The organism is Sporosarcina sp. QA0331, from assembly GCF_055808055.1.
This window is the reverse complement of the sequence record NZ_CM147850.1, coordinates 3,186,842-3,244,512: the sequence shown is the minus strand read 5'-3', so window position 1 is coordinate 3,244,512 and position 57,671 is coordinate 3,186,842. Positions and strand designations below refer to the sequence as shown.

The 57,671-nt window shown below is 42.5% G+C and carries 58 protein-coding genes (1 of these 58 cut by a window edge); 31 read left to right on the top strand and 27 right to left on the bottom strand.

Annotated features, from left to right (window positions below; genetic code table 11):
• On the bottom strand, window positions 1–2,179 hold the 5' portion of the coding sequence (locus tag AC0L13_RS16440; RefSeq protein ID WP_473647073.1) for an ATP-binding response regulator. The gene continues 923 nt to the left of window position 1, outside the view; the window shows 2,179 of its 3,102 coding nt (coding positions 1–2,179); it begins with the start codon at window positions 2,177–2,179; the stop codon falls past the left edge of the window.
• A gap of 585 nt (window positions 2,180–2,764) precedes the next feature.
• On the opposite strand from AC0L13_RS16440, the gene AC0L13_RS16435 reads away from it, so the two are divergent.
• Both AC0L13_RS16435 and AC0L13_RS16430 read left to right on the top strand, forming a co-directional pair.
• A complete protein-coding gene (locus tag AC0L13_RS16435; RefSeq protein ID WP_473641484.1) occupies window positions 2,765–3,802 on the top strand; it encodes a hypothetical protein in 1,038 nt (345 codons plus the stop codon).
• A gap of 153 nt (window positions 3,803–3,955) precedes the next feature.
• Window positions 3,956–4,435, top strand: a complete 480-nt coding sequence (locus tag AC0L13_RS16430) for a GNAT family N-acetyltransferase (protein ID WP_473641482.1) — start codon at window positions 3,956–3,958, stop codon at window positions 4,433–4,435.
• Between the two features lie 144 nt (window positions 4,436–4,579).
• Here AC0L13_RS16430 and gltS read toward each other — a convergent pair whose 3' ends face one another.
• The gene (gene gltS, locus AC0L13_RS16425) at window positions 4,580–5,770 is read right to left on the bottom strand and encodes a sodium/glutamate symporter (protein ID WP_473641480.1); all 1,191 of its coding nucleotides are present in this window, start codon (window positions 5,768–5,770) and stop codon (window positions 4,580–4,582) included.
• A gap of 333 nt (window positions 5,771–6,103) precedes the next feature.
• On the opposite strand from gltS, the gene AC0L13_RS16420 reads away from it, so the two are divergent.
• Entirely contained in the window at window positions 6,104–6,724 is a 621-nt protein-coding gene (locus AC0L13_RS16420) for an NUDIX hydrolase (RefSeq protein ID WP_473641478.1), read from the top strand.
• 82 nt (window positions 6,725–6,806) lie between these two features.
• Window positions 6,807–7,016 (top strand): hypothetical protein, encoded by a 210-nt coding sequence (locus AC0L13_RS16415; RefSeq protein ID WP_473641476.1) that lies wholly within the window; start codon window positions 6,807–6,809, stop codon window positions 7,014–7,016.
• A 241-nt stretch (window positions 7,017–7,257) separates the two neighbouring features.
• Here AC0L13_RS16415 and AC0L13_RS16410 read toward each other — a convergent pair whose 3' ends face one another.
• Window positions 7,258–8,007: a class I SAM-dependent methyltransferase gene (locus tag AC0L13_RS16410; RefSeq protein WP_473641473.1), complete on the bottom strand. Its 750-nt coding sequence runs from the start codon at window positions 8,005–8,007 to the stop codon at window positions 7,258–7,260.
• A 265-nt stretch (window positions 8,008–8,272) separates the two neighbouring features.
• Between AC0L13_RS16410 and AC0L13_RS16405 the strand changes: the two genes are divergently transcribed.
• The 4 genes from AC0L13_RS16405 to AC0L13_RS16390 all read left to right on the top strand — a co-directional run bounded on the left by AC0L13_RS16405 (window position 8,273) and on the right by AC0L13_RS16390 (window position 11,407).
• A complete protein-coding gene (locus tag AC0L13_RS16405) occupies window positions 8,273–8,536 on the top strand; it encodes a hypothetical protein (protein ID WP_473641471.1) in 264 nt (87 codons plus the stop codon).
• A 315-nt stretch (window positions 8,537–8,851) separates the two neighbouring features.
• On the top strand, window positions 8,852–10,351 hold the full coding sequence (locus AC0L13_RS16400; RefSeq protein WP_473641469.1) for an S-layer homology domain-containing protein: 1,500 nt from the start codon (window positions 8,852–8,854) through the stop codon (window positions 10,349–10,351).
• Between the two features lie 149 nt (window positions 10,352–10,500).
• The gene (locus AC0L13_RS16395; RefSeq protein ID WP_473641467.1) at window positions 10,501–10,938 is read left to right on the top strand and encodes a universal stress protein; all 438 of its coding nucleotides are present in this window, start codon (window positions 10,501–10,503) and stop codon (window positions 10,936–10,938) included.
• Window positions 10,939–11,206: 268 nt separating this feature from the next.
• Window positions 11,207–11,407 (top strand): cold-shock protein, encoded by a 201-nt coding sequence (locus AC0L13_RS16390; protein WP_440500774.1) that lies wholly within the window; start codon window positions 11,207–11,209, stop codon window positions 11,405–11,407.
• A gap of 127 nt (window positions 11,408–11,534) precedes the next feature.
• On the opposite strand, the gene AC0L13_RS16385 is transcribed toward AC0L13_RS16390, so the two are convergent.
• Window positions 11,535–12,116, bottom strand: coding sequence for a protein-L-isoaspartate(D-aspartate) O-methyltransferase (locus AC0L13_RS16385; protein ID WP_473641464.1), 582 nt, complete (start codon window positions 12,114–12,116; stop codon window positions 11,535–11,537).
• A 596-nt stretch (window positions 12,117–12,712) separates the two neighbouring features.
• Here AC0L13_RS16385 and AC0L13_RS16380 point away from each other — a divergent pair.
• Together AC0L13_RS16380 and AC0L13_RS16375 are read left to right on the top strand one after the other, a co-directional pair.
• Window positions 12,713–13,270, top strand: coding sequence for a copper resistance CopC family protein (locus tag AC0L13_RS16380; protein ID WP_473641462.1), 558 nt, complete (start codon window positions 12,713–12,715; stop codon window positions 13,268–13,270).
• Window positions 13,271–13,273: 3 nt separating this feature from the next.
• The gene (locus tag AC0L13_RS16375) at window positions 13,274–14,365 is read left to right on the top strand and encodes a copper resistance D family protein (RefSeq protein WP_473641460.1); all 1,092 of its coding nucleotides are present in this window, start codon (window positions 13,274–13,276) and stop codon (window positions 14,363–14,365) included.
• Between the two features lie 139 nt (window positions 14,366–14,504).
• Here AC0L13_RS16375 and AC0L13_RS16370 read toward each other — a convergent pair whose 3' ends face one another.
• Window positions 14,505–15,425 (bottom strand): MBL fold metallo-hydrolase, encoded by a 921-nt coding sequence (locus tag AC0L13_RS16370; RefSeq protein ID WP_473641458.1) that lies wholly within the window; start codon window positions 15,423–15,425, stop codon window positions 14,505–14,507.
• Window positions 15,426–15,597: 172 nt separating this feature from the next.
• On the opposite strand from AC0L13_RS16370, the gene AC0L13_RS16365 reads away from it, so the two are divergent.
• Window positions 15,598–16,029: a hypothetical protein gene (locus tag AC0L13_RS16365; protein WP_473641457.1), complete on the top strand. Its 432-nt coding sequence runs from the start codon at window positions 15,598–15,600 to the stop codon at window positions 16,027–16,029.
• Window positions 16,030–16,306: 277 nt separating this feature from the next.
• Here the strand turns inward: AC0L13_RS16365 and AC0L13_RS16360 are convergent, their stop codons facing one another.
• From AC0L13_RS16360 to AC0L13_RS16340, 5 genes are read right to left on the bottom strand one after another with little or no spacing between them, the layout of a single operon-like run.
• Window positions 16,307–17,587: an amidohydrolase gene (locus AC0L13_RS16360; RefSeq protein ID WP_473641454.1), complete on the bottom strand. Its 1,281-nt coding sequence runs from the start codon at window positions 17,585–17,587 to the stop codon at window positions 16,307–16,309.
• A 38-nt stretch (window positions 17,588–17,625) separates the two neighbouring features.
• The gene (locus AC0L13_RS16355) at window positions 17,626–19,143 is read right to left on the bottom strand and encodes an AbgT family transporter (RefSeq protein WP_473641451.1); all 1,518 of its coding nucleotides are present in this window, start codon (window positions 19,141–19,143) and stop codon (window positions 17,626–17,628) included.
• Between the two features lie 9 nt (window positions 19,144–19,152).
• Window positions 19,153–20,598, bottom strand: coding sequence for a M20 family metallopeptidase (locus AC0L13_RS16350; protein ID WP_473641449.1), 1,446 nt, complete (start codon window positions 20,596–20,598; stop codon window positions 19,153–19,155).
• 18 nt (window positions 20,599–20,616) lie between these two features.
• On the bottom strand, window positions 20,617–21,882 hold the full coding sequence (locus AC0L13_RS16345) for a hydantoinase/carbamoylase family amidase (RefSeq protein ID WP_473641447.1): 1,266 nt from the start codon (window positions 21,880–21,882) through the stop codon (window positions 20,617–20,619).
• Window positions 21,883–21,885: 3 nt separating this feature from the next.
• Window positions 21,886–23,208 carry a hypothetical protein gene (locus tag AC0L13_RS16340; RefSeq protein WP_473641445.1) on the bottom strand — a complete coding sequence of 441 codons (1,323 nt, stop codon included), beginning with the start codon at window positions 23,206–23,208 and terminating at the stop codon, window positions 21,886–21,888.
• 291 nt (window positions 23,209–23,499) lie between these two features.
• On the opposite strand from AC0L13_RS16340, the gene AC0L13_RS16335 reads away from it, so the two are divergent.
• Both AC0L13_RS16335 and AC0L13_RS16330 read left to right on the top strand, forming a co-directional pair.
• Complete coding sequence (locus AC0L13_RS16335) at window positions 23,500–24,999, top strand: BCCT family transporter (RefSeq protein WP_473641443.1); 1,500 nt, start codon at window positions 23,500–23,502, stop codon at window positions 24,997–24,999.
• 52 nt (window positions 25,000–25,051) lie between these two features.
• On the top strand, window positions 25,052–25,714 hold the full coding sequence (locus AC0L13_RS16330) for a hypothetical protein (RefSeq protein WP_473641441.1): 663 nt from the start codon (window positions 25,052–25,054) through the stop codon (window positions 25,712–25,714).
• A 166-nt stretch (window positions 25,715–25,880) separates the two neighbouring features.
• Here the strand turns inward: AC0L13_RS16330 and AC0L13_RS16325 are convergent, their stop codons facing one another.
• The 3 genes from AC0L13_RS16325 to AC0L13_RS16315 form a co-directional block, all read right to left on the bottom strand.
• A complete protein-coding gene (locus AC0L13_RS16325; RefSeq protein WP_473641439.1) occupies window positions 25,881–27,347 on the bottom strand; it encodes a hypothetical protein in 1,467 nt (488 codons plus the stop codon).
• On the bottom strand, window positions 27,340–27,849 hold the full coding sequence (locus AC0L13_RS16320) for a sigma-70 family RNA polymerase sigma factor (protein ID WP_473641437.1): 510 nt from the start codon (window positions 27,847–27,849) through the stop codon (window positions 27,340–27,342). Before AC0L13_RS16320 ends, AC0L13_RS16325 begins: the two co-directional genes overlap by 8 nt.
• A 104-nt stretch (window positions 27,850–27,953) precedes the next feature.
• Window positions 27,954–28,886: a hypothetical protein gene (locus AC0L13_RS16315; RefSeq protein WP_473641435.1), complete on the bottom strand. Its 933-nt coding sequence runs from the start codon at window positions 28,884–28,886 to the stop codon at window positions 27,954–27,956.
• A gap of 177 nt (window positions 28,887–29,063) precedes the next feature.
• Here AC0L13_RS16315 and AC0L13_RS16310 point away from each other — a divergent pair, with 177 nt between their 5' ends.
• From AC0L13_RS16310 to AC0L13_RS16300, 3 genes are read left to right on the top strand one after another with little or no spacing between them, the layout of a single operon-like run.
• Window positions 29,064–29,660 carry a histidine phosphatase family protein gene (locus tag AC0L13_RS16310; protein ID WP_473641433.1) on the top strand — a complete coding sequence of 199 codons (597 nt, stop codon included), beginning with the start codon at window positions 29,064–29,066 and terminating at the stop codon, window positions 29,658–29,660.
• A gap of 43 nt (window positions 29,661–29,703) precedes the next feature.
• Complete coding sequence (locus AC0L13_RS16305; RefSeq protein ID WP_473641431.1) at window positions 29,704–30,279, top strand: hypothetical protein; 576 nt, start codon at window positions 29,704–29,706, stop codon at window positions 30,277–30,279.
• A 16-nt stretch (window positions 30,280–30,295) separates the two neighbouring features.
• Complete coding sequence (locus AC0L13_RS16300; RefSeq protein ID WP_473641428.1) at window positions 30,296–30,493, top strand: hypothetical protein; 198 nt, start codon at window positions 30,296–30,298, stop codon at window positions 30,491–30,493.
• Window positions 30,494–30,557: 64 nt separating this feature from the next.
• Here AC0L13_RS16300 and AC0L13_RS16295 read toward each other — a convergent pair whose 3' ends face one another.
• From AC0L13_RS16295 to AC0L13_RS16280, 4 genes are all read right to left on the bottom strand, one after another.
• Window positions 30,558–31,787: a dicarboxylate/amino acid:cation symporter gene (locus AC0L13_RS16295; protein WP_473641426.1), complete on the bottom strand. Its 1,230-nt coding sequence runs from the start codon at window positions 31,785–31,787 to the stop codon at window positions 30,558–30,560.
• 37 nt (window positions 31,788–31,824) lie between these two features.
• Window positions 31,825–32,691: a diaminopimelate epimerase gene (dapF, locus tag AC0L13_RS16290; RefSeq protein ID WP_473641423.1), complete on the bottom strand. Its 867-nt coding sequence runs from the start codon at window positions 32,689–32,691 to the stop codon at window positions 31,825–31,827.
• 21 nt (window positions 32,692–32,712) lie between these two features.
• On the bottom strand, window positions 32,713–33,726 hold the full coding sequence (gene cuyA / locus AC0L13_RS16285; protein WP_473641421.1) for a D-cysteate sulfo-lyase: 1,014 nt from the start codon (window positions 33,724–33,726) through the stop codon (window positions 32,713–32,715).
• Window positions 33,727–34,027: 301 nt separating this feature from the next.
• Window positions 34,028–35,170 (bottom strand): glycosyl hydrolase family 18 protein, encoded by a 1,143-nt coding sequence (locus AC0L13_RS16280; protein WP_473641419.1) that lies wholly within the window; start codon window positions 35,168–35,170, stop codon window positions 34,028–34,030.
• A 210-nt stretch (window positions 35,171–35,380) separates the two neighbouring features.
• Here AC0L13_RS16280 and AC0L13_RS16275 point away from each other — a divergent pair, with 210 nt between their 5' ends.
• Window positions 35,381–35,761, top strand: a complete 381-nt coding sequence (locus AC0L13_RS16275) for a KGG domain-containing protein (protein ID WP_473641417.1) — start codon at window positions 35,381–35,383, stop codon at window positions 35,759–35,761.
• A 104-nt stretch (window positions 35,762–35,865) separates the two neighbouring features.
• Here the strand turns inward: AC0L13_RS16275 and AC0L13_RS16270 are convergent, their stop codons facing one another.
• Window positions 35,866–36,417 carry a hypothetical protein gene (locus tag AC0L13_RS16270; protein ID WP_473641414.1) on the bottom strand — a complete coding sequence of 184 codons (552 nt, stop codon included), beginning with the start codon at window positions 36,415–36,417 and terminating at the stop codon, window positions 35,866–35,868.
• Window positions 36,418–36,446: 29 nt separating this feature from the next.
• Window positions 36,447–36,608, bottom strand: a complete 162-nt coding sequence (locus AC0L13_RS16265) for a hypothetical protein (RefSeq protein WP_473641412.1) — start codon at window positions 36,606–36,608, stop codon at window positions 36,447–36,449.
• A 140-nt stretch (window positions 36,609–36,748) separates the two neighbouring features.
• Here AC0L13_RS16265 and AC0L13_RS16260 point away from each other — a divergent pair, with 140 nt between their 5' ends.
• The 4 genes from AC0L13_RS16260 to AC0L13_RS16245 all read left to right on the top strand — a co-directional run bounded on the left by AC0L13_RS16260 (window position 36,749) and on the right by AC0L13_RS16245 (window position 41,410).
• Window positions 36,749–38,008 (top strand): polysaccharide deacetylase family protein, encoded by a 1,260-nt coding sequence (locus AC0L13_RS16260; RefSeq protein WP_473641410.1) that lies wholly within the window; start codon window positions 36,749–36,751, stop codon window positions 38,006–38,008.
• 23 nt (window positions 38,009–38,031) lie between these two features.
• Window positions 38,032–38,529, top strand: a complete 498-nt coding sequence (locus AC0L13_RS16255; RefSeq protein ID WP_473641408.1) for a sigma-70 family RNA polymerase sigma factor — start codon at window positions 38,032–38,034, stop codon at window positions 38,527–38,529.
• The gene (locus AC0L13_RS16250; RefSeq protein ID WP_473641406.1) at window positions 38,526–39,599 is read left to right on the top strand and encodes a S26 family signal peptidase; all 1,074 of its coding nucleotides are present in this window, start codon (window positions 38,526–38,528) and stop codon (window positions 39,597–39,599) included. The genes AC0L13_RS16255 and AC0L13_RS16250 overlap by 4 nt, the downstream gene beginning before the upstream one ends.
• Before the next feature lie 323 nt (window positions 39,600–39,922).
• Complete coding sequence (locus AC0L13_RS16245; protein WP_473641404.1) at window positions 39,923–41,410, top strand: S-layer homology domain-containing protein; 1,488 nt, start codon at window positions 39,923–39,925, stop codon at window positions 41,408–41,410.
• 136 nt (window positions 41,411–41,546) lie between these two features.
• On the opposite strand, the gene AC0L13_RS16240 is transcribed toward AC0L13_RS16245, so the two are convergent.
• The 4 genes from AC0L13_RS16240 to AC0L13_RS16225 form a co-directional block, all read right to left on the bottom strand.
• Window positions 41,547–41,795, bottom strand: coding sequence for a hexameric tyrosine-coordinated heme protein (locus tag AC0L13_RS16240; RefSeq protein ID WP_473641402.1), 249 nt, complete (start codon window positions 41,793–41,795; stop codon window positions 41,547–41,549).
• Window positions 41,796–41,897: 102 nt separating this feature from the next.
• On the bottom strand, window positions 41,898–42,788 hold the full coding sequence (locus tag AC0L13_RS16235; protein ID WP_473641400.1) for a DMT family transporter: 891 nt from the start codon (window positions 42,786–42,788) through the stop codon (window positions 41,898–41,900).
• A gap of 341 nt (window positions 42,789–43,129) precedes the next feature.
• A complete protein-coding gene (locus AC0L13_RS16230; RefSeq protein WP_473641398.1) occupies window positions 43,130–43,876 on the bottom strand; it encodes an alpha/beta fold hydrolase in 747 nt (248 codons plus the stop codon).
• Between the two features lie 50 nt (window positions 43,877–43,926).
• Window positions 43,927–44,883 carry an acetamidase/formamidase family protein gene (locus AC0L13_RS16225; protein ID WP_473641396.1) on the bottom strand — a complete coding sequence of 319 codons (957 nt, stop codon included), beginning with the start codon at window positions 44,881–44,883 and terminating at the stop codon, window positions 43,927–43,929.
• Window positions 44,884–45,164: 281 nt separating this feature from the next.
• Between AC0L13_RS16225 and AC0L13_RS16220 the strand changes: the two genes are divergently transcribed.
• The 3 genes from AC0L13_RS16220 to AC0L13_RS16210 are packed head-to-tail and all read left to right on the top strand — an operon-like array spanning window position 45,165 to window position 48,446.
• A complete protein-coding gene (locus AC0L13_RS16220) occupies window positions 45,165–46,046 on the top strand; it encodes an ABC transporter ATP-binding protein (protein ID WP_473641394.1) in 882 nt (293 codons plus the stop codon).
• Complete coding sequence (locus tag AC0L13_RS16215; protein WP_473641392.1) at window positions 46,043–47,143, top strand: ABC transporter permease subunit; 1,101 nt, start codon at window positions 46,043–46,045, stop codon at window positions 47,141–47,143. Before AC0L13_RS16220 ends, AC0L13_RS16215 begins: the two co-directional genes overlap by 4 nt.
• Before the next feature lies 1 nt (window position 47,144).
• Window positions 47,145–48,446 (top strand): ABC transporter permease subunit, encoded by a 1,302-nt coding sequence (locus AC0L13_RS16210; RefSeq protein WP_473641390.1) that lies wholly within the window; start codon window positions 47,145–47,147, stop codon window positions 48,444–48,446.
• Window positions 48,447–48,494: 48 nt separating this feature from the next.
• On the opposite strand, the gene AC0L13_RS16205 is transcribed toward AC0L13_RS16210, so the two are convergent.
• Both AC0L13_RS16205 and AC0L13_RS16200 read right to left on the bottom strand, forming a co-directional pair.
• On the bottom strand, window positions 48,495–49,694 hold the full coding sequence (locus AC0L13_RS16205) for a Bcr/CflA family efflux MFS transporter (RefSeq protein WP_473647070.1): 1,200 nt from the start codon (window positions 49,692–49,694) through the stop codon (window positions 48,495–48,497).
• Window positions 49,695–49,822: 128 nt separating this feature from the next.
• Window positions 49,823–50,602 carry a YheC/YheD family protein gene (locus AC0L13_RS16200; RefSeq protein ID WP_473641388.1) on the bottom strand — a complete coding sequence of 260 codons (780 nt, stop codon included), beginning with the start codon at window positions 50,600–50,602 and terminating at the stop codon, window positions 49,823–49,825.
• A gap of 99 nt (window positions 50,603–50,701) precedes the next feature.
• Here AC0L13_RS16200 and AC0L13_RS16195 point away from each other — a divergent pair, with 99 nt between their 5' ends.
• The 7 genes from AC0L13_RS16195 to AC0L13_RS16165 all read left to right on the top strand — a co-directional run bounded on the left by AC0L13_RS16195 (window position 50,702) and on the right by AC0L13_RS16165 (window position 55,519).
• Complete coding sequence (locus AC0L13_RS16195; protein ID WP_473641385.1) at window positions 50,702–51,544, top strand: APH(3') family aminoglycoside O-phosphotransferase; 843 nt, start codon at window positions 50,702–50,704, stop codon at window positions 51,542–51,544.
• Window positions 51,545–51,725: 181 nt separating this feature from the next.
• Complete coding sequence (uvsE, locus tag AC0L13_RS16190; protein ID WP_473641383.1) at window positions 51,726–52,691, top strand: UV DNA damage repair endonuclease UvsE; 966 nt, start codon at window positions 51,726–51,728, stop codon at window positions 52,689–52,691.
• A 231-nt stretch (window positions 52,692–52,922) separates the two neighbouring features.
• Window positions 52,923–53,369 carry a GNAT family N-acetyltransferase gene (locus AC0L13_RS16185; RefSeq protein ID WP_473641381.1) on the top strand — a complete coding sequence of 149 codons (447 nt, stop codon included), beginning with the start codon at window positions 52,923–52,925 and terminating at the stop codon, window positions 53,367–53,369.
• A 71-nt stretch (window positions 53,370–53,440) separates the two neighbouring features.
• Window positions 53,441–53,932, top strand: coding sequence for an LURP-one-related/scramblase family protein (locus AC0L13_RS16180; protein ID WP_473641379.1), 492 nt, complete (start codon window positions 53,441–53,443; stop codon window positions 53,930–53,932).
• 28 nt (window positions 53,933–53,960) lie between these two features.
• Window positions 53,961–54,170, top strand: coding sequence for a hypothetical protein (locus tag AC0L13_RS16175; protein WP_473641377.1), 210 nt, complete (start codon window positions 53,961–53,963; stop codon window positions 54,168–54,170).
• An 84-nt stretch (window positions 54,171–54,254) separates the two neighbouring features.
• Window positions 54,255–54,632 (top strand): SET domain-containing protein, encoded by a 378-nt coding sequence (locus AC0L13_RS16170; RefSeq protein ID WP_473641375.1) that lies wholly within the window; start codon window positions 54,255–54,257, stop codon window positions 54,630–54,632.
• 179 nt (window positions 54,633–54,811) lie between these two features.
• Window positions 54,812–55,519 carry a hypothetical protein gene (locus tag AC0L13_RS16165; RefSeq protein WP_473641373.1) on the top strand — a complete coding sequence of 236 codons (708 nt, stop codon included), beginning with the start codon at window positions 54,812–54,814 and terminating at the stop codon, window positions 55,517–55,519.
• A 181-nt stretch (window positions 55,520–55,700) separates the two neighbouring features.
• Here AC0L13_RS16165 and AC0L13_RS16160 read toward each other — a convergent pair whose 3' ends face one another.
• Window positions 55,701–56,948, bottom strand: a complete 1,248-nt coding sequence (locus tag AC0L13_RS16160) for a hypothetical protein (RefSeq protein WP_473641371.1) — start codon at window positions 56,946–56,948, stop codon at window positions 55,701–55,703.
• A gap of 83 nt (window positions 56,949–57,031) precedes the next feature.
• Window positions 57,032–57,586: an MEDS domain-containing protein gene (locus AC0L13_RS16155; RefSeq protein WP_473641369.1), complete on the bottom strand. Its 555-nt coding sequence runs from the start codon at window positions 57,584–57,586 to the stop codon at window positions 57,032–57,034.
• Window positions 57,587–57,671: the final 85 nt, after the last annotated feature.

The following is a 57,671-nucleotide window of genomic DNA, read 5'->3' as shown; positions in this document are numbered from 1 at the left end:
GGATGGATTGAAGGACTTGCAAGTTTACCGGATCATCATCTACGATTAAGATAGGCGGACGCTTGGAAACTGGTTTTAATGATGCTTGAGCAACTGCAGCAGAAATTTCCGCAGTCGCTAAATCGATCGATGAATCCGCCAACCGATTTGCAGGCAATTTTTGCGATTCCATGTGTTGAACGTTAGTTTGAGGCGCATTTTCGGAAATACTTACTGCATCCGGCGAAGCTAACTGCAACGAAAACGTGAATGTCGATCCTTTTCCAGGCGTCGATGATACAACGAGCTGTCCGCCATGAAGCTCAATCAACTGTTTGCTTATATTCAACCCTAACCCAAGACCGCCTTCGATTAATGATGCATCTGCAGCTTGTTCATAAGGGAGGAATAGTCGCTTTAAAAAATCCTCCTCCATTCCGATCCCCGTGTCAGTTACCGCAATAAAAGCCCTGTCATTTTTCACTTTCGCCTGAATGCGGATTTCGCCCTCAATCGTATACTTGACAGCATTATGAAGTAAGTTATAAACGATTTGAATGACCCGATTTTCGTCCGCCATGACAGGGGGGAAATTTACCGGAACTTCATTCACAATCTTCACCGGCTTAACGTTATCATGAAATTGCAGCATGTCTATTACGCCAGTTATGATGGGCTGGATTGCAATGTTTTTGTTCTGAAGACGCGGCCTTCCCTCCCTAAGACTGGCCACGTCCAGTAGGTCATTCAACAACAGTGACATGCGCCGGCTGACAGTCAAAATCGTCTCGAGCTCATGGACGCTTTTATTTCTTAATAAATGCTTTTCCCGATTTAATACAGCTTGGGACATATTGATGATTCCATGAAGAGGATTCTTGAACTCATGAGAGGTGTTCGCCAAAAACTGGTCCTTATGTTCATTCATTTTCTGCAGTCTCACGGCAAGCTTCTCTGTTTCGGCATGCATTTTAAAATAATCCTTGAACCAAATGGAAGCGAAGCATCCTATTGAAATGATCAAATCGAACGGATAATGAACAACGCTTACACCGGCTTCCCGCCAATAGACCATCCATACAAAATGATGTGTGACTGCTAGGAAAGATAGTAATAATAAGAAGTTCCCCGGTGTATCTTGATAGATCTTTTTGACGATCGTAAATAACGCAACGGCAATTCCTATCCCTCCCAGCAGATAATAAACAGGGAACATCATGATAATTTGACTCGGCGACAAAAACAATGTAACGATCGCCATCCCGATGTTGCTTATCGAATAGATCGGTTTTATGATACGCCAAAAAGGAGCACCGCTATAATCCATGGAGTGTAACAAAGCAATGCAAGCAATCGGAATAAGAGTATTTGCCACCCGGAAATCCCATTCATATCCTCCGTCGATTAATAAGTGGAAGAGCTTTTCATCGTTGCTAATTAAATTCATTAATGTTATGCAAAATAATAGAAGAGAAAAGAATAACAGCTTTTTATCCCGATTTCCTAGGAAAAATAGAACTAGTGCATAAATGGAGTGAATCAGGAAAATGACTGAAGCCACCATCTGCATCGCCAAAGACAAACTTCTTTCCTTAGCCATTGCAGCTTCTGATCCGAATTTGATCGAACGGATGATGCCGCTGCGGCGGACATCCTTGAAATTTGCCGCCTGTATAACGATGTCAATGACACCATCTTCATCCGCAGTAAAAGTTGCGGTATAGGGCAGGTTTTTGGGGCTGTAATCATCTTTCGATTTTCCAACTTGCCCGGACCCGGCCAAGAATCGCCCGTTGACATACAGTTCCGAAGAGCTTCGTACGCTTGGTACATATAAACTATAGCTGATCGGTTTTTCAGGATTCACGTATATGCGTAGGCGGTAGGAGCCATAGCCATAGGGGGTTGATTCGCCTTCATTCATATCGTCATTCCATTTTCCTGGCACTTGAACAAGCCTCTTTGTAAGATCATCTACTTGCCATTTCCCATCCATCATCCATTGTGACGGATAAAACTCCCACTCCCCGTCCAACAGCAGTACATCGCTCTCATTCGCATGCCAATCGCTCAAATCCAATTGTCCACTTTGTACGTGCGTATCGGAAAAATTGTGAAATGTATTCATCCACAAAGTACGGGAGGCCGATAAAATTAGTAAAAATAAGCCTATGACCAGTAAAATGTTTCTTTTTTTCATATATGTATTCGCGGAAATCTTCTCCGCCACTCCCCCTTCAAAAATCATCGGCACTACTTTCGCATAACAAAATCTGTTGATTCAATGGTTGGACATAAAATTGGAACATATTACTACTTATTGTACAGGAACAATTTATTTCTGCCAGACGCGCTTTAATAAAAGTTTCACTATTGTTGGTGGTTGCTAGGATGAGCGACATGACTATTTTTACCACGATTATGTGACGGTTTGTCTCATTCAAAAGGATTTGAAATTTGATAAATGAGGTGTGAATATTTAAACTCATAGATCCTGATGCACAATTATATATCGAGCAACTCTCCGTTCAAAATGGAATCTGTGAAAGTGAGGGAGTTCGACGCACGTGCATTCCACCCCGCAGAAAAGTTTTGCTGTAAATTGGTAACCTGATAGCATTTATCTTTCAAGTGGTACTCCTACAAAAAAAATGAAAAATTCATATAATTTTCCGGAACCTTCGACATGCCTGTCCGTATACCATACTGCGCGGGCTATGTCGGTTTATGTATGGCTATTTAATGCAATCTTGTCGTTTTCATAAAAATGAATCGGGGGATGGAGATGGGAATGGTAAAGAGGATGATCATAGGGGGGTTCGCTGCGATTGTGGTTTTACTTGTGGGATGTGAGGAGGAAGAGAAGGCGGTTGTTGACTCGGCGGAGACGGAAATAGTTGAAGAGGTTGAAGTCCATCAAGAAGAGGAAACAGTAGTCGATGAGTCCTGGTCGCAGCCGATTGATTCGGAGATATGTCATACAGTAGGTGCATGCCGCGATTTAGGGGATGAATACGGAAGTGAGCATTTTACTGACTTTAGAAGAGGAATTGAAAGATCAAACGAGATGTGGTACCTGGATGTAGGCACGGAAGAAGATGAAAATTCTCTTGCTGAATTTGATTGGGAAGATGAAGATCTCATTATTGCTCGCTATGAAATTATAGAAGATGAACTTATTCTGACAAAAGGTGAAGAAATGAGCATCTTCAAAGGTATCCCTGATCTTGTGCATACCTTGTACGATCGAAATAAAGTAAATTTCCAAGTCCTTGATTTTCGAGAGGATGTGTACCCGCATGTTTTTGTAAAAGAGGGGAAATTGGGGATGCCTTCTAACTGGATTGGACGGTGGTTTCAATTCGACACGGTGGCCACACTGATTCATGAGTATGGCCATTTGCTGACAATGAATCAAGAGGATCTTGTCATTTCGGATACCTGTCCGGCAGATCAATTCTTTTTGCAACGGTACGAGGAGTGCTATAACGCTAACAGTTATATGAATCTTTTTTATCAAACTTTTTGGAAGGAGTATGAGGAGCAGTGGCTTCATGCTGGTTACGAGACTGTTGAAGAGAGAATTGCTTTTTATGAAGAGCATAAGGATTCCTTTGTGACAACTTATGCAACGGTAAGGCCTTATGAAGATATTGCGGAGTCTTTTGCTTTCTTTATGTTAACGCCGTACAATGACAGCCCTCAAACGGTCGCAGAAGAGAAGATTAACTTCTTATATCAGTTTCCGGAATTGGTCGAGTACCGGGCGTTTGTGCTGAAAGAGCTGAAAGATCGAAAAGACGAGATGTGGTCTTTTTATTGAGGCATTTTAAAATGATCTTAGAATAAAATCAAATAGTAGAGAGGCGGGAATTATAGTGTTTAAGACGAATTGAGCGTAAAACGATTCACGTGGACCTCCTGCGTTGTTTGTTTTCACGTATCCAATAAAAACAACACATACAGGAGGTACATGATGATTGAATTACGTAATATAACTTGGGAGAATTTTGATGAGTGCATTCAGTTACAATTAACAGAGGATCAGAAGGGCTTCTTGGCATCGAATGTCTATAGTCTTGCACAATCCTATGTCGCTTTGCTAAATGATGAACTGCCGGCAATGACTTTTGCGGTTTATGACGATGAAACGATGATCGGATTTGTTATGGTGTATCATGATACTGCAGAAGAGAATGAGTATGGCGATGAAGAGGCATATGGGATCCTTCGTTTTATGATCGATCGGAAGTATCAAAACAGAGGATTCGGAACGAGGGCTCTTCAAAAGGTTCTTGATTACATCCGGACATTTCCTCAGGGAGAAGCGGGCGCGGTTTATCTTTCTTATGCTCCTGAAAACGAGGCTGCTCGACATCTTTATGATAAATTTGGGTTTCAAGAAATCGGCATGGATGAAGAGGCAAATGAAATGGTGGCGAAGCTCAGTCTATAAGTGGAAGTTTGACGAAACCAGCTTCTACTCGTTTGGCTATTCCAATAGGAGTAGCCCTTTTTTATAGACGCAAAAAAAAGCCGGAAGAACCGACTTTTTCTCTATTGCGACGTATTAAAAGCTCCTTGCATAGACACCGTCAATTCATTTTGGTGCTAACAAGTTAATGGTCGTGATGATGATCGGTGCACTGAAGACGACGTCCATCAGAAATGCGCCGACAATCGGGACGACTAGGAACGCTGTGCGTGAAGGGCCGAACTTATTCACAGTGGCGCCCATATTGGCCATCGCGTTTGGTGTGGCACCAAGTCCGTGGCCAAGGAAACCGGAAATCATCACTGCAGCATCATAATCCTTGCCGAGCGCGCGGAACATGATGAACACGGAGAAGCCGACAATGAAGACCACTTGAACGAGGATAATGCCGACGAGCGGAAGTGCAAGGCCCGCGAGTTCCCATAGCTTAATGCTCATGAGCGCCATGGATAGGAAGATGGCGAGCGACACGTCTCCGATCAGATTGATTTCCTTCATATTGACGGTTCCCGGTAGGAAACGGTCCACGATATTGCGGATGAGCACTGCGACGAACATAGCGCCTATGTAAGCGGGCAACACGAAGCCGGTTGCTTCTGTGAATAGGTCGCCAAGGATTGTTCCGCCTGCCATCGATAACGTGATCATCGTCACTTGAACCATGAAAGAATGCTGGCCGATTGGCTTTTCATCTTTTTCTACATACTCTGTAACGATGCCTTCTTTCGGCTTCAGGTCATACTTGCCGATCAAACGCCGGGCGACAGGACCGCCTGACAGGCTGCCGCAAATCAATCCGAGTGTTGCTGCAGCCATCCCGATCGTCACGGCGGATGTGGTGCCGAGATCCTCGATCGTCTGACCGTATGCGGCCGCTCCTCCGTGCCCACCGCTCATCGACACGGCGCCGCTCATGACGCCGAGCAGCGGATCGATATTGAAAACTTTCGCAAGGGAGACGCCGATGACATTCTGCATGAAAACGGTTACGCCGCACAGCAATAAATAGATGATCAAAAGCTTGCCGCCAAGCTTGATCAGCTTAAAACTTGCGCCAAGTCCAACTGTCGTGAAAAAGGCAATCATGAATATGGATTGCAAGGAAGTATCCAACGAAATTTCCACAATGCCGGATGATTTCAAGATGAGCGCGACAATCGCGAACAACAGACCACCGACTACTGGCGCGGGAATGAGGAACCGGTCAAGGATGCCGATCCGGTTGACAAGCATCGTGCCGAGCAAGTACAGTGCTGCTGCTAAAAATAATGTTGTAATTTGGTTGAGTTCAATCATGCAATTTCACCTTTCCTTTACATCGAGAGGATGATTTGATGCTGCTATTTCCCTCTCCCTTAAACTGGCCGCAGTCCCTCTGTTTGAGGACGAATCCAATGGGTCTTATCTGAGTAAGATACCCGTTGCGGAATGAAACACACATGGCCCATTATAAAAATGTAACAAATCTATAGGCAACTTGGAACCGTATAGTAATATAAAATTGTCTTGGCAATTGTCTTGAAATTCCCACATAACAATAAGGCCATATCTCCATAATTGCTGGATATGACGAAAAGTAAGTTATAATGAAAACAAGCAAAGGCTTGCTGAAGAAAGGGGGATGAATTCATGAAGCAGGAAAAATGGAAAGAACAGTTGCGTGCCAATAAAGAGTTATTCATTGGTGAGGCGACTGCTTTCCGTTCGGCGGTTTTAATTCCACTTGTCGAGGTGGAAGGGGAATGGTGTGTATTGTTCGAAGTCCGTTCGTCAACGATGAGAAGCCAGCCTGGCGATATTTGCTTTCCTGGTGGCCGGATTGATCCTACCGATGAATCGCCTCTATTTGCAGCTTTACGGGAAACGTATGAAGAGCTTGGGGTGAACCCTGATACTGTCGAAGTACTGGGGCCCTTAAGTCCGTACATTGCATCTCCATCATTTGTTGTCTATCCGTTTGTTGGAATCGTAGATTATAAGGAAATTATTCGATCTTACAATACATACGAGGTGGAAGAAGTGTTCACCGTCCCGCTTCCCTATTTGCTTGATCACGAACCGTATATGCATCCGGTTATGGTGAATCCCTCGCCCGATTCGAATTTTCCTTTCGAGAAGATCAGGAATGGCGCGAACTACAAATGGAGGGGGCGTACGATCGAAGAATGGTTTTTCGAGTATGGTCCTTACACGATTTGGGGACTGACCGCGAGAATCTTAAAGCATTTTATTGAGATTATCCGTAAATAATATAGAAGAAATGGTATGATGAAATTAAGATAAGTCTGATAGTTATGACTTGAATTAGAACAGGAAATTAGGAGGGACAAGGATGGATTTTCTGAAACTCAAATTGTATATTGAGTTGATGTCCATTGCTTTCGGTGTAGTAGGTTTGCTGTATATCGTTCCCATGCAAATAATTGTCGAAGGACAACCGAGAATTTTGACGGTCACAATTCTTATGTTCCTATGGTTTGTGATTATGAGGAATAACATTACCTTTTATGAGTTATTGGACAAGTGGTTTAAGAAGAAATAGGGGTACTAATATCCCCAATCCTCAAGATTGGGTGGATTGTAGATTCGTCTGGACTTTTCGATTCAGTATAGAATAGGTGACTCAATGGTGGGCGTATGACATTACATCAGGCATTATTCGTAGTTTGATTGTCGTTTACCTATAAAAAATAATCCATCCTTGAGTGGATAACTCAAATAGGATGGATTATTTCGTCTCTTGCAGACCGTTCACTTTGTATAGCCTGAACTTGGTGCTTTCATTAAACGGTCTTTTTCAATTTGATCCGATAGGAAAGGCAACTGGTTAGCGGAGCCGTCTCGGTGTATACCCAATTTTCGAAATCCATTGCTCCGCCTGGGAAAATGCCGGTGATTGTCAATCCGGCTTTTTCGCACATCGCGCTTATCACGTCGACTGTATAACAACGAAGCGATTGTGTAACGACTTCTTCCGAGTTTTCGCTATGCCACCAGCTATCAATCATTCGGCAGTTGTCTTTATCAAATAAATAAATCCTCTCCGCATCGTCAATTTTCATTTTTTGTCCCGCTGCAATGGTGCGCCTGTAGTTCGGGTTGTAGATGTCAATGAGTGCGACGCCATCATCTTTCATCCAGCTTTTCATCCGTTTCAGAAGAGTCATCTGGTCATCGTCCGTGCCGATGCCGAAGCCGTCGAAATAGCTGACGACATCGAATAGGGTGGAAAATGTATATGTGTAGAAGTCTCCCATGTGAATGTCAATTGTTTTTGGTGAACGAAGTCTGGACGCTTCGACTAGTTCAGGAACAAGTTCCAACGTAGTCATCGAGATGCCGCGGGCGTCTAATGCCCGGGCTATACTTCCGATGCCCGCTCCGATATCGAGCATTGATTCGAATCTGATGCCAATCTGCTCTTCAATTTTATCGGCATCTTTCTGCAAGTAACTTGTCATTTCCGATTCTATGTCGTGTAGCCATTCAAATTGTTTTCTATAAAAGGGGATGACCCATTCGTTTGTTGTCATTTTCATTCCTCCTGTAATTTCTTCTCATTACAGGTGGTGTTTTAAATTCCGGATGCCCATATACAATCGCTCCTCTCGTCTTCATTGTACAGAGAGGTGTGTGGTACTGCAATTCTATTCCAATTGATAAATAGCAAAACGGAAATTTGTTGTTTTCACTTTGATTTCATCGGTAAATAGATATAAAATATACTTCTGTACTTCAATGATTTGCAGAAGAAGTTTGAACTGGTATAAAGAATAGTTGTTGTAGTGGAGGCTAATTATGGATTATAGAATCAGTAACAAGCAAGTATTTGAACAAGCACAGCTGCGTTCGGTTTCAGATGTACCGTTTACTGAGGAAGAACTTCAAAACGGCATGCAGCTTGCGATATCCAAGAAGGATAATACCCTTGCGTTGTATTTGGTGGAGGTAGAAGGTCATAAGAAATTTGAAGTTCGTTGGGATGATTCGCACGAGCTTTTCACCGGCTGGTATTCCGCTTGGGAAAATTTCACTTGGTGCCTAAATATCGCAGGCAACTGACTTTTAGAGTATTCGGGCTGAAAGTTATTCAGCCATATACTGCAATTGAAAGGCTCCGCTGGTTGTTATAAACCGGCGGAGCTTTTGTGTGTCGTCGAAAGGATTTCAGAAAGTAGTAGCTTAACCGTTTCCTGTATGGGTATTTGTAAACTAGCTACGTAAAACAGAATCCGCCTTTCCATACTATAAAGGCATCTATAGGCAACAGTACACCACTTTCATTCTTTCTACATTTCTTTGAAACTTTTCAAGGAATCTCTCGTCTGTAGGGTACTTATAAAATAGACAATAATGAAATAGAGAGGATGGCATCAATTGAAGAAGAAAATACTTACTGTATTTATTGCACTGCTGTTGGCGTTCAGTTTTCTGCTGCCTGGCACCGCGGCAGGCGAATCGAAATTCTCTGACGTACCGCCGACAAAGCATTTTGCTGAGGCAGTGAATGAACTTGCGGAACGGAATGTCATTGGAGGGTATCCGGACGGTACATTTAAGCCGGGCGATCCGATCACGCGGGGGCAGGCGGCTGCCATCATCGTGAAGTTGCTTCAGCTGGATACGGAGAATGTGAAGGATCCGGGATTCAAGGATGTCACTACGGCGAACGGCTATTACAAATCAATCGCTATTTTGGCTGAAAAGGAAATTATCGGAGGTTACGCGGACGGCCGTTATGGTCCGAATGAACCGATCACGCGAGGACAGATGGCATCAATTCTCGTGAAAGCATTCGATCTGCCGCGCTATGACATTCCCGAACACGAAAATCCGTTTAAGGATGTGAAACAATTCGTTTCCCACAGTCCGAACATATTGATTATCCATCGACTCGGCATCACGACTGGAACGTCTCCGACAACGTTCAGCCCGAATGCCTCCATCACGCGGGGGCAGGCGGCTAAATTGATGAAGGCAGCCGAAGAAGGGAAGCCGCAGATGAAGACACTCCAGGCAAGCGACTTTGGGTGGAAAAAGATCGAGTGGTTCAAAGACGATGAGAAAAATCCGGGAGTATTCAAGGCGGCATTGGTGACAGGCAGGAAAACGCCGGCAGGCTACACGGGCGACCGTCTGCAACTTGTTCCGCTAAAGGAAGGGACCGGCACGCTCAGTTTCGGTGAAGGAAATGTCTATTTTCCTGATGAAGTGAATCACAAAAAATATTATGTACATGTTACGAAAACGGATGGCGAATGGAAGATGACGCTGGAAGAGACGGACGAACAATTTCCGACGGCCGCTTCGCTTGAAATGACTCTAGAGCAGACGAAACAGGTAGAACGGGTTTCCCTGTCGACGATGGAGGGCGAGATGCTGACGGACAGCGCGGCGTTCAAGTATTGCCGAAGGGGCATGTATGATGACAATATTTGTATCGATATTGACAAACCTGGCCAATACATTGCTACCGTGCATTACAAGGGTGGCGAGGAAATTCGATACGGCATAGAGGCGAAGCAAAAAACAGCCCACTTCTATTATGAAATCCGTACGCTGCAGGAAAGAACGGAACACTCGGTTGATTTGAATAATAACGATCACTACAACGTAAAGCCCGGGCATAAAATCGGCACGTTTGACATCCCGAAAGGTTCCGAGGATATTGCTGTTGTGACAAGGGAGAAAGGTACAAACATCTTCCACGCGGAAGCAAAGAAAGCCGGCATGTTTGAAGTGATATTCCCGGATGAGCACGTTCTCGTCTACGAACACAGCGCTGTTTATTTCGAAGGCGTCAAGATTGAAGTTCTGCAACTGGGAACGATTTTACACGTAACGATACGGCCGTATCTCCATGATTACTGGATGTGACAGATTGGTACGAACGAGATCATTCGAAGCGCTCGACCAAAGGGTTGTAAATAAATTTGTCGAAACTTGTGAACCTTTTTGTTTAGTAGAGAAGGATATGCTCCATCATTGTCGAAGTAGTCGATATGAACAAGAATGGAGTGAGATTTATGACATTGGTTTACAAGCAAATAATCGTCGCAATAGATGGATCGAAAGAGTCGGAAAAGGCTTTTAAAAAGGCGGTGGCCATCGCTGACCGTAATGAAGCGGCATTGAATTTGGTCAACATCGTCGATACTCGTTCATATTCTTCTGTTGAGGCTTATGACCGTTCGATCGCTGAAAGCGCCCATAAATCTGCTGAGGAAATGCTACACAACTACAAAGCGGAAGCTGTACAAGCAGGTGTGCAAACCGTCAACGTCATTGTGGATTATGGCTCGCCGAAAAAAATGATTGCAACAGACCTCCCGAAAAAACTGAATGCAGATCTCATTATCTGCGGTGCGACTGGTCTAAATACAGTTGAACGCTTAGTTATGGGCAGCGTCTCTGAAAATATTGTCCGTTCCGCAAAATGTGATGTACTTGTCATCCGTGAATAGTAGCTCGTAAAAAGGTACGAGGCACCCGAACAATTCCAAATTGCACGGGTGTCTGGTGCTTTTATTCATTTCACAGTCTGGCTGCAAAGGTAGTTAACAGTCGTACTATTTGCTATTTAATCTAATACCTGTTATTATAAAGAAGAATTATTTTTGTTCTAATTCAGATTGAAAATATATTTTGTCTGAGTATATTTTGCTTTTCGTCTAAGGTTTTGAGCAAGGATAGTATCACATGTGTGGATGTCCGCACTAGGAGGCAATTAATATGGAACAAGGTACAGTTAAGTGGTTCAATGCAGAAAAAGGTTTTGGTTTCATCGAGCGTGAAGGTGGAGAAGACGTATTCGTACATTTCTCTGCAATCCAAGGCGACGGTTTCAAAACTTTAGACGAAGGTCAAAGTGTAACTTTTGAAGTTGAACAAGGACAACGTGGCCTACAAGCTACAAACGTTCAAAAAGCTTAATAAGCGCTAAAAAAAGACCCTACATGTTAGGGTCTTTTTTGTGCGTTTACATAAATTATGAAGGTGGATATTAAAGTGAGAACAGTCGCTGTTTTTTCTAACGGTAGGAAGAGTAGTATCTCATACGTTATTCATACTTCCCCTTCAACGGGACAAACCTCACTTCCTCCAACACTGTCGTATGAATTTCTCCGTGTTCCTCTTTTTCTAAAAGCAATAGTTCCTGATGAAGAGGTGTACCTACTGGGATGATCATTTTTCCTCCGGTTGCTAGTTGGTCCATAAGTTCGCGTGGCACCCGGGCAGCGGCGGCCGTCACCATAATTCGGTCGTAAGGCGCGTATTCTTCCCAACCGGTGCTGCCGTCATCCAGCTTGAAATGGATGTTCGTGAAACCTACTTTAGCCAATCTTTCTTTCGCCCGTTCATGCAAAGGAGCAATTCGTTCAATTGTATAAACGGATTTCGAAAAGGCGGCGAGTAGTGCGGTCTGAAAGCCGGATCCTGTTCCGATTTCCAGCACTTTTGAATCAGGCTGCAAATCGAGGGCCAATGTCATTTCAAGTACGAGTGAGGGCTGGGAAATGGTTTGTTCATGTCCGATAGGAATGGCCTCGTCCATATATGCGAATTCTTTCAGTTCATCCATGAAAAAGGCGCGATCTAGTTTTTGAAAATAGGTAAGGATATCTTCGTTTTGGTTGGCCATTGCATATGCCCCTTTGTAGAATAGTAGCTTACACTTGTCCTTTAGTATTTCCTCCAAAGAGTATTGGCAAACAAGATTTGGTGTTCATTCGAAACGAACATGCTGTTTCACGTAGTCAACCAATCCCATAAAAGTATACCTTTCACTTTTCCAAATTAACAAATCTCCCAAGCGAAAATTTATTGCTATTATAATCAATCCACTTTTTCATTTCTCTTTCGACGGCTCTATTTTGCCATTCAAACCAGATTCCCAAACATTCGCTGCAATGACTTTCTACACCAATATTATTATGTGAATCTTTGTAAGTAAAAAAGGTGATTTTGCGACAGATATAGCAAAATACTTTCTTGTCTTCATAATATCTACTTGCCAAGAGGATCAACTCCACCATTTTTTACTCATTATTTCCAATTCTAATTCATTTCATTCAAACTCCCAGCTTTGTTGTTTAACTTGTGTTCAATCGGGCTAGATTGAACACAATACAAATAAGTGACTTGGGTCTCCTTATTTCATAACGATTTCACATTATGATTATAAATTGATAGAGGGAAATAAGAGTTTCTTATCCAATAAATTCAGGAGGAGATATTTTGAAACGTCTTTTTATTGCAGCAGCAGTAACCTTACTCGCATTATCTATTTCTACTAATGCGTTTGCACACTCGCATTTAAGTGGATCGAATCCAGCAGATGGTGAGGTTATAACGGCGCCATTACAAGAAATTATTCTTGAATTTGATGGGAACATTGAGCAGGGGAGCTTTATCGATGTAACAACGACTAGTGGGAAAGAGATTGAAGTACAAGAAATTATTATTGGTGAGGGTACATTAACAGGTACACTTGCTGAGCCCCTCGCAAATGACGATTATCAAGTAAATTGGAGTATTATTAGTGCAGACGGTCATCCATTAGAAGGTGAATTTACTTTTTCTGTAAATGCACCTGTTTCTGAATCTGTGGAGGAAGTGACAGAAGAACCTTCAGAATCAAGTGAAGCAGTAAATCAAACGACAGAAGACCAAGAAAATACAGCTACAGCGGACGAAGTAGAGAATGAGTCGTCTTCTATGACAGTGATCCTCATTGTTCTTTTAGTTGTCATTGTAGCAGGTGGTTTATTCTTTCTTATCAAAAGAAAGAAGTAGTACATGAACATCGTAGTGATAAGTAGTCAGGTTCTTTTATATGTTTGCTTTGCAATCCTGGCAGGAAGTTTTCTGCTTCTACTTGTCCCAAGCAACTATCGACCTGACATAAAAATCCGAAAGCGCTTATTACTAGTAAGTGCTGTGGCGCTGCCTGTTTTCGCGTTTATTCCCGTACTTGCCATTACTTTATATATTGCTCCGCGCTTAGGTTTAGTTGAATCGCTAAAAATTGTTTTGACAACCTATACAGTTGGGACTGCGTGGGATTTTACCCTTCTCGGTTCCATTGTGCTGGTCCTAGTCATTAGTTTGGCGAGGTCGACTGAAAAGGGCACTTTCGCTATGTTAGGAGCACTCCTAACATTTGTATTAATGCTGACGGTTGCTTGGTCAAGTCATGCAGGCTCTGTTGCTCCAATCTTGGGGATTACCAGTCACTTTATTCATATGGCAGCTGTGAGTATTTGGGTTGGAATCTTGCTAATTGTTGGTTGGTGTTCCCGCAATCATAAAAACTGGCTTGAATTTTTAAGTTGGTTTTCAACAGTTGCTTTTGGTTGTTTATTCGCGACTGGTTTTAGCGGTCTGCTCTTGATGGATACAATGGTGGATGGTTATATTGATTCGTGGATGGTTTCATATGGACAAGGGTTATTAATCAAACATTTATTCCTACTGCCACTTGTTTTTTTGGCATTGGTGAATGGTTTCCTCGTGAAATATATGATATCAAAAGATGCTACATTCAATCCCATTCCTTGGATTCGGGTAGAAGGCTTTATTTTGTTTGTAATTTTTATGATTACAGCTATTTTTTCAATACAATCACCACCACATGGCCATTATTTGACGAATGATGCTGTGTCACCTCTATTTCGCTTGTTTCATGATAACATCATTAATTCTGGTAACACTATTGGCTTTGTTGTGAACTTACAAACAGTCGGCTTCTTTTTCCTATCCATATTATTGTTCGGATTACTGGTGCTTTCGTTCTTCAAAAAAGCATCAATTGCGGTATCTTTTCTTCTCAGTTGTTTATTTGTGGTGAGTCTATATCTGATGTTGATGATGACTGTAGTGATTCGCTAAGAAATTGCACATGTAGTCAATATGTAATAACCGAAAGGCGAGCAAGGTGTAAGAAGTTTTTGACACCTTGTTTGCCTTATGTTAATTAGAAAAAGTAGTTATTTAAGTGACAAAAGAGGATGAACGTTTCCCTTTTTGCTTAGATCCACCAAGTTTCCCCGATAAGCAGTTTCCTTAAATGAGAAGCATCCAATTGCAATCTGTTCCACTCGGCATCTAATCTTGAAAGGGCTTCTGGGCCGGTATCATCCGCCAAATGATAGGTGCCATAATGCATAGGGATGAATGTATGACCTTTCAACTTTAAAAAGGCCTTTACCGCATCTTCCGGGTTGATATGGCTGACTTTCATGAACCACTCCGGCTCATAGGCTCCGATAGGCATCAGCACAGTTTGAATGTTAAACTTCTCTGCGATTTCTTTGAATCCGCGAAAATATCCCGTATCTCCGACAAAATAAATGGAATGCTCCTGATTTTCTATGATCCAGCCGCCCCAATGGGATGTATTCGTGTCAGTGATTGTCCGTTTCACCCAATGCTGCGCTGGGACAAACGAGAAAGTCATGTCAGCCTGTTCAAACGAATCATACCAATTGGCCTCAATCACTTTTTCATAACCCCGCTTTTTGAAGGCATGTCCCAACCCGATTGGAACGTAGAAAGTCGGGTTTCCTTTTAACCTTTTTATCGTTGGAAAATCCAAATGATCATAATGCCCATGTGAAATGAATACGACATCGATTTCAGGCAAATCCATCAAAGCAATCCCTGGTGCCGTCAGTCGTTTCTGAAAGCCCATACGATTAGCCCAAACAGGATCGGTGAGCATATTGAGGCCATTCATCTGGATTAAAAACGTGGAATGCCCGATCCATGTAATCGACATGTCCATCCGATTGCTCTTTAGTTTTTCTATTTCCTTGTATGGCGCCTGCTCGATTTGGATGCTAAGATCCTTTTTATTAATCTTGCGCTCCTTCTGCCAACGGCGAAAATCCGTGAATGTTTTTGTCGTTTCCACTTCATCTAAATTAACAAAACGGTGCTTCCGTGACATGACATACCTCCATCGGTCGTAATTGCTACTATTTTAACACTCGAATCAGTCCCGTTACATCATGTCTGACTGCTGTTTGCGGTTTAAATTTTGTCTAACAGTATCCTTTTCCTGAAATCCCATCTATATAACATATGAAAGGTCTGGTCTATAAATGGGGAGGTAATGGAAATTGGAACTGACAGTGAAAGAATTACTTCATGATGCGATTTTGTATGATGTGCCTCGGATGGCATATACCGTTTATTACGCGGTGCAAAAAGGTTTTGTGCAGCTGGATGATCCAGAAAGTCGAATTCCTTTTGAGCAGTTGGATCATGACGCGATTAGTAAAATGATGAATGAAAATTGTTTACGGATGTGTACTGCGAAGCTGTTCGCTGTGCCGGTTGGCGGTAAGCGGTATGCGGTGTATTTGGCGGAAACTGTGGAAGAAGTTAGGAGGCAGCATTTTCACATATACGGGAGGTTTGCGAGGCGGGTGAGTGATGCGAGCCATAAGATGGATGTGTCGATTTATTGTGAAGAGACGGAAAAGTCGCTGTCGTTTCGGGAGTTGAAGTGGAAAGTGGTTGATTTTCCGTATTATGTTGGGGAGTTTTAGAGCCGGTTGGTTGTTTATCGATCATTTCCAATGAGTTATCGGTCATTTCCCGGAAGTTATCGATCAATTCGCGAGAGTTATCGTTCAATGTCACAAAGTTATCGATCATTTCCCGACTTTTATTGTCATTTTGTGACTTAGGACCTAAATGGATTTGCGCTCAATATCCGATTCTCGAAATCGACGCATCAAGCCATCGACGAAAACAATCTCCCGACAATAAAAAAGCCGTCCCATTCAAGATTTCACTCGGATGGGACGGCTTTTAGTCGTTCATTTACTTTGATTGGCTTAATTCCTTCGCTGCTGCAAATAAAATTTCGACAGCAGGGAGGAGGGTATCCTCATTTATATCGAAGCATTCATGGTGATGTCCAGCGGCAAGGTCGGTGCCGAAGATGCAGTAAGTTGCCTGGCCACCATGCTTTTGAACTGCTTCCAAGAAGTAGGTGGCGTCTTCTGAACCTGCGTTTGTTTCACTCGTGACTTCCACTTGTTCTATGAAAGAGTGCTGCGTGGCGACGTTGGCTAATTTCTTTGCCAAGTCTACGGAGCATTTGCAGCTAATGGCTTCCCCTGCAGTTTCGATCGAGTACTCGATGCCATACATTTGCGCCGCGCCTTTTACGATATTTTCCACTTGTTCTTTCATAAAGTTGTTCACTTCACTCGTTTCTCCGCGTGTTTCAGCGATGAGTGTGGCGTGGTTTGCGATGACGTTTCTTCCTGATCCGGCGTGCAGTTCTCCAACGTTAATGCGAGAGTCCCCGCCGGAATGACGGCAAATTGCATGCATATTCAATGCGGCACTGGCTGCGGCAAGCAATGCATTTTTACCGACTTCCGGTTCACCACCGGCGTGTGCTGCTTTTCCAGTAAACGTAATATTTAATTTTGTTGTCGCCAAAAAGCCGTTATTTGCAGCAACAAAATGATGTTGCGGCACGCCGGTTCCGATATGGGAAGCGATGAAGAAATCAGTATCGTCGACAACCCCTGCACGAGCCATCGCTTTCGCGCCGCGTGTGCCTTCTTCGGCTGGTTGGAAGATCAGCTTGATGACACCGTTCAGCTCATCTTGTTTTTCAGCTACCATCGTAGCGAGTCCAAGTCCGATGGAAGTGTGTGCATCGTGTCCGCAAGCATGCATGGAGCCTTCCGCAGTAGAACGGAATCCTAATGTGACAGGTGTATGCTGCGACGCATCAGATTCTAAAATCGGCAATGCGTCCATGTCCACACGAAACGTAACAGTAGGGCCGGGGCGATTCGTATCGAGCGTTGCGACGATTCCGGTGAATCCTTCCTCAAAATAAGGGAGGAAGCGTTCCACGGCTCCGTTTTCTTTTGCCCATGCGACATGTTCCTTCGTTTTTGCAGCATCGGGTTTCCCCATGCATTCGTCTTCTTTCATAACTTCTTTGCCAAGCCGTAAGTCAAAACCTAAGGATTCTAATATGCTTGCTACGATGGATGCCGTGCGTATTTCTAGAAAACCTTGTTCAGGAAATCGGTGGAAGTCTCGTCTCCAGTTAATAAGTTGCTTTTCTAGTTGCATAATTATTGCCTCCTATAATGGTTAAAAGTCTCTATCAATTATAAGCGTGCGTGAATACCAGGTCCGAACGGAATGCCCAAATAGAAGAATACAAGGATCAAAATAATCCAAGTTACTAAGAATACAAGGCTGTATGGAATCATGAGGGACATATACGTTCCGATGCTTGCCTTCTTATCGTAGCGTTGCATGAATGCCAATATGATGACCATATAAGGGAACAATGGTGTAATGATATTTGTTGATGAATCGGCAACACGATAAGCGACTTGTGTGAATGCCGGGTGGTAACCAAGTTCCATGAACATCGGTACGAAAATTGGTGCTTCAATTGCCCATTTCGCTGAACCGGATGTGATCAGGAAGTTCATTAGTGATGTGAAAATAATATAACCTATGATGAGCGGCATTCCTGTAAAGTTGACGCTTTCAAGGAATTCTGCACCGTTTACGGCTACCCATGTACCTAAGTTGGACCAGTTGAAATAGGCAGTGAATTGTGCGATAGCAAAAACGAGTACGATATAGCTGGACATGTCTTTGACTGATTCGGACATGTAATGGCTGACGTCCTTACTGGACTTGATTTTGCCGACAGAAATTCCGAAGGTTACCCCGATAATGATGAAGAAGAACAAGATGATCGGAACGATGCCAGTCAAGAATGGAGAGCTCGGAATCAATCCACCATCTTCATTCGTTAATGGGCTGTTCGGAATGAAAATGGCTACGACGATAATGGCGATATAGATAAGACCTGCTAAGACAGAGTTTATTAGCGCTTTCTTTGCATTCGGATGATCTTCGGTTTCTTCTTCTTCCAATGCTTCACCTTTATATACACCGAGACGCGGTTCGATAAATTTGGACGTTAACAGACCGCCGACGATCGTCAACACGAAAACAGAAGCGATATTGAAGAACCAGTTATCGACAGGTGACACTGTTATTGTTTCATCCATAATACGTGCGGCTTCTGTAGAGAGACCGGCAAGCAATACATCTGTTCCAGCGATAAATAAGTTTGCCGTGAACCCTGCACCTGCACCGGCAAAACCGGCAGCGAGACCGGCCAATGGATGGCGTCCGACTTTATAGAAGACGAGTGCTGCTAGCGGCGGAATGAGCACAACGGCAGCATCGGAAGCAAGGTTCCCCATAATTCCTACAAATACGACAGTGTATGTCAGTAAGGCAGGAGGTGATTTCAAGATTGTTTTACGTACTGCATAGTCAAACAAACCAACTTTTTCTGCTAATCCAATCCCGAGCATCATAACGACTACGAGGCCAAGTGGAGCAAAGCCTGTAAAGTTGCTGAGCATTGAAGATAACATGAATTGTAAACCTTCAGCGGAGATCAAGCTCTTAATCGGCATGACTTCTCCTTTGCCCGGATGGACAACAGAAGCATCGAATAGGCTGAAAATCCATGACGTAATAATCATTAGCACTGCTAAACCGACAAATAATGCGAACGGGTCAGGAAGTTTGTTACCAACCTTTTCAACAACATCCAAAAATCTTTGGAATAAACCTTTTTTCTTTTCCATCATTTCACCTCTTTAGTAGATTCTTTTTCCGCCCAACGTAGATGGACTGACATCTTTCGGGATCGGGGGGTTGTAAGGATTTTCTTTTTCGAACTGAGCATGCTCTTCTTTCACTTGTGCAAGTATTTCTGCTGAAGTGAGAAGTTCAATACCGGTCAATGCCATAGCGGAAGCGGCACGCATCATTCCGCGATTTGCGAAATCGGAAAGGCCTTGGGCTGTCATTTGCCACGTATGCAATGCGGTTCCGAGTGTGCTTGTAGCGGCAGATAGTTGGGCGGTCGGGAGTACCCAGCTGACATCAGCTACATCTGTAGAGCCGTAGAAGATTTCATCCGTTTCTACATAATCCGAAATGCTGTCACTCAAATATTTTCCTTTGAACTCGCTGCCATCCCCGATATAGCCGAATCCCTTCAAGACGTCCAAGTAGAATTCCTGCTCATCTGATGAGAAAGTTTCCCAAATCTGTTTTGCATAAGCCTTTTCTTTGTCAGAAGGTTCACTGGCACCTGCTTCTTTCAAATTTTTGTGCAGAATTCTTTCCAGGCTTCTATTCGGCACATAGTTGGAGCATGCTTTTATGAATTCAATTTCCAATTCAGTTTCTGTCATTAAAGCGGCACCTTCTGCTATTTTGCAAATCCGCTTATAAATCCCTTCCACCTGATTGTTCTTCGGTGCGCGGATCAAATATAGAACTTCTGCTTGAGGCTGTACAACAGCAGGTGAAAAACCGCCTGTATCTGTGACGGCATAGTGAACCCGCGCATCTTGAATGATATGCTCGCGTAAATAATTGACGCCAACGTTCATCAACTCAACGGCATCTAGTGCACTGCGACCTAAATGCGGGGAATTTGCCGCATGGGCAGCGACGCCTTTGAAGCGGAAGGAAACTTGATAATTCGCCAATGTCGGCTTGCTCATAATGGAGTTTGCTGGTGACGGGTGCCATGTTAGTGCTGCGTCGACGCCTTCAAAAGCACCGTCTCGCACCATGAACGTTTTCCCGGAACCGCCTTCTTCCCCTGGACATCCGTAAAAAACGACTGTTCCTTCCAAATTGTTTTCTTCCAAATACGCTTTCGTAGCGCACGCCGCTGCAAATGCTCCTGTGCCTAGCAAGTTATGGCCGCATCCGTGTCCGAAATGAGGGGACTCTTCCAATTGCTCTTTTTTTGTCGTGCCAGGTGTTTGGCTTAATTCCGGCAATGCGTCATATTCACCTAGAAACGCAATGACGGGTTTACCTGAACCAAATGTCGCTTTGAACGCGGTAGGAATGTTTGCGAGATTACGTTCCACTTCAAAACCTTGTTTTTCGCATTCCGATGATAAAAACGCGGCAGATTCGTATTCTTCAAAACGTGTTTCCGGATGGCGGAATATATAGCCGGATACCTCGTTAAAATAATCTGCTTTTTCTTCCATATAATCTTTGATGAATGTAAACATTTGATGTCCTCCTAGTTTTCAGTCTAATGATGAGTCGTTGTTGCTTGCTGCTTGTTTTAGATATTCGGCAAGCACTTTCGTTCCTTTCAGTAGATCGTCACTATCGGCGTGCTCGGACGGATGATGGCTCACTCCGTCTCGGCAAGGGATGAAAAGTAACCCGCACGGCCAGCGTTTGGCCAAATTCATAACATCATGCCCAGCCCCGCTATCTAAAGGCAGCGAAGACAATCCAATTTTCTCGCAAATATGTGTGAGCTTTGCTTGTATGGATGAATCGAGTTGGGTTGGTTCATCATCAACGAGCGTTTCAATCGTAATTGTAACCTGTCTATCCCTTTCGATTGCTCGTGCGAAGTTAGTAATTCTACTTACGAGTTCGTGTTTTACTTCTGCATTCGTACTCCGGATATCGACGCCTAACACGACTTCTCCCGGTATCATGGTCATTGCATTTGGACTGTTTTGAATCGTGCTAACAGTAGCCACAAGCGGAACGTTTTGTTGTTTAATGATCTCAATTGTTGTTTCCTCAATGAAACTGATGATCGGAGCAATTGCGACAAGTGTGTCTTGGCGTTCATCCATTGGCGTGGTGCCTGTATGGTTTGTTTTTCCGACAGAAGTGATACGGAGTCTAGTAGGTTGCGCGATTGCTCGGACAATCCCGATATCTCTTCCGGACTTCTCCAGCTTCGTTGCTTGTTCAATATGCAATTCGACAAATTGTTCAAGCTGATGATCTTCTAGTCGAGCTTTATGTAGTAACTCCCAGTCCAAACCACAATCTGTAAACGCTTTCTTCAAAGTGACGCCGCTACTATCTTCGAGAGAAGCATGTTTGTCTTTATCCAATAACCCACAAATTGCTTTACTGCCAATCGTAGAAACATTGAAGCGTGCAGCTTCCTCGCAGGCAAATGCAATTACGGCAATGTTTTTTTTCGGCTGGAAGGATTCCTCTTTTAGTAGTTTCACTGCAGCAAGACTTGCAACTACGCCAGCCGCGCCATCGTAGCCTCCGCCGTTGTAAACCGTATCGAGATGCGAACCGGTAGCTATCCAACCTTCTGATTCATCGACCTTCCACAAAGCCCATTGGTTACCAGCAGCATCTTGATAGGTTTGAAGTCCAAGGTCCTCGGCAATGTACCGGAATTGTTCCTGTGATGCCTGCTCTTCCTTCGTATAGCCAAGACGTGAAAACCCTTCAGCTTGATCCATCGTTTTTACAAGATTCACTTGAAGAAGCTTTTCTTCGATCCACGTAGTCAGATGATGCATCGCTTACTCCTCCTTTCCGAAGAGGAGCTCTTGGTCCCAAAAACGGTACACATTGCTAGGTCGTCCTCTTGGCGTTGTTTGAATTTTGTCGTACATCTCGATAATGCCGGCTTGCTGTAATTCCAATAAAATTCGACGGGCGTTTCTCTTCGTGTTCGTAAACCACTGCGCCACATCGTCGGCTGTAAATTCCTGTTTGTTGTACCTCTGGCAATAAAACGCCAACCGCAACACATCGCGAGCGTTGCTGTCCGCCAATTGGAATCTTTCTTGCAAGATTGTACGTAACTCGGTCGTGTTCAACATATTTGCATAATCGCTACGTACTTTTTGCGTAATGTCATTTTTTGTCTTCACAATTAGAAGAGAGGGCTCTTCATCTGCTTTTAATTGATTGAGCCCGTGTCGTACATGCTGTTCAGCTTCTAAAACAGTTTGTCCGTAGCCGATTGTAAAACCGATATCTAATTGCTGATCCAATTTGAATGTTTCGATAGTAGTTAGTAAGGATGATTCAATGTCCTCATCGATTTCGCCCTTAGTCGTATATATCGAGTAAAGTCCGTCAGCAATTTCAACGAAGGAACCGTTCAATTTCTGCGTTAATGTGAAAAGGTGTTTTTTAACGACTAAGTCTTGAAGTTTCCATTCAAAGATCGATTTCTCGATATTTTCATTGGCATTCAACACTTGGCACCCAATCACAGCCATTTGTAAGTTTTCGAAGCGTTTTGACTGCGCTTTTTTAATCAGCAGTTCAATTGATAATTTAATTGACATGTAGGAAGGGGTCAGCCGATAGACTGGAACATTGGCTTCTTTCAGCCGATCATATACTTCTTTCATTGCTGTAATGGCAACTTCGGTTTTCTGATCTTTGTACAGTTCTTCGTGAATTGAAGAAAGCTTTTTGCCATCACCGTTACAAGAAGGAATCGTTTCGAAATGAAGATGAGTTAAATCATAAAATGAGACTACTTTTTGCACTTCTTCAGCCGTAATATAATCAATGCTGACAGATCGAATGATCCGACCTTCTTTTGCTTGTATTTCTAATAGTTTTCCAAAGAAACTTGAACCGTGCAAATAAGGAAAACTCGCTTGCTCTTCCTTAACTAAGTCATGTTGCAAAGCGTACATATGATTCATAATTCCGGAAAACAGCCATTGATCTACGATTAGACGTCCTTGCTCAATCAGTGCAGGCAATTCACGCACGTTTTCATAAATAAAAGGAATGCATTTCGTGTTTGGAAACTCCTCCGCAACTGACAAAATTTTACCGACCGATTCGGCGGGTCCGACAACGCCTATTGTCACTATCAATCTTCCACCTCCTCGGCATTAAAAAATTCATTTAAGGACTAATTCCTTTAAGTTTCCTTATACGTTACTATAAAGCGCTTACATTGTCTATATTTTTTTCTTTGGAAATATTAGATAGTTCAATAGAACCTTGCTGTAAAGTAGTTTAGTGGAGAATTTAACGTTAAGGGAAAGCAATTGCTCAAGTATTCGTTTACTAATGTTTAGTTATCCAGTTGAACGGGAATAATTAGTCGCTAACTAGGTTGTCACAATCGTCGATCGATAAATTGAGGATGGAGGATTGGAAAAATGGATAAAGTGGAAAGGGGAAGTTTTTTGCATATTACAAGGGTATTTTGGTATGCAGTCGTTATTTGCATTGCGATTGTACTATGGGGTTCTTTTGCTCCGAATCAACTAAATGAGTTGACTGTAGTAGCGACCGCATTTATTTACGATCATTTTGGGTGGTTTTACATATTTGTTATTGTTGCAATGATTAGTTTTTGCATTTATATGATGTTTTCGCGTTTTGGCAAGGTGAAGTTAGGAAAGGAAAATGATAAGCCTGATTTTAGTTTACTTGCATGGTTTGCTATGTTATTCAGCGCGGGTATGGGCATCGGCCTGATGTTCTTTACAACAGCCGAAACCATTTCACATGCTTTCATCAGTTCACCGAATGCAACGCCAGGTTCTGATAAGGCGATTATCGAATCACTACAATATGCGATGTTTCACTGGGGACTTCATGGATGGGGGTTGTATAGCATTGTAGCACTTGTACTTGCTTATTTTAAATTTCGAGTTGGTGCTCCAGGATTAATTAGCGCTACGCTTGAGCCGTTATTTGGCAAGAAAATCATGCGAGGCACAGTTGGTCATATCGTGGATACGCTGGCGATTTTCGCCACTGTTGTCGGTGTGGCATCCACACTCGGATTCGGATCAGCGCAAATTAATAGCGGCTTGACGTATTTGTTTGATGCCCCTAAAACGTTTTGGTTTCAATTAATCATTTTACTAATCGCGACGGTATTATTTATTTTATCTGCATGGTCGGGAATTGGACGGGGAATAAAATACTTAAGTACGATTAATATTGTTGTTGCATTTATCTTGCTCGCGCTATTATTTATTGTCGGACCGTCCATGTACATTTTAAATCTATTTACAACGTCAATCGGTAATTATGTAGGGAATTTCATTGAAATGAGTTTTGAACTTAAACCGTTGAATGGAGAACAGCGTCAGTGGATCAATGATTGGACGATTTTTTACTGGGCATGGTGGATATCTTGGGCACCATTTGTAGGGATGTTCATCGCGCGTGTTTCAAAAGGCCGTACGATAAAAGAGTTTGTCGCTGGCGTATTGCTTGCCCCCACACTAGTAACATTCATCTTCTTTGCGGTGTTTGGCGGATCGGCATTATACTTAGAGCAAAACGGGTTAGCCAAGCTGTCCACATTGGTTACAGAAACGGTGACATTCGGCATGTATGAGCATTATCCGCTAGGTACAGTCCTGTCTTTCATTACAGTGTTTGTCATTGCGATTTTTTTCATAACATCAGCGGATTCAGCTACATTTGTACTCGGCATGTTCAGTACGGGCGGACAATTGAATCCTTCCAACGTTATCAAAATCGTTTGGGGACTTGCATTAGCTGCGATGGCTGCCATTGTCATGTACTCCGGTGGTATTAAAGGCTTTCAAAATATGCTGATCATATCGGCTTTGCCTCTCTCCCTTATTGTCGTTTTTATGGTCGTTTCCTTTTATAGAATCATACAGCAAAAAGAATGAGTAGTTGGAATGGAAAATGTGAAGAAGCAGGAAAAAATTAAAAGGTGGGATTGTGTTGAATTTATTAAACGTTAGAAAAGGGCAATTTGTCTATTATAATAATAAGCTGCACAAAGTGTACTCTGTAAAGCCTTTTTTTAAGAAATCTGTTCATCTTATTCGGCTCGAGGATTTGGAACAGGAGCTCGTAACAGCGAAAGAAATTACATTATATAAACCGAAGCATTTAGATAGTTTCAGGTTCAATTATGAAAGGTATACGCTTCATAAAGACGTAAAGGCAAAAGTAGGGGACTATATATTAATTATTAATCCTAAACCAGACTCTTTGGACCATCACCATCTTCACGCGATTGAAATCGTATCTTCCATAGAAGCGAATGGTGTCATCAGTAACAAATCGAACGGAATCAAACATAGTGAATATTGGGTAATGGTGCCTGGGCTAGAAGAGGGTGCAACAATTATTGATCTGGCAAAGCCAGATCCACAAGCACATGCACAAGAAGCAAAAAAGCAAGAACTCGATTCACGTCCAACCTATGTCCCTAAAATTGGCGATGTTTTTCAAGAAAACAACAGTGTACCTGTTATTCAGGCGATGGTCGTAGCGATTCAAGGAGAGACCGTCTATTTAGGAGGGGATATTGAAGTCCATATAAATAAATTGGCGAACGGTGATTCATGGAGCTTAATTGCACGGGTACCTTTGTAAGGTAATGAATGAAGACGATTGCATAATGAATAAAAGAGGAGACAATCACAGCGGACTATGATGTCTCCTTTTTTGCTTTTCTATGTCGCTGGCGATTGTACGAAATGGGATTGCAAGGGCGATTTCCGTGATGCTAAAAAAGAGATGGTGGGTACCCCATCAGAGTTCAATCCGGCGTGCCGTCCAACGTCTTCACCCATTCTCGGTCATTCCAAATATCCGGGTCGTCAATCGTTACATTGTCTCCACGTACGATGAAATCATACGTATCTTTGCCGCCTGTATACCAATCAACGATGACTAGCTTGCCGTTTACATTGCGGATGAGAAATTCAGTGCCTTCCCCATAACCGCCTACATACTTATTAACCTTTACAGGTACATCTAAATAGAGAAAACCTCCATTCGCATCTTCTGTATACTCCGCTTCCCAATCCCCAATCTCAACATCTTTCACCGGATCATTAAAGCTCCCGTACACATCATGCTCGGATTGAACCTTCTTTTGCATATATTGTTTAAGGTTTTCATTTTCAATAAACATCTCCAAGTCAATAGCCGAACCATTCCAAATTGCTTTATAATAGTCCGTTAGCGCAGCTACGCACATGTCATAAGCTGTTTCAATGTCTGCATCAGATAGTTGCTCTGCATTTTTAGCTAGATATTCGGTTTCAGCGTTGGATCCGATTCTTTCCCACACCGTCACTTTCTCGTAAATTAATGAAGTACCATGTGAAGTAAAGGGGTAGGAGAGAGCATCATAAACAATCCTGATGTCCATGCCGGGTAAAATCTCGTCTGAAGCATCATTGATGATAAACCGGGAGGCGACTCCTTTTATAAGCAGCTTTTCCAATTTTGACGGAGCGTCCTCTTCAAAACCGTGCGTGACAATGACTCGGTCACCCTCGATGGCGGCGACTGTCCCTTCGAGTTCATTATATTTTACGGACAAATCGAAAGGCGGAATCGTTTTTTGTTGCATGAAATCGGCGATGGCACGCTCGTGTTTATTCTGTAACAAACGAAGCGCTTCACCTTTTGTGATAGAATTCTCCTGCGGATGTTGAACGAGCCATTCCTCAGCTTTCTCGTAGCGTGTCGACCACTTGTAAATAACGTTGAAATATTCATCATAGGAGATGCCGAAACTCTTCTCCTGTTGTTCAAGAACCGCGTTCTTTCTCTCTTCTCCTTCATTGTCCAGTTCCGCAAAGTACCCGTCACGCTGTTCTGCTACGATTTCTTCGATAGCTGCCGTGTCTTCCTTGTAGCCAAGCGATTCCGCGTAATCGATGACGGCATCTATTTGCAGGACGCTCTGCAATACGTCCTGCTTCATTTGACCTGTAGCGTCGTTTTCATTTCCTTCCGATTCTGTATGAAGTATGAAGTCATAGATCAGTTCATTAACCTTATATGCCTCTTCATCCGCAGTAAATAAATCGTCCTTCAGCAAGGTGAACGCAAGAAACAGGACAGCCGCAGCTACGAGAGCAGTTACTGCCGCCGGAATCGGATTTTTTCTTTTATGTCTCTGTTTTCCGGAAAGGACTTTTTGTTTCACTTCTTCCAAGTCATCCGACGTAAACCCCGACATGGCATCTAAACTCTTTTTCACTTCATTCACTAGATAGCACCTCCCAATCATCGGATTTCAGTTTTTCCTTCAAAAGCTTTCGAGCTTTCACCATTCGTGCTTTCACGGTATTCTCGGACAGCTCTAAAAAAGCGGCGATTTCCTTGATCTTATAACCTTCGTAGTAATAAAAAATGATAATTTCCCGATATTTCATTGGCAACTTCAATATCGTAATGGCGATTTCCGTTCGCTCTTCATTCAAAACAAGCGGGTCCTGCTGTTTATGTATTGTCTCCACCCAATCATGCGTGAACAGCAAATTCCGGAATGACCAGCTCCGCAAGTGGTCTTTGCAGCGGTTGACGGTAAGCTTTGTCAAATATGCACGCATAGTACCTCGTTCCTCATAATTCGAAGACGTATAAAAGGAAATGAATACATCTTGTACGATATCCTTCGCCATCTCGCGGTCCCGCAAATAAAAGAAAGCCATCCTCAATAGATGTTCTCCATGCGCATCCATGATTTTCTCCAATTCTTCCTGGTCCATGTCATCACCGCCTCTTCATAATGGTAACGGAGCTCAAGCGGGAAAGGTTGTCATTTCTTAATTTTATAGCTAGGAATTCCAAGAAAAAAAAGCAACCGCCTTGGTTACTTTTTTCTTCGTTCTTTAATAAACGCCCAGCCGGCAAACAAAGTGACTGCCAACATAATTAAACAGACAAGTGATTCCCAAGTCATGATTGCTTCAAAGATGTCCAAATAGGAATTGCCACGTACAAATACGTCATAGGGATTTGCATTGCGGTAAGCAATCGGCAGCTTATCCCCGATGCCGTATTGGTTATAGGTTTGTCCCGTGACGTCTTTGATCACCTGGAAAGTACGTCCTGCTTGATCTTCGAAAGATACGGTCAGCTCGTAGGATGAATCCTCGTACTTGCGGTATGTGACATAGGAATCACGGTCGAGAATCAGAGCCTCGGTATCTGTCTTTCCGAATGGAAGTAGTTTTCGAACCAGGTTCAACAGGAAGCGCCAGATGAAAACTAGAAAAACTAGAAGTACGACACCGACAATTCTCCAGCCTTTTCTTTCTTTTTTCTGTTTCCCTTTCTTCCGCCTTTTCTGCTGTCGTTTGTAAGAGACTTTCTTTTCCAATGCATCCAATACAGGTATGGACAGCAACAGTGCGATCAGGCAGCAGATTGCCAGAAACCCGAATACGGCAATCCCGAATAGGAAAAGTGAACTGTCAAAGATGAAATCGTGGATCGTCGAAAAGTCTGATGGGCGTAACGAGTACCCATCGATTGAATCTCCAATCTGGATTTCCTTCTCCTCACTTTTGGAAATCCGGTTGAGGTATGTAGACTCCTCTCCGTTTGGCAACTCGACCCGCACGTAATAAGCGGGTGGTGTATATAAGCTTTTCGCCGCTACTTTATCAACAGTGGTCACGGTCACCGGCTCGGCAGAAAATAGATTGTATTCTTCTATATAGGACGCTGTCAGCACCCATGTGAAAAGACTGAATAAAAACGTGATAAATGCCAACCCAGCGGTCTCTTTTATCCATTCCATCTTCTACACTCCCGTCCGTTCGTTGAACTTATCTTATCGAAAAGATTGCAGGATGAATAGATGCCAAATAGCCAATTTCCTATTAGTTTCAAATTCTATGGTAATATTGTAATAATTGAAAAAGTAGATAGGTTGAGATGACGGCAAATGACTAACTCAAAAGCGAGGAGTAAGTAGATGGAAATTCTAATCATCAGACACGGCGAATCAGAAGCGGATTTATTGGAAGTGCACGAAGGGAGGGCAGACTTTCCATTGACAGATGTAGGGGAGGCGCAAGCAAGAAAAATGGCAGCGGCTGTTGCGAAAGAATATCTTCCCGAAATGATTCTTTCGAGCACATTGAAGAGGGCTAGTGGGACGGCAAAAATTTTGCAGGAGGCAATCGGGTGTGAACTCAAGTTTTATGATGACTTGAGGGAATTCAATAATGGAGTGTTAGCTGGAATGTCGAGAAAAGAAGCTGCGATCAAGCATCCTTTGCCTGAAGGTGGGAGACCGGTTCATATTCCGGTACAAGACGGGGAATCAGCTCTTGACCTACGCTTTCGAGCAGAACGGATACTTCGACAGATCCTCCATGATTATCAAAGCTATCAACGGATTGCGATTGTCTCCCATGGCAAAATGATTTCTAATCTGATCAATGCGTTTCTTAAACTGCCTATCGGAGATGTCGCATTTTCTACTGGCGATACAGGAATCCATCTGCTTGAAATAAAGGAAGACATGCGAGTCGTTAGGTTTATGAATAGGCAGGATCATTTATCTTGAGCATAATGCATGGAGTGTTACGCATAGTTAGGAGAAGCATAAGATGACTAATCGGGACATTTTAACGGGCATCTTATTTCTGTTTCTCTGTTTCCGGTTCTTTCGGTTAGTCATTAAAATGAAACAGCCTACTGTTTTCCCTGTCACAGAGGAAGATTTGCAAGCGATCCGGGTCCAGCCGAAAAAAACGATTGAGCGGCCTATTATTTATCAACAAAAGTCTGCTCTTAAATGGCTGGGTTTCAGTCTATTGATTTTCCTTATCTTAGCTGTTTATAGGTTGCTAGACACAACTATCAGTCTACCTTACACCTTTGTATTTATCTTCGCTTTGATCAATTTTAATCACATTTGGAATTTGTTTGCAGTTGTGGAAGACGGGGTGTTATGTGGAGGGAAGTTTGTTTCATGGAAGAATATTCGATCGTATCATTTCGAGGAAATAGATAAGCACCACCGTTTTTACGGGGATTCCCCTGAAGTGAACAGCGGGTATGAATTGTGGATTATGACAAAGTACTCCGAAGTCAGCTGTGTTGTCACGTCGGAAGTAGTGAAAGAGAAATTGACTGGTATATTGGATGCGCATTTGCGAGTTGGGAAAAGGATTAAAGAATAATAGGGGGCGTAGTTTAGTGGTATGGGGAACTATTATATTGTGGCTTGTTAGTTTATTCATTTTGTATATCGTGATTTTTACAGCAGTAAAGGATGGAATTGATAAGTCAGTGGTAGGGCAGTTAATCAAAAAGAAGTACGGGGTAAAAGAAGAAATTGTACCGGTAAGTGATGAGGAAATTGAGAAGGAATTAGAAGATCAATTTAAGGAATGAGGAATCTTAATTCAACAAGAAAAGGAACGCATGAAAAAAAACATGCGTTCCAAAGTAATAACTTCTATTCTACATGTACTTTCTCCATCCAGTCTTTCCCTTCTAATTGTCTCGTTACAAGCATACTTGCAACTGTGTCTCCAGTTGCGTTGACCATTGTTGCAGGTGGGTCAACGACGACGCCGATTGCTGAGATCATCGGCAATGCCTGAATCGGTAGTCCGTATAGTGTAACGATGACCATTTCACCTATAAAGCCACCGCCAGGAATTCCGCTCATCACTACACCTGACAATAAGGAAATCGCAATCGCTGTCACAAAAGTACCGAATCCTGTGAAATCCATATTGAACACTCCGAAGACGAACGCGATTTTGAGAATGGCAGAAAGACAAGAACCATCCATATGAATTGTCGCGCCGAGCGGCAAAACAGTTTCCCGTATGTCCTTTGGCACGCCGATTTGTTTCGCAGCCTGCAAGTTGATAGGGAGGGTTGCAAAACTACTTCCCGTGCCAAGCGCAGTTGCAGCCGGTGCGAGAATGTTTTTCCAAAAACGGACAACTCCTTTTTTCCCGCCGGCAATGAATGCGTAAAGCGTGAATCCAATTACAAAGTATAGGAAAGCAACAGGGTAATAAAGGATAAAGGCTTGCGCATAATCACCGATCAGTTCTCCGCCAAAAGTGCCGATCAGCGCTGCGAAATAGGCGCCCAATCCGATCGGAGCATAGTACATAACGAGTTGAATCACTTTCATGAAGATTTCAGAGCCGCTCTCTAAAAAGCGGGCAAATGGCTTTCCTACTTCACCAGTCAACCCTGTCGCGATTCCTAGTAACACCGAGAATACAATTAAAGCGAGCATATGTTTACGTGAAAATAAATTTACAAAGTCCGGTACAGTAAAGGTGTTTACGAGTTGATCGGATAGCGACAGCATTCCCGTATTTTCTACAACTTCCCTAGGAATATCAACCCCGGATCCAACTGGGAAAATAAGTACAGCTACTAGCATCACAATGGATGCAATAATCCCTGTAATGATAAATACCGAAAGCATGGAGCCCATGATTTTCCCGAGACGTTTCATACTATCCATATTCGCGACAGCTGATGCAATCGAAAAGAATACAAGTGGAACAACAATCATGAACAGTAAATTTAAGAATAAATCCCCAAATGGTTTAATGACGCTCGCCTTTTCGCCAAAAATCAGCCCAATAATGGATCCAATGATAATGGAAGCTAGAAGGATGAGCGGGAAGCGATACGCTTTCAATTTTTTTGCCATGCTATTGATCCCCCTATTAATTGTAGTTTCTCTGTTTCTATGAAGCTTGACGATTCCAGTGGAAGACCCCTTGAATCGTAGTCTCCGCTGGTCCGGTCATCCAAACATGGTCATCATCTGCCCATGTAATGCATAAATCACCACCACTCAAATGGACTGTGACATCTGTCCCTTTTTCGATAAAACCGTTTAAAACAGCGGCGACCACTGCTGCACTTGCTCCTGTTCCACAAGCTTCTGTTACGCCTGAACCTCGTTCCCATACTCTGTAATTCATTTCATGGCGAGAGAGGACTTCAACAAATCCGACATTCACCCGATCTGGGAAACGCGGATCATCGGTGACGATTGCGCCCAACTCATGTAAAGGCGCTTCCTCAATCGCTTCAACAAAAAACACAGCATTGGGATTGCCTAAAAATAATGCCGTCACTTGCAATGTTTGTGACGCAACTTGAAACTCTTCCGCAATCACGCGATTATCGTCAGGGCCGTGCATCGGAACTTGACTCCGATTCAATAAAGGAGATCCTAAGTCTACTGTCACTTGGTCTATACATTCTCTTTCGCCGAACACTTCGACAGTGACAATTCCCGCCTTCGTTTCGATCCGAAAAGCGTTGCTAGAAACGAGATGGTTTTCATAAGCATATTTTGCTGTGCACCGTAAGCCGTTGCCGCAGCTTTGTCCTTCCGATCCATCTTTATTGAAAATCCGCATACCAATTTCCGCCACGTCACTCGGGTGGATTACGATGAGGCCATCTGATCCTATGCCAGTATTGACATTTGAGATGTCTATCGCTAGTTGATTGAAAATGGAAGCATCAAATTCATGTGTAATGGTATCGATGTAAATATAACTGTTTCCAATTCCGTGCATCTTCGTAAAAGGTATTTTCATAAGCTAACCTCACTTCATGCTTTATAAAGCAAACAAGTCCTCATTGAATAAAGTATGATTTGCATATAAGGACGGGGATCCACCCGTATGAATAAATAACACGTTGTCTTCTTTCTTGAATGTTCCGTTGCGAATTAAGTCGATAAGTCCAGCCATCACTTTTCCTGTATAAACGGAATCGAGCAGAATGCCTTCCGTTCTCGCTAACATTTGAACCGCTTCAATCATTCCTTGTGTCGGAATGGTGTAGCCTTCGCCAACATAGCCGTCGTAGCAGTGGACACTATTAGCTAACTGGTTGTCAGATATGTTTAGATAATCTGCTGTTTGCTGCACTAGATCTTTGATTTTCGGGATTTGTGTTTCGTTCGGTCTGGAAACATTGATGCCATGCACTTTAATAGGCGCGTTGCTTGCATTAAAACCGACAACCAATCCTGCTTGTGTTCCGCCACTGCCGCTCGCAACGACTACATCGTCAATGACAAGCCCAGTTTCAAAAGTTTGGTGAAGGATCTCTTGAGCGCACGCTACATATCCAACCGATCCTAATTCATTGGATCCTCCGATTGGAATTAAATAAGGTTTCCTGCCCGCCGCTACTAATTCCTCACCTAATGCATGCATGTCTGCTATCACGTCTGATCCATGCGGCACAACCTTAATAGATTCTGCACCTAGTAATTTAAATAGCAGATTATTGCCGTTTGCATCTGGATGATAAGGAGTAGCAACACCTTCCTCTAAGACTAGCTGGCATTTTAAACCTTCTTTTACAGCAGCGGCTAGCGTAAGTCGGCAATGGTTTGATTGGAGAGCGCCACAAGTGACGATCGTGTCTGCTCCTTTCTGAATCGCATCGGCAATTAAGAATTCGAGTTTCCTCGTTTTATTCCCGCCGCCGGCAAGTCCAAGTAAATCATCCCGTTTTATATAGATGGAAGGACCATCCAATAGTTTGGATAGATGGGTTAACTTTTCAATTGGGGTTGTTGCGTGCGTATAACTTCTTCGAGGGTACTTTGCGAGTAGCATTTGAGCATCTCCACCTTTCAATTATTTGGATTTAACTAAACTCCTTTTGAAAATTTTAGTTAATTCAAAGTATTGATTAGGAAAACTCTTCTGTCAATGAGCAATTCGACATTCTTCTACAAATGTTTATCGTGGAGTGCTCTATCCAATCACGGTCGTAGTACAGTATATTTTAGGAATTATTTATTATGCTTGGCTATGTATCAATGGATGGGGATAGGTATGTATATAAAAATAGGTACCAGACCTTAGCAATTCAGAATTGCTAGGAGTCTGGCACCTTTCTAGTTTAGTAATGAAATCATGCTCTCTTCCGTATCGTGAAGTTGTCTCCAAGCAATAGCCAGTTTTGCGGGAAGGGATATCCGAGCACCCAATAACTGATGCCTCGGAGTTTATAATCTTTTACCATATTGAACTTCGCTTGCGCGCTGCGGGCGTCTTCAAACCAAACTTCATGAGTGCGACCTTGTTCGTCGGCATAACGGAAAAATGGGGCTTGTGCTTTCATATCGTATTGGATCGCTACTTGGTGTTGAATCGCCCGGCGGACAGCTTCTTGTGCACTGAATGTCTCAGCTTCCGATCCCCGAACGAAAGGAAGCGTCCAGTCGCGTGCATATATTTGAAAGCCAAACAGAATTTTGTCTCGTGGTATGACAGTGACAGCGTAGTCAAGGACTCGTTTTATTTCATTGATAGGTGAAATTGCTTGGGCAGGCCCTTTACGATAACCCCATTCGTATGTCATCAGTACAACAAAATCGACGATTCTTCCGTGCGCTTCATAATCATGTGCTTCAAATAGCAATCCTTTTTGTTCACCGCTCGTCTTTGGAGCAAGTGCCGATGATACAGAATATCCCTCGGGATGTAACCGATCGACTGCCAGCTGTAAAAACTCATTGTAATGTTCTCGGTCACGGGGATAGACGTTTTCAAAATCGATGTTCAATCCTTCATAGCCTTTCTCTTTCATAACTGCGAGTACATTTGTAATGACCTTTTCCTGAAGTTCACGACTTGATAGGATAGTATGGGCAAGATCGGATCCAGCTTCTGTAGCGCTGAAATTTGTGATTGCCATTATGGGTACGATTCCTTCAGCTGCAGCAGATTTGAGCATTTCCTCATCATCGAGATCCGTTAAACTTCCATCTTCTTTCACGCTATACACAAATGGCATCCAATACGTTAAGTAACGGCCGACTTCTTGAATTTCCCTAGCGCCTGTTTCCCCAGTATTGATCGTATAGGCATTCACATCAATAACCGGCTTTGGGGCGGTTGAACGGGAAACGGTCGGAATGACAAGGGCTTGACCGATGACTAATGCATCCGGATTTTCCAATTGGTTGGCCGATACAATTTGATTTACAGTAACGCCGTATTGATGGGCAATTGCCCATAAAGAATCTCCCTGTCTGACGACATGAATCTGCAATGCGCTTCTCTCCTTATTCTTCATCTCCTGTATGGTATTCCGATAGGAAATAGGATGTCATCACTTTCAGGCGACACACCTACTAGTTCTAGGTAAGAAAGATAGCACTTTACATAAGCAGTAAGTATTATTCGGAAAATATATGATGTTTTAAATAAGAGTACTAGGGAAGAACATAGTCGTAAGGATAAAACAGAGGAGGAATAAAAAATGGCTAACAATAACAAACGTAATCGATCAGATGAAGGCAAAATGACAGTGGAAGAAGCAGGACGTAAAGGCGGTGAAGCGACTGCTGAAACGCATGGAAGAGAGTTTTATGAAGAAATCGGTAGAAAAGGCGGAGAGGCTACTTCTGAATCTCATGGAAGAGAATTTTACGAAGAAATTGGTAAAAAGGGTGGAGAAGCGCGTGCTAATCAACGTGACGACGATGATAATAACGGCAAGATGAGTAGGGAAGAAGCAGGTCGCAAAGGCGGCGAAGCGCGCGCTAAGCAACGTGATGATAATGATAATGACGGCAAGATGAGCAAGGAAGAGGCAGGACGAAAAGGCGGAGAGGCTCGTGCAAGGAAACGAGATAAGTAAACTAGTATGTAAGGAATATAACAGTTACTAAATGATAAAAATGAGGAACCAAATCAAAGTAGAATTTGATAGGTTCCTCATTTTTTTGTTATGGGGCATTCATATCATTTCAAACCACCGTTAACTAAGCTTCTCAACAATTGCTTGTCGCCGAGATATGACATTTTAGCGATTTTATCTTCACGCATAATGGCAACGCCTGTAACTTCGATTGCTGTTACCTCCCCGTCTTTATCCACATAATCAAGATTGACAGTGAAGTTATAATTCGATGGCGTCACTTCGTTTTGCTCCACGGTGACATCGTTCACCTTTAACTGATAGTCATATCTATCGGCTACGTAATGGAACATATCGAATTCATTCGTTCGAGTGTATAGCTCGAATGTGCTTTCCGTAAAGTAAGGTCCGTATGTTTTCTCTAAATACGCCATGTATTGAGCGGATTCCTCCTCGAATTTTCCTTCATCCTCTGAGAAGTAATTTGCAAATATTGCTTTTTCATTGGGCGCATTCATTTGGAGTTCGACAACCGTTTTGACCGTTTCCTTGATGTTGTCTTGTTCATCGGACTTCGAACAACCTGCACAGACTAGACAGATTACAATAAGAAATATGGCTGCCCCTGTTTTCCAGCGAGAATTTCTTTTCATCATCTCCTCACCCCATCTATTCGCATTTGTAGTTAGCTAGTATACGAACGGCAAGCGATAAACGTTTCACTATTTTCTAATCGGTCCGCGTTTTTATCGATTATTTCCTGCGGCTTATCGGTCATTTCCCGGAAGTTATCGATCAAGTTTGGAGAGTTATCGTTCATTTCCCAAGAGTTATCGATCATTTTCATAACTTTATTGTCATTTCATGACCTTTGACCTACTGAAAATCTCCCTCAAAGCTCCCCCGAAAAACTTTTTTAAAAACCTTTGAAACTTTTTTTGGAAATCTCCGTCTGTACGTTGCTTAATTGACAGTGGAGGTAAAGGTATGAGGAAGATTTCTAGTAAGCTGTTACTTGTGTGCTTGTTTGTATTTACCATAAGCATAGGTGCGATATGGATTTTCGTAGAGTCGCAAGGAATAGCTTTTGCGCAAGATAGAGAACGTTTTATTATGAAGAAAGAATTCGAGCAAGTTCTGACATTACAAGAGCGCCAGCCGATTTATATGAAAGGTGCAGCCTTGAAGCAGATTGGCGAGCTGGAGGCGAATCAGCCGGTTGCGATTGTAGGTGAAGATGAAGTGTATTATGAGCTTCGGCTTGGAAATATGTCTGTATTTGTCCGTAAGGGACACGGGACAGTCGAAGGAATGAAGCTTTCGACAGTTGTACATAAGGAGCGGTTGGCTGCTGTTCTTTCATTGCAAAAAACCGCAGTTTACGAGGATGCTAACTTGCAAAGCAACGTTATTCTGGAGCTTGAGGAAGGTTATCGCTATCCAGTCGTGCGGGAGGAAGAAGATTGGTATATCCTTACGATAGGAGAGCGTCCGGGTTATATTCATAAACAGTCCGTTGAAATGGATGAGGGATTGCCTGTGCTAGTCTATCATCAAGTGCTGCCGCTTGAGTTGATGAAGACGATGAATAGCACAATTTCGTTGGAATCGTTTGAGCAGCAGATGGAGTATTTGGCGAAGCGTCATTTTGAGACGTTGACAGCACATGAGCTTTATGATTATTTGGAAGGGCGTCTTGTCGTACCGGGCAAGGCGGTACTTATTACGTTCGATGATGGTTTATTGTCGACGAAGGAATATGCCTATCCGATTTTAAAAGAATACGGGTTTACTGCGCTTCAGCATATTATTTCTTCACGAACGGGCCGGGCAGAGGGAACTCAGTTGTTTGATGCGGAAGGTCCATTGCAGTTTTTTACAGCGGCCGATTTGGATGAGCTGGCGGATGTTTTTCAATTCGAAGCACATACGGATGAACTCCATGCACTGAATGGGGATTCGGGATCAGGTGTTGTGTTTGATCATTCGAAAGAAGAGATTCTTTTGGACTTACAGCAAAATGTTGCGCAAGTGCCGGCAGCGGTTTCGTTGGCCTATCCATTTGGGCACTATAATGAAGATTTCATTGCGGCGGCGAAAGAGGCAGGATTGTTGATCGGCTTTACGACGGCTGAAGGGTATGCAAATCGAAAGATGTCAAATTATGAAGTATGTCGATACGGTGTAACAGAGAAAAAGTCGTTCGATCAATTTGTTGCGTATGTGGAAGGGGACATGACTTGGTAGTGAAAGAGGGTGAGAATTCGTAAATGAGTACTATTGATAACATCATCGATGAGCATTCGCGTTATTTAGTGCGCATCGCTTATTTATATGTGAAGAACTGGTCGACTGCCGAGGATATTGTGCAAGAAGTGTTTGTTACGTATTTCCAAAAGAGTGACCAGTTTCGTAATGAGGCGTCATTGAAGACGTATTTAACGAAAATGACAGCCAACCGCGCAAAAGATTATTTGCGGTCGTGGAAGCATAAAAAAGATGTGCTGTTCGATACGATTTTTGTTTCGGAAAAAGGCGCAGATGAAGTTTTGTTGGAACAAGAGCGGCTGGCATCTCTTGAAAAAAATCTTTTCCAGCTGCCGTTAAAATACCGGGAGCCGTTAATTTTATTTTATTATGACGAGCAGTCGATCACGGAAATAGCAGCCTATTTGCAGCTGAATGAAAATACCGTGAAAACAAGGCTGCGGAGGGCAAAGCAGCAGCTCAAGGAATTTTTTGAAGAAGAGGAGGTAGAGAGCCATTGAGCGATTTTAAACGTAAGCTCGATCAGATGATGGGCGATACAACGCTGCAGGAAAGGCGGATCAAGCAGCGTGTGAATGAACGTTTACAAACACCGGCTAAAAAGTTTTCTTGGCAAGTGCTGTTTGTCACCGCGGCGCTTCCAGTCGTAGCACTCGTTCTTTTTCTTGCGATTGACCCTACGAATTATCTTTCGGCAGATCAAGGGCCAGGCACCCCATATGACCCGCTGGACGATTTGGCGCAAATCTCGGCATTGCAGAAGAAGAAACAGCTGTCAGCCGTTGATTATGAGGAATTTGCGAAGCTTCCGCATTTTGATCAAGTCGATGGTCTGCATTATGTGGATAAAGAACAGTTTTCATTGCCTGGAAGTTCGGAAGCTTATCATACGGTCATCGAGCGGAAAGCGAATTTATTCGACGAAGTTGTGTACGAGACGGGCGACATTGTTCGCACGATGACGAATACGACGAGCCATTTACCGACATATAAGGATGTCTATTATGAGGTGATTGCGGTCCCGGGGGATCGTGTCGTATTGAAGAACGGCAAGCTGCGTATAAATGGCAAACCGGTGAAATCTGATCTGATGGATCGTTATGAAGAACAGGGAGTTAAGATTGTAGGCGGCTATGACCAGCTGTTGAATGCGCGGGAATATCTATTGTTGAACCATTTCCCGGCAAGCGAAACAGTGCAGGGAGCGACGATTACACCTGTTCATAAAATTTACGGGCAAGTGGTAGGTGTAGCATCGGAAGAGCATACCGAATCAATTTATATCGATTATTTATCCGGCGAGCTTACAGGCGACTATACGCCGGAGCAATACTTTGATTTGTATTTGTATGATGATCTGTTAGGATTCGCCAATTTGCCGGAAACGCCTCTGTTTTCACAACTGAGCCGGCTGGGTGAACTGTTCTTAGAGGCGTCGTATCGAACGACGGCTACTGTTTCTGAGAATGAAGTTGAAATAAGATACGAATATGGGCGAGAAGGAGTAGCGGAGCAAGTGTTTCATATGAAACGGGAATCGAACTCAGATTACTGGGTAATAGAAGAATAATGCTGGAGGGGGATGGGACCCCCGACATCATCATTTATAGAAACCAGATTGGCAGCCGTCCAAAAGAAGCCGTCAACCAACCGCTTAATATAGAGGGGCGCGCTAATCTGGTTTCACTTTTGTATTTATGGTGCCTGTGCAAGGCGTAATTCAAATTATAAACTACAATTGTATAAACAGAATAAGAGAATCTAGTAAACTGAACGTTTTGCCTTATTATGATTGCATTTTTATTACTTTTATTGAGTTGTCAAAAAAGCACCATGCACAGGCACCCGAACAGGTAACCGAACAATTCTGGAAAATAGAAAGGAAGATTGAAAGTGAGAAAGAAGATATTTATTGGATTAGGTGCACTGTTGCTTGCTTGCAGCCTGCCTTTGTCTAGCACACTTGCTGCTAGCACAGAAGAGCGTTTTTCAGATGTACCATCATCAAAACATTTTGCGGAAGCAGTTAATGATCTAGCGGAACGCAAGATTATCGGAGGCTATCCGGACGGTACTTTTAAACCGGGGAACTCCATTACGAGAGGGCAGGCAGCTGCTATCATCGCAAAGATGACCGATTTGGACACTTCGAAAGTGAAGAATCCGGGGTTTAAAGATGTTTCGACAGCGAATGGTTATTACAAGGCAATTGCGGCGCTCGCGGAAAAAAGCATCATTAGCGGTTATGGAGATGGACGTTATGGTCCGAACGATCCGATTACTCGGGCACAAATGGCTTCGATCCTCGTCAAAGCGTTCGATTTGCCTCGTTATGACTTCACTTCATATAACAGTCCATTCAAAGATGTGAAACGGGGAACTGGTCACGATCCGAGCATTCTATCCATCTATAGACTTGGCATCACGGGAGGAACGACTCCGGAAACATTCAGCCCGAACTCGCCGATCACAAGAGGGCAAGCAGCTAAAATGTTGAAAGCGACGGAGGAAGCGAAGTCGCTAATCGTTACGGTACGGGCAAGTGATTTCGGCTGGGAAGAGTTTAAGATGTATGATTCCAACCATAAGGATACCGGTTTGTACCATGCGGTTGCAGGAAGTGATAAACCAATGGGCAGTACTTCGGACAAGATCCACTTAGTCCCGCTGAAAGAGGGGGAAGGTACATTCCAAGTCGCTTTAGTGTATTCGGGAAATCCTGATAAAAAATACTATCGCAAATATTATGTACACGTCAAAGAAGTAGACGGCAAGCTAAAGCTCACACTGGAAGAGACACAAGATTTCTTCACAACGCCGGCTATCCTCAATGTAAAGAATAAGGGACAAGTTCAAAACGTATCACTTTCTACGATAGACGGAAAGGAACTGTCTGACAATGTAGAGTTCAGGAAATGTATCTCTTTTAGTCCTTCCGATTGCCGGGAATCTGATGGAACTGATAATGAGGGCAAGTACAATAATATCCGCGTCGGAATTGATGAGCCGGGCCGATATATCGCCACGCTTCGGTTCGAGGATGGAGAAGAAGTACGGTATGGCATTGAAGCGGTAAGCCTCACGCCGCATTTTTATTACAGTATTAGGACATTAGAAGAAAAGCCAACTGCGTCAGTGGATCTAGGCGCAACATATGATATTGGAAAGCATGTCCTTCCAAAAGAGGCTGAACAGATTGCAACAATCACTAGGGATCCGGGAACCAACTTGTTCCATGCTGAGGGTAAGAAAAAAGGCTCTTTCAATATTAAACTACCGGACCATAACAAGACTGATTTACTTGGAATCGGCGTACATGTCGAGACATTGGGACCTATTATCAATGTCCAAATCTATGAAGAAATCGACATGCATATGTGATTGAATGTGGAATGGTGAATACGTAAGTCTATCAAAATGAACAGGAACAATTGCGGAAGCAGACATGCCGGGCATGTCTGCTTTTTGCGATGCATGAGATCTGAATCGAATCCGCTAAAATCTCTCGCTAGAAATATCACCAATATTGTGGAGTCCACGTCTTCCAGTAGTTGTTTGCCGCAGCGACAGTTTGAAAATGAATTGCGATAACTTGTGATACTGCTATTAAGCTATCCGGGTCTCTCGAATAGACAGGACGCAGTAGTTTTCGGATCTCTTCTGAAGGTTGAGTGAGTTCGACCCCTTTTTGTGCAAGCTTTACCGCTAAAGCAAACCCTTCTTCCGGTGTATGTGTTAGGAGCGTTTGCAGATCGGCGTTTGGCATGCAGTCCACCTCCCAGAATAGTTACTATTGCTATACATATGCATGGGCAAACTGGTGGGTGTCTATCTTGCAAAAGGTGCTGCTTCAAAAAGTGGGATTGTATTATTGAACTAGTTTTACCCTTTTGCGGAATGTAATTGATTTATTTTCACTCACAAATGTTGAGCCTAAAAGCAATACTCCACCAAGTAGTTGAACGAATGTCGTTTGTTCTTGCAAGATAATAATAGATATGACTAATGAAGTGATTGGGTCTGCATAGCTTAGTGCAGCCATGCTTTGTCCTTTTAACTTCTGCATGCCAGAGAAGAATAACAAGAATCCAATCCCAGTGTGTCCAATCCCTAAAATCAGTATAAATGGAATGGAAGCACTGGATACTTCCAAAATCCCGAATCCTTCCGTAAAGAAAACATACGGCACTAGAAGGATGGTCGCTGTTCCGAGTTGAAGTACTGTCGTTTCTAACCCATCCATGTTCTTGATGAATTTGTTCAGCAGCATTAAGGAAGCGTAAAATACAGCTGCCAGTAATCCAAACCCAATCCCGATTAGATCATCTAACCCGGATGTATTGACACGACCATTCCCAACAATGAAAAGCATACCGAGCATGGCGACACCAATGCAGATGATTTTCTTCGCTGATAATTTTTCCTTAAGGACAAGTGGTGAAAGAATCAGAACAATCACAGGTGCAAAATAGTAGCTTAATGTTGCGTTGGAAAGAGTTGTATGCTTGATTGCTTCGAAAAAGAAAATCCAATTTCCACCTAATGCAATACTTGAAAATACGATTACTACAGCATTTACTTTTACCAACTTCCATGGAATTTTCTTCTTCATTATGATAATGACTGTCGTTAAAAATAAACTGCCGATTAAACCACGCACTAAAGCTATTTCGCTTGAGGATAAATCAATGTATCTTACAAATACACCAATTGTCCCGAAGATGATCATAGCTAGTAAAAACTGAATTTTAGATGTCATCGTCTGCTCCTTCGACTCTACGAAAAGTTTATATTTCGCAGGTTCATAATCTGTTATTAGTAGTGGCGGCGGTGAAGTTGAAAATGGCTTTGGCTTTCAAAATGATAAATGCCTTAATGCATGGCGTACTTATTATACTAAATAACAATAGACTTCGTCATTATTCCTGTAATATTTTGAAGGTTCAGATGGGGTAATGCGTACATGCTGAAATGGAATGAAGAGAATTTTGTCATTTCAGACGCTTGTCCAGCATAACAAATTCATTTAAAGCCGTACTGACAGTTATATGAGTGCTCTGGAACTCCTCCATACAAAAAAGAAAACCCCTAAAAGGGGCTTCAACTCTCATATACTTCTTCATGGCAATTAGCCATAAACATTTCTATTGTTTGTATAAATATATCTAAACTAGGTTCAAAAATATTATGATCCGATTCGTCGAATACGACTACGTTTGCTTGGGGCATTTTCTCGACATATTGTTCTCCCGCTTCTACTGACAACGCGGCTCCTTGTTTCCCGGCGCGGATAATAAGAACTGGGCATTCAATTGATGATAAATCATCCCAAAAGATAACTTGTGAAGACTCTTTTTGGATACCGTGTAATGCCGTAAGACTCATTCTTTCCGATAGCGGTTTTCCTCTCCAAGGCGGTAAGGAAGAGAAAAACTCAACCCACCCTTGAGGGAGTTGTGTGTGGATCGCAGGATAGTCCCCAATGATTAACCCGTTGATTACGTTTTTGTTATTGATCGCATATTTTAGTGCGTATGAAACGCTTCTAGAGAAGCCGAATAAGATAAAGTCTTTTAACTCAAGGTGTTTAATAACAGCATCAATATCGCTGACATGATCATCTAATGTATATCCAGTTTCCGGTGTGTCGCTTTTGCCGCGCCCCCTTAGTGTGATAATAATACAATGTCTAGGGGAGAGATTTTCGATTACAGCAATATAATCTTCTGCTGATTCCGAAAGCCCAGGAATAATGACCAAAGGAGCCTCTTTTTTTTCATCCGTATATGCTTCAACGAAATGTATGTTAATCCCCTTATTATGAACCCAACGATCTTTGTACGTCATAGTCATTCCCACCTTTTTAAAGTTTGTTTTATTAAGAAAGGAATCTTCCGTCACCGTAAGGCGTGAAAAGGAAGAAATGCATGAACTCCTTTAACCGAATTTACAATTTGAGTGATTCGCAAGTCAACAACCATCGTAGCGTATGCATAGGCTTCCGTTTTTGAAATGTTATAAATCGATGACATTAAATCTAGCATCTCACGTAAAGCAATCCACATAGCCTCTTCAAGATCTTCATGAAGCCCCATAGTTAGCCAACCTGTATTTGTTTTGGCTCTGGGCATTTTTATCTGGATATCTTCTCTAACTGTAAAGGTTAAATTCACTTTTTCCATTGGGCATTCAAGAGCAGGGCCGCTTACTTCACCATCCCCTTGAACGGCATGACCATTACCCGTTGAGAAAAGACCACCTTCAACGGGAATAGGTAGAAACAATGTACTCCCAGCTTGTAATTCTTTACAATCCATATTTCCACCTGATGGCCGAGGAGGAAAGGTAGAATGCTTTCCTTTTTCCTTAGGAGGCATTCCCATAATCCCCATAAAAGGATTTAGCCCCACGCTATATTTGAAATTGCCAAATTGACTTTTCCCCACCATCTTTTCAACATCAAGTTCAAAGTCCAATACAACCTCACGAGCGTCCGCCATTCCCATCTTCTCATTCCAATAACTAGGGAACCCCGCTGCAGAAGTCCACCCCCACGAACCTGGAATAATTTCATTAATCTTTATTTCCAATGTCTGTCCAGGCTTAGCCTGTTTAATAAATATGGGACCAACTAATGCGTGTCCGAATTCAGTAGTTTTGCGATCCGATTTTAAGTCAGTGAATTTCTTCTTTGCTTCCCCCAATGCAGAACGTTTCTCTAGTCCCCATGCAGCATCCAATGTTTGAAAAATGACAGTATCTCCTGAATTAATTTCTAGAGCTGGTTCTAATTCTTTGCTGAAAAAGCCAAGAAGCGTGTTTGAATCAGGTTTTAAATAATGAGTTTTAGACATTTCATCCCCCCTAACGTTTAGTCTTTCGTTATTTTGAATAATAATTCAGAATAACTGAGTTACTTTCTAGAGTAAATCAAATTACTCTTAACGTCAACTATTTTTTCTTTTGAAAGTAATTTGAATTACTTTTAGAGGGAGTGTTGATGCTATAAATCCCTTATTAAATAAGTTTTACTACTAGACTTCCACCATTTGTAATAAAATGATAGTTATGATAGTATGAAAATTGCAATTTTTATTAAGTGATCTTTACGAACATAGTTACAAGGGGGAGAGCAATGGCTGTTTTGGCGGTTCATAATCTATGTAAATCTTATAAAAATCATCAAGTGCTTGATAAAGTAAGCCTAACAATTGATTCACCAGGGATTTGGGCGTTAGTCGGTCCGAACGGGGTCGGGAAAACAACATTTCTTAACGTTGTCACGAATATACTGCCAGCTGCTTCTGGGACTGTTGAATTGGTGGGGAAGTCCAATAAAGATCATTCCGTATTTAAGGAAGTTGCATTTCTACAGGACAATACGGTCTTATTTGAATATTTAACGGGGTACGATCATCTGAAATACATTTGTGATGTGCAAAAGATTCATAAAAAGAGAATCAATGAGGTGGCGGAGTATGTCGGCATGGAAGGCTATCTTAAGAAGACGGTCGGCAACTATTCTCTAGGGATGAAACAGCATTTGCTGCTGGCTATGGCACTCATTAATGAACCGAAGCTGCTGCTATTAGATGAACCATTAAATGGCTTGGACCCGACAAGCGCTATTTTAATGAGGGGAATTTTATTGGAACTAGCCGAGAAGGGCACGACGATTCTTTTGTCTTCCCATAATTTAGCGGAAATCGATCGTGTGACGAAACAAATTTTATTCCTAAAAGACGGGAAATTGACAGAAGTCGATATGAATCACTTCGAAAATACGTATTATCAATTTTTTCTCTCCAATCATGAGCTTGCTGATCGTATTTTAAATGAACATGGGTATGAAGTGGAAAATGCTGTCGGGGGAATTCGACTTCAATTAGGGAGTGAACAACTAGACAACGTAATTGAGCTCATAAAAAGTGAAGGCATTCAAATCTTAGATATACAGAAAGAAATAACGGGATCGGAGAAACTGTATAAAGAGATCTTTTCAGGAGTTAACTCATGAAGAAGATCCTGTTTGAATGGAAAAAGATTACTCGTCTTAAAGTGTTCCCAATTTTTTTGCAGCTCACGTTCGTCTTTGTTTTCGGTTTGTTTTTCTATAACCATATGTCTCAGGATCAAATTAAAGTTAAAAAGAATGAGCATTTCACGGAGTTACGAAAAGATGTCAGCCAGCAGCTTCTTAGGGTGGAAGAAGAATTAAAGAAGAGCAATAGAATGGAACTTAGAGGACAATTGCATTTTGGCACAGAGCTTTCCGCTAAGTTACAACAATTGATCGGCACGATTCAAAGCAGCGACTGGCAAGCAGAATTACAAAAGGAAATCGAAGTATATGAAACCGCTATCCAGTACATTCGATATGACAGTGCATACTTCGGGGTAAGTTTAATTGATATGGAACGAACCATTAAACTGAATGAGGAACTACTGAAAAGGAATTTACCAAAGGAAGATTTCGATCTATCAACCCAGACTTCGATCTTCATGAAAAAAGTAGTTTCTTTAGTAATGAATCCTGTTGGTTTTGTCATGTTGCTATTCGTGTTAGGTCTCATTGTAACAAAGGAATTTGACGACAATACGATTCGGCAAGCGCTGACATTGCCGATGACGAGAATTGAGTACATGTTCACCAAGTTCATTACAATCGTTTCAGGTGGAGTTATTTGGCTAGCGCTGATTTTTGGCGTTTCGTATGCATTAGGTGAACTTTTGGGTAGAGCAGAGGGAAAAATTTTTCAATATCCGATTTATACAAGCCAAGATACATTCATTAGCTCAGGAAAGTATCTCATGGAGGCCGCGTTATATAGCGTTAGCTTTATGACGTTTTCTGTAGGATTGCTTCTATTGTTGGCGTATGCTTTCCGAAATACAATCGTCACGTTCTCGGCATTGCTGTTCATCTTGGCCGGTGGGTGGCTGCTAACCAGCTATGGGTTTCAGAATATGTTCAATCCATTTGCGTACCAAATGGTAGACCAATCCATTTTACAAACGCCGCAATTTTTCCCTGCCGGTATAGTGGTCCTATTCGTGGCGCTGCTGCTATTGTTAGTAGCTGCAATGACGGTCAACCGAAAGCGAGGGATGTGACATGAAGTATTTTCTTTTTGAATGTAAAAAGATGCTCAAGAAGAAGTCGATATGGGTTGCAATGCTTCTTTCGGTCGTAGCAATTGCAGGGTTTTATTTCTTTAATTATTCCGCTGCAGAGCGAATCCATCAATTTCAGATGCTTGATTTAGAAAATAGTCAAATCGATTATCCTGAAATAATTGCGAAGGATCGGAAAGAGCTTGAGGAAGCAGAGAAGGCTGGGGATAGCGTTAAGATTGTTGATTTACAGCGCGAGATTGATACCTATGAAAAAATGTTGGAAAACAAAAAGTTTGATTGGGACAACATCATGGCGGGCAATTGGAAGGCAATTTCGGAAAAACAGTCTGAAAAGTTGAATGACTATGTGGCCATCTCGAAAAGCCAGAACTTTATCGTGCACTCCATTATGGATCAACAAGTATCGATGTTTACGATGAGGGCATCAGCAGAAGAGAGAAAGCTTGTGGCTGAAATTGAGGGTGAACCTTTCGTGCAATGGGACACTTATATTCCATATCATCCAACGATGTATGATAAACATGATGGGAAAGTATTGGAAATGTGGGAAATGAGTACGAAACGGTACGGGAAGCAAGGATTTTATTTTTTATATCAAATTATCCCTGCTTTCATTATCCCATTCATCATTTTAATTGGTTGCTTTGTGTTTGGTAATAACATCTCTTCTGAAGCAACGAAGAAAAAAAGAGGAATGAACTACTATGCAGTTCTTCCTCTAAAAAGAGCGCAGCTCTTTTTTGCAAAATATTTCAGCGGACTGCTGTTCACGATTCTTTTTGTTATCGCTATTTTGTGTGTGCCACTTGTCTCGAGTCTATTTACATCCGGTGTCGGCAGCTTGCAATACCCCGTATTAATTTATGATGGACCAATTGAAAGTCCGTTTGGGTTTGAAACGACCATTTTAAATGAATGGACGGATGAATTTCATTTTATTACGTTAGGGAAATATTTCAGTATTGTGCTCCTAATGGCGGTTGTTTTGGTCGTTTTTATGTTTTCAATTTATTATCTCTTGTCGTTATTTATTAAAAACCCGACTGTCAACGCAGCGATTTTGCTTATCGGTACATTCTTCGGGATGACTGTTTTGCCAAAGGCAACCTATAATCCATTCACTTATGTCGATATTCATAAAGTCATTAATCGGGAATTCGCTGTTGCGAATTTTAACGAGGCAATTACTGTAGGGAGTGGGTTGATCGTTCTTGGCTCGATTGGGCTTTTAGCGATTGTTCTATGTTATTTGAGGTTTAGAAAGTATGTTGTTGAATAAGAAGTATCTACCCTCCTTGGCAGTAAGAACTGCCGAGGGGGTTTTTACTTATGCGGGATTCTTTTTAATTAACGTAAAGAAAACTGTAAAACCGATGAGTGAAGTCGTGAATAGTATAACACCCATCGGAACAGCGGATGCTTCAAGAATGCCAGCAAGCGGTGTGAAAATTGAACCGAGCAATAGCGGGAGCATGCCTAAGACGGCGCTTGCACTTCCTGCACGGTGCCCTTGCTTGGCCATTCCGAGAGTAAAGGTGCTTGTAATAATCATGCCAATTGTAATCATGTAGATGAAAATTGATATGACGAGCGATGCTAACGGTCCTTCAATGATTGTCATGATAAACAGTATGGATGTGGCCGCTAAAGAGATGATGACGGCCGCTTGAAGTAGGCTTTTCTCCGAGACAATGCCGCTAAAGCGTCCGATAATAAAACTGCCCGTTATAATGGCAATCCCATTGATTCCAAATAATATACTAAATGTCTGTGGGGATACGCCATAAATATCTTGGTATATGAATGGTGTGCCGGATACATAAGCAAAACTGCCGCCATGTATGAAGCCGACTACTAATGCGTAGCCAATAAACGAACGGTCCTTCAACAAATTTCCCATCGTCATTACTGAGGCACCTATCGAACTTGGAATCCGCATATCCGGCGGCAGCGTCTCCTTAAGTTTCAAGCCGACAATGATGACAATCAAAAGTCCAATAAATGCTAAAGCAAAAAAAATGCTTCTCCAACTTGCGAACTCGAAAGATAGGATTGCTCCCCCAGCCATCGGTGCAATCATCGGTGCAACAGCATTTATGACCATTAATAGTGCAAAAAACTTCGTAAGTGCTTTGCCACTGAATACATCTCGCACGACTGCGCGTGAAAGAACGACTCCTGCTGAAGCGGTAAAGCCTTGTAAAAATCGTGCTGCAATCAAAATGAAAATAGTAGGTGCTAAAGCACATAAAATGGATGCCAACACAAAAAGGAAAGTGGCGATTAATAAAGGCTTCCTTCTGCCTTGTGCGTCACTAATAGGGCCAATAACTAATTGACCAAACGCAAGTCCGAGTAAACACGCAGTTAAACTGGATTGCACGAGTGTTGCACTCGTATGTAAATCACGAGCAATTCCCGGAAAACTCGGTAAATACATGTCGATGTTTAAAGGTCCGAGGAATGCAAGCAGACCGAGAAGCATCGCTAAAGCCAAACGCGTTGCACCCGTCGGATTATGTAATATGGTTTCTTTTTTATCGCTATAAATTTGAAATCACTCCTAACCGCTTTATTCTAAGCGTTTAAAAGTGATTTGTTAAGGTTTTTGCTTTTGTTAAAATCTTCTCTTATGAGAATGCCAGGCCACTTTCGCTAATTCGTTTCATCTAATTCACTATACATTTTTCGCAATGCAACAATCCGTTTCCAAATGGCTTTATTCTCAATTTGCGCGAATCCGCCGATGCCTGGTGTCGTATTCACTTCGAATAAGATGGGCGTTCCTTCTCGATTCACCCCGAAGTCCATACCATATTCCCTGTTAGGCAAGACGGAATAGATAACTTTTGCGGCTGCCAATGCAATATCTTCTAACTTATTAACTGTCTTCTTTTGATTTCTAACTTGCGTCTGGGACAAAACTTCGGAAACAGTCATTACCGTAGCGCCCCTATGGAGATTCACAATCCCGCTTTCCGACACATGCTCCATTGCGGTCGTCCCATACATCCCGCCAATGACCCATGCACCGTTTAGTTTTTGAATATGAACCCGAATCGAAAAAGGCTGTCCAATTTCAGTGAAGCTTTGAATATCTTCTTGAATAATATACAGGCCGCTTTCTCTCCCTAATTTACTAAACGGATGAAGGAGCTCCTGAATTTCATTAGCCGTCATCATAGATTTTTGGACTGGTGTTCCTTGAATGGTAAATCCATTTACGTAGTAATTTCCGACGTCATTTTTGCGAATCTTGAAGATTGCCCTGCCTTGACCCGTCGTATCATGTTTGACGAAGACAGACGGATAGCGGTTCAATAAATCATCCAAATTGTCCTTACTGTAAACGGTCGTTTCTGGAATATGCTCTGCGACAAACGGGTCTTGTTGTAATAATACATGTTGCTCCCATTTTCCCAATGTTCTTTTCATGTGCAATGGTTCCTCCTTATATGTAGCCGTTGTTAAAACGGATTCCTTTTCCTATTTTATGCGTACGGAATAACGGTATCTGGATTTTTAGGAAGGGCTATGTGGAAAGTTGTGGTTGCTATCTACGGTTCATGTTGTGTAATGTGGAAGAAAAAGGCGGTGATTCATTTGATAGAAGTTCCTTCAAGTTTAGCGAAATTGATAAATGGGTTCTCTTGGGAACCGATTACAATCGGACATTCGGAGGCGATGACCTTTTTGTTGAGAGGCTCCCATTCGAATCAATACTTAAAAGTGCAGGAGAGAAACTCTGTTGAACGACTCTTTGCGGAAAAAGAAAAATTGGAATGGTTGGAAGGAAAACTGCCTGTACCGCATGTGCTTTTCTATGGGGAGGACGAGGAAAATGAATATTTGTTGATGTCCGAAATGAACGGCGTGCATGCTTCAGATCAATCACATCGAGACGATTTGCCTTCGATATTGGAGTCGTTAGGATCTGGACTTAAGATGATTCATCATGTATGTATAGTCGATTGTCCTTTTGATCAAAATCTGAATGTGAAGATTGAAGAAGCGAAAAATAGAGTAGCGCAAGAATTGGTTGATGAAGATGATTTCGATGAGGTGCGAAAAGGAAGGAAGGCTAGCGACCTCCTTGAAGAGCTCATTTCCAAAAGGCCATTGCATGAGGAGCTTGTTTTTACGCATGGTGATTTTTGTTTACCGAATGTCATTGTGGAAAATAAAAGAGTGATCGGCTTCATTGATTGGGGCAGGGCGGGAGTTGCTGACAAATATCAAGATTTGGCTTTGGCGATACGAAGCATCTCCAGCAATTTTGGCAAGGACTATGTGCGTTTCTTTCTTGTAGGCTATGGGATAGCTGATTTGGATGAAAGTAAAGTTGACTACTATCAACTGATGGATGAGTTTTATTAATAAGGAAGGCTGTTTAGTAACACTAACCTTTCGACCTTAAAGTCGATAAAGAGTTGGTGTTTTTTTATTCGCTATTTTCTCCGTTAACAAAGAGCCTCGTATATTTGTCCAAGTAGGGAAGAGACTATCTTTATCGGTCATACGTTAAGGTTTTTTAATGACGGAAGAGATGAGGTGGAACATGACGATTGTACGGCTAGGATATGTGGCGATGAGTATGGGGCTGAAAAATGCATCCCCATCAAAAACGATGACATTTTCGAACTTCCAAAAACAAGAGGACCGTGAAGCGGCAATCCGCAAATTGGAGCGGATTGCATTGGAGAATTTGGAAAGTACGTATAGAATACTGAAACATAATCTCTTTAATGACATCCATTTTTATCGTTTTTCCTCACGACTGATTCCTTTAGCCACCCACGATGAGCTTGCCGGTTGGGATTATATGCCGCCTTTGAAAGGGAAGTTGGCTGAGCTTGGGAACTTTGTCGAAGAGCATAAGATGCGGGTTGATTTTCATCCAGACCATTTTGTCGTATTGAATTCCCCGAAAAAGGATGTACTCATCAATTCAGTGAAAAACTTAAAGATGCATTATTTGCTGTTAAACGGAATGAAAATAGATCCGACTCATCGATGTGTTCTACATGTCGGCGGCAACTACAAAGATACTGAAAGATCGTTGGAGCGTTTTGTTGAGAATTGGAGTGTGATTCCACTGCCGATTCAAAAGATGATTATGCTGGAAAATGACGATACATCCTTTACACTTGAGGATACCCTCTATCTTTGCGAGAAATTGGAGATTCCGCTCGTATTTGATTACCATCATCATCTAGCGTTTCACCGAAACCCAAACTGGGAAGAAGACTGGGACCGTGTCGTACAGACATGGAAAGCCTCTCCACTTCCAATCAAAATGCATATTTCCAGTCCGAAAAGCGAAGAAAAATTTCGGCACCATGCAGATACTGTTGATGTGGATATGTTTTTCACATTTTTACATGAAATCAAGGGTTCAGTCCCACAAATTGATTGTATGATTGAGGCGAAACAGAAGGACGAAGCTCTATTTACTTTAGTTGAACAGATTAAGGAAAGAGAAGATGTAGAAATGATCGATAGCTCGTCATTTTATTTAAAGTAAAAACAGGTGCCTGATATTCAATTCGGATAATTCTCAACAATTGTATAAATGCAATAGGAAACCTAATGATGCCAGTGCTTAACGGGTTTACTATTGCATTTTTATTATTACCAATGAATTGTCATAAATGTATCTTGCACAGGCATCGACATGATTTGCACCCACAATTATCTTCATAGATAATTATGGTAATGTAGTAACAAGCGGTGCTTTCAGAAAGGGACGATAAGTGTGAAATGGGATATACGCAAGGTGACTGATGACAACAAGAAGGAGATTTTATCTTTGCAAGTTGCTGAGGGACAAAGGCAATTCATCGAGACGATAGAGGAATGTTTGATGGATGCAGAGCAATGGAAGGAATTTCGGCCAGTTGGATTATATGTCGATGACGTGCCGGTCGGATTTGCGATGTACGGTTATTTGGGAGATAGCAAAGGTGGCGGCAATTTGTGGATCGATCGAATGATGATAGATGAGAACTATCAAGGGAAAGGATACGGCCGTCATTTCATGGAATTGCTAATGAAAAGAGTATTGGACGAATATGGAGAGCAGCCAATTTACTTGAGTGTTTATCCGGTGAATACAGATGCTATCCGTTTGTACGAAAAGCTGGGGTTTGTGTTTATCGGTGAATATGATTCGCAAGGTGAACAGATTATGCAAAAGGGATAGGGTTGATCAAACTCCCATTGAAACTTTACACTCACGAATCCGTATATGTAGTAACAACGGAGGTGGATTGCATGAGAAAGCTGTATATCAAACAAAAGGTGTTCAGCCTAAGCGGCAAGTTTTCGGTGAAGGATGAACAAGAGAATGAGGTATATTTCGTGGAAGGAAGCTTCATGCGAATTCCGAAGACGTTTTCGATTGTGGATTTTGCAAGGAATGAAGTTGCATTGATTACGAAAAAGACGTTCAGCTTCCTGCCAACCTTTTTTGTTGATGTAAGTGGCCAGGATCCCGTGACGATTAAGAAGCAATTCTCCTTTTTTAAAGCCCGGTACTCGATTGATGCGTCGGGTATGGAAGTGCGGGGGAATTGGTGGGATATGAATTTTGAAGTGTACCAAAACGGTGAAATCATCGGAGCGGTTAGCAAGAAATGGTTTACATGGGGCGATAGTTATGAGCTGCAAATCGCAAATGAGGAAATGGAACCTCTTCTCGTAGCGCTCGTTGTGGCAATTGACTGTGCAAAAGCGGATCAGGCTGCAGCGGCAGCTTCGGTATAATTGTAAATCCTGCAGGAGGCAACTTTCCATGATATTTATTTTTCTTGTTTTCGTTGTGATCCTGCTAATCGCAACAGTCATTGTAAGTGTCAAGCGCTACAAGAAGGAACTTTTGAGCCAGGATTGGTATGATGAACTTTATTATAAATTCCAGTCGATCGATTGTCCGCAGGAGACTGGTGCATCGATTCTGCTCATTTTTTTCCTAACTGGTAATGTAATCACTTGGTTGCTATAGATTACATAAGTAATTAAAACCACTCACGGTGTCAATTAGTGTTATAGTTAGAAAGTAAATTTTCTAAGTGAGTAGGTGAACAGCATGATTGAAATAAAAACATCTTCACTCAGTGACGGTGAATTCAACAGAGGCGTATTTGCTACGTGCGATATTAGCAAAGGAACGATGGTGCACGAAGCTCCCGTCATTGCATACCCGAACGACCAACACCCGCATATCGAGCAAACGTTATTATCTGATTACGCTTTTGAATATGGCGTTAATCATTCCGCGATCTTGCTTGGCTACGGGATGTTATTCAACCATTCTTATAAGCCCAATGCTACGTATGAAATCAGTTTTGAAAAGCATACGTTTGATTTCTATGCGTTTACAGATATAAAAGCCGGTGAAGAGATTTTGATTAATTATAACGGTGACGTGGATGATAAAGAATTGCTCTGGTTTGATCAGGAGTAAGAAGGTCGAAATTGAATAAGAACCACTTTGTGAACGCAGGAATGAACGTATTCTTGTGTTTTTTTATTCCCGTGAATTTCTCTCATTTATTAGCGCTGTATAACAATAGTTTACGAGAATCCTCGATAGGGAACAGGATATGTGGAACGAGAATCCAATACTGCAAGGAGGACGATCCAGTGGCAAAAGATATGGAGAAGACAGCAGCAGAGCAGGCACCTGGTGAAGCGCGCCTGGAATTGGCAGCAACTGCTATGGCTGCCAACAATAAATTGCATGAGACAGGACGAGTGGATGTAAATACGATGGATAGTATTGCCGAGAATTCGGTGAAAGGCATCATTGAGGGGTGGCCCACGACAGCTAAGATGGCTGCCGAAAACACGATGAAATTCTATGGGCCTCCGAATGAGGCAACACCGAGCCAACTTACATGGTTTAATAATGGACCTTGGAAACGGACGATTGCGTTTCGCGATGAGGTGCCGCATGATTTCCCGGAACCGCATACCGATGTGCTCGAACAATTCATTGATTACCATGTGCCGGCTGACAAAGCGGGACTCGTTGCCCAGCTGGAAGGCAGCTTGGTAATCGACAGGACGAAAGGTGAAGTATCAGTCCATTGCGATAATGAAGGTGCAAATACGCTTTCCATCAACATGATGCATGATATTGTGACAGGCAAAAGGACACCGCAGGAAGCAAGAGAGTTCATTAAAAAGGAAATCGTCGAGTATATGTTGAACCGTCCAGCGCCTTATGCGGAGAGATTCCAATTTGATTTGCCGCAGGGCGAACAATGGGATCCGGATGTCACGGTTGTCAAAGATGAGGAACTAATGAAGGCCATTTCCGATAAGCAGGAAAAACTTGGATTACGGTAAACGTAATAAGGTACGCATATGATCCAAAACAATACGATCACAATGTAAGGCAGTGATGGGAAGGTTCTTAAATCCTTGTCCTTTATTCATGATTCCAACGTGGATGATATCCAAATCGGGTTGAGGAATTATAGGAAAAAGAAAAACAGCCGTGGAGGCTGTTTTTCTTTTGGCAATCGTCCTATAGATCCCGTAGTTCTACAACTTCTCCTGTCACTGCATCTACAGCTTGTTCGGAGTCGAGCAGCCCGCATAAGATGTATTTTTTCAGTTCCACATCATACACATAGACAGGGTCCAACGTGATGTAAGGAACCATCTTTTCGAATGCGGAATCATGGTCGATGAGCGGCTCAGGCGCTGGGGCGAATGAATTGAATACGTCGAACATCGCTTCATTGTCGATCATATTGATGACTTTCATAGTTTCTCTGTCGATGATGAGGACGAGTTTAGGCCGGAAAAGGGAGTTTTCGGGTTTGTTTGTATAACAGAAAGCCTCAATATATGAAGGAGCTGTGCGAAGCTCTTTCAATCTCCATTTGCCGCTATCTTCGGGATACTCCATCCGCAGCGCATCATGGACAAGTGTAACGCACTCATCTATTTGTTCATTCGTCAGATCGTAGTTGCCCTGTCTGTTGTTATGGAAAGCTTCGTCCGCAGTTACTTCTTCTGCGAAAGTAATGAATTGACGTTCGATGCTTCCTTCTAACGGTTCGTCCCACTCCATGAGATGATCCACTTTGGTCATCCGTTCATCCAATAAGAATGGGATGCAACGTTTCCCGTCCGCTGTCACATAGACCTCATCGATTGCATAGACCGGTACGAATTTCTCCTCTGCTTCGGAAGGAATCTTGACGAGCGTAAGATGCTTCTTGACGGTCGGTTCGATTTCTTCAAGGGTCAGCTTAAATTCCTGCTTTTCCACAAGCTTTACATCAGGCGCTTCGCCATACGTGGAGAAGACAAGAAGCTTCCCGTCATCGTCAAACTCCACATTCAATTGGAAGCTTGGGGATAGCCGGATGCCGTCCACGCGGGATGTGAACTGAAATCCGTTTTCGCTCACTTGCTCTGCAAAGAAATCCTGTTCGTATACGAGGCCAGTTTGTCTTTCCAACCAAGCGGCTGCTTCTTCGATCGTCTTTTCTGTAAAAAGGTGTGCTGTTGAAAAGGTTGTCCCCATTGTAAAAATGACGCTTTGAAAACGGTCCTGTTGAATGTTGTAATCAATGCTGGCGGTGCCATCCGGGTTTATATCTTCCTCAATAGGCGTGTCTGTATCATTTGGAAACCATTCCATATTTAATTCATAATCTTTGCCATTGCGTTTCGGGTAAAATGAGTATCGGCCAAGGTGATACTGTTCGAGACCGAATTCAATACGCGCCTTATCTGCAATAGCTTGTACACGTTTATCCATACAACTCGCCTCCTGTATATACGTGGTTTTATTATAGGCTTGGCTGGGCGTTGTTGACAATCTATGCAAATCGGTATGAGCAGTTAAAGCGAATCACGGTGGATGATTGCAAGCTCCTCTTCTGCTATGACATAGGAATGTGTTTCCAGTAACACTTCGGCAAGTTCAGCAGACATTCGTTTCATACCGTACGCACAAACGTGTGGAAAAGCATACTGGCTAATAATGTCCTCGCAAGCGGTTTCGCAATCTCGAACAATATGATGAGGCTCCTCATTGCTTGACCATTCCACATGCGCCCATGATCTGAAGAGGACGTCTTTATCGACGTAGGGTTGAATCGTTTCGAGAAAGAACTCGACAATCGCCGGCGGACTGTAACTGCCGCTCGACCTGTAGAAGTATAGGCTGTTGACGAAATGGACGGCATCCAACTCATCGGCTGAATGGCGACGTTGCAGTTCCCGGAGCAATCCAGCAGTGATTTTATCATTTTCTACGACAATCACCTGCTCTCCGGCGGCAATCCCTTCTTCAATGAACGCTAAAGCTTGGCGCATATACTCCTCTTCATCTTTATACAAATACAATATATGTAAGTCTCTCTTCTCTAAGAGAAGCTGATTCAAAGTAATCATTCCATGTCCCCTAACATTATTCGATAGGTCAATTATACTTATAATTCACAAAATCAACCATAGGAAATTAAGCAGACACCTTTTG

Excerpts from the sequence above, each read along its gene's own strand:
- AC0L13_RS16435 (WP_473641484.1), top strand. The coding sequence starts at position 2,765 with ATGGGAATGGTAAAGAGGATGATCATAGGGGGGTTCGCTGCGATTGTG.
- AC0L13_RS16430 (WP_473641482.1), top strand. The coding sequence starts at position 3,956 with ATGATTGAATTACGTAATATAACTTGGGAGAATTTTGATGAGTGCATT.
- gltS (WP_473641480.1), bottom strand. The coding sequence starts at position 5,770 with ATGATTGAACTCAACCAAATTACAACATTATTTTTAGCAGCAGCACTG.
- AC0L13_RS16420 (WP_473641478.1), top strand. The coding sequence starts at position 6,104 with ATGAAGCAGGAAAAATGGAAAGAACAGTTGCGTGCCAATAAAGAGTTA.
- AC0L13_RS16415 (WP_473641476.1), top strand. The coding sequence starts at position 6,807 with ATGGATTTTCTGAAACTCAAATTGTATATTGAGTTGATGTCCATTGCT.
- AC0L13_RS16410 (WP_473641473.1), bottom strand. The coding sequence starts at position 8,007 with ATGACAACAAACGAATGGGTCATCCCCTTTTATAGAAAACAATTTGAA.
- AC0L13_RS16405 (WP_473641471.1), top strand. The coding sequence starts at position 8,273 with ATGGATTATAGAATCAGTAACAAGCAAGTATTTGAACAAGCACAGCTG.
- AC0L13_RS16395 (WP_473641467.1), top strand. The coding sequence starts at position 10,501 with ATGACATTGGTTTACAAGCAAATAATCGTCGCAATAGATGGATCGAAA.
- AC0L13_RS16390 (WP_440500774.1), top strand. The coding sequence starts at position 11,207 with ATGGAACAAGGTACAGTTAAGTGGTTCAATGCAGAAAAAGGTTTTGGT.
- AC0L13_RS16385 (WP_473641464.1), bottom strand. The coding sequence starts at position 12,116 with ATGGCCAACCAAAACGAAGATATCCTTACCTATTTTCAAAAACTAGAT.
- AC0L13_RS16375 (WP_473641460.1), top strand. The coding sequence starts at position 13,274 with ATGAACATCGTAGTGATAAGTAGTCAGGTTCTTTTATATGTTTGCTTT.
- AC0L13_RS16370 (WP_473641458.1), bottom strand. The coding sequence starts at position 15,425 with ATGTCACGGAAGCACCGTTTTGTTAATTTAGATGAAGTGGAAACGACA.
- AC0L13_RS16360 (WP_473641454.1), bottom strand. The coding sequence starts at position 17,587 with ATGCAACTAGAAAAGCAACTTATTAACTGGAGACGAGACTTCCACCGA.
- AC0L13_RS16355 (WP_473641451.1), bottom strand. The coding sequence starts at position 19,143 with ATGATGGAAAAGAAAAAAGGTTTATTCCAAAGATTTTTGGATGTTGTT.
- AC0L13_RS16350 (WP_473641449.1), bottom strand. The coding sequence starts at position 20,598 with ATGTTTACATTCATCAAAGATTATATGGAAGAAAAAGCAGATTATTTT.
- AC0L13_RS16345 (WP_473641447.1), bottom strand. The coding sequence starts at position 21,882 with ATGCATCATCTGACTACGTGGATCGAAGAAAAGCTTCTTCAAGTGAAT.
- AC0L13_RS16335 (WP_473641443.1), top strand. The coding sequence starts at position 23,500 with ATGGATAAAGTGGAAAGGGGAAGTTTTTTGCATATTACAAGGGTATTT.
- AC0L13_RS16320 (WP_473641437.1), bottom strand. The coding sequence starts at position 27,849 with ATGGACCAGGAAGAATTGGAGAAAATCATGGATGCGCATGGAGAACAT.
- AC0L13_RS16315 (WP_473641435.1), bottom strand. The coding sequence starts at position 28,886 with ATGGAATGGATAAAAGAGACCGCTGGGTTGGCATTTATCACGTTTTTA.
- AC0L13_RS16310 (WP_473641433.1), top strand. The coding sequence starts at position 29,064 with ATGGAAATTCTAATCATCAGACACGGCGAATCAGAAGCGGATTTATTG.
- AC0L13_RS16305 (WP_473641431.1), top strand. The coding sequence starts at position 29,704 with ATGACTAATCGGGACATTTTAACGGGCATCTTATTTCTGTTTCTCTGT.
- AC0L13_RS16295 (WP_473641426.1), bottom strand. The coding sequence starts at position 31,787 with ATGGCAAAAAAATTGAAAGCGTATCGCTTCCCGCTCATCCTTCTAGCT.
- dapF (WP_473641423.1), bottom strand. The coding sequence starts at position 32,691 with ATGAAAATACCTTTTACGAAGATGCACGGAATTGGAAACAGTTATATT.
- cuyA (WP_473641421.1), bottom strand. The coding sequence starts at position 33,726 with ATGCTACTCGCAAAGTACCCTCGAAGAAGTTATACGCACGCAACAACC.
- AC0L13_RS16275 (WP_473641417.1), top strand. The coding sequence starts at position 35,381 with ATGGCTAACAATAACAAACGTAATCGATCAGATGAAGGCAAAATGACA.
- AC0L13_RS16270 (WP_473641414.1), bottom strand. The coding sequence starts at position 36,417 with ATGATGAAAAGAAATTCTCGCTGGAAAACAGGGGCAGCCATATTTCTT.
- AC0L13_RS16265 (WP_473641412.1), bottom strand. The coding sequence starts at position 36,608 with ATGAAAATGATCGATAACTCTTGGGAAATGAACGATAACTCTCCAAAC.
- AC0L13_RS16260 (WP_473641410.1), top strand. The coding sequence starts at position 36,749 with ATGAGGAAGATTTCTAGTAAGCTGTTACTTGTGTGCTTGTTTGTATTT.
- AC0L13_RS16255 (WP_473641408.1), top strand. The coding sequence starts at position 38,032 with ATGAGTACTATTGATAACATCATCGATGAGCATTCGCGTTATTTAGTG.
- AC0L13_RS16240 (WP_473641402.1), bottom strand. The coding sequence starts at position 41,795 with ATGCCAAACGCCGATCTGCAAACGCTCCTAACACATACACCGGAAGAA.
- AC0L13_RS16235 (WP_473641400.1), bottom strand. The coding sequence starts at position 42,788 with ATGACATCTAAAATTCAGTTTTTACTAGCTATGATCATCTTCGGGACA.
- AC0L13_RS16230 (WP_473641398.1), bottom strand. The coding sequence starts at position 43,876 with ATGACGTACAAAGATCGTTGGGTTCATAATAAGGGGATTAACATACAT.
- AC0L13_RS16225 (WP_473641396.1), bottom strand. The coding sequence starts at position 44,883 with ATGTCTAAAACTCATTATTTAAAACCTGATTCAAACACGCTTCTTGGC.
- AC0L13_RS16220 (WP_473641394.1), top strand. The coding sequence starts at position 45,165 with ATGGCTGTTTTGGCGGTTCATAATCTATGTAAATCTTATAAAAATCAT.
- AC0L13_RS16215 (WP_473641392.1), top strand. The coding sequence starts at position 46,043 with ATGAAGAAGATCCTGTTTGAATGGAAAAAGATTACTCGTCTTAAAGTG.
- AC0L13_RS16210 (WP_473641390.1), top strand. The coding sequence starts at position 47,145 with ATGAAGTATTTTCTTTTTGAATGTAAAAAGATGCTCAAGAAGAAGTCG.
- AC0L13_RS16200 (WP_473641388.1), bottom strand. The coding sequence starts at position 50,602 with ATGAAAAGAACATTGGGAAAATGGGAGCAACATGTATTATTACAACAA.
- AC0L13_RS16195 (WP_473641385.1), top strand. The coding sequence starts at position 50,702 with ATGTGGAAAGTTGTGGTTGCTATCTACGGTTCATGTTGTGTAATGTGG.
- uvsE (WP_473641383.1), top strand. The coding sequence starts at position 51,726 with ATGACGATTGTACGGCTAGGATATGTGGCGATGAGTATGGGGCTGAAA.
- AC0L13_RS16180 (WP_473641379.1), top strand. The coding sequence starts at position 53,441 with ATGAGAAAGCTGTATATCAAACAAAAGGTGTTCAGCCTAAGCGGCAAG.
- AC0L13_RS16175 (WP_473641377.1), top strand. The coding sequence starts at position 53,961 with ATGATATTTATTTTTCTTGTTTTCGTTGTGATCCTGCTAATCGCAACA.
- AC0L13_RS16170 (WP_473641375.1), top strand. The coding sequence starts at position 54,255 with ATGATTGAAATAAAAACATCTTCACTCAGTGACGGTGAATTCAACAGA.
- AC0L13_RS16160 (WP_473641371.1), bottom strand. The coding sequence starts at position 56,948 with ATGGATAAACGTGTACAAGCTATTGCAGATAAGGCGCGTATTGAATTC.
- AC0L13_RS16155 (WP_473641369.1), bottom strand. The coding sequence starts at position 57,586 with ATGATTACTTTGAATCAGCTTCTCTTAGAGAAGAGAGACTTACATATA.